Here is a 55,151-nt window from a genome sequence, read left to right as displayed (position 1 = left end):
CGCCGCGTCCGCCGACGTGGTGTTCGTGGCGAGCGCGCGCGCCGGGGACGTCCTGGAGGCGGTCGCGGCCGAACGCGTCCGCTACGGCCGCAGCGGGATCTACGACGTGACGGTGCGGCGCGTCCCGGACGGCGGCGTCATCGCCGAGTTCCGGGGCGGGAGCCGCAGCCGGAACCGGCCGGTCATCGGCGGCGAAGCGCCCTGATCCGGGTCAGAGCTCCTTCAGGATGCCGTTGAGGAACCGGGCGGTGTCGTCGGGGCGCGCGGCCGTGATGCACAGGTTGTTCATCGCGCGCATGTAGGTGTCGACGTCCGTGGGCTTGTCGAGGTAGAGCGCGCTGGTGAGCTGCTCCAGGTACACCACGTCCGACAGGCCGGGCTCGGCGAACCGCAGGATCGTGAACGGGCCGCCGGCCGCCGCGTGCCCGCCCGCGCCGAACGGCACGATCTGCAGCGTCACGTGGGACAGCTCCGACATCTCGATCAAATGCTCGATCTGGGCGCGCATCACCGCGCGGCCGCCGAGCGGGCGGCGCACCACCGCCTCGTCCAGCACGGCCCACAGCGTGGGCGCGTCGGGAGAGGTGAACCGCGCCTGCCGCATCGTGCGGATCTGGACGCGCCGCTCGACCTCCTCCTCCGAGGCGTCGGAGTAGCCGAGCCGGACGACGGCGCGGGCGTAGTCCTCGGTCTGCATCAGCCCGGGGACGAACTGCAGCTCGTAGGAGCGCAGCAGGGAGGCGGCCTCCTCCAGGCCCAGGTACACCTCGAACCAGCTCGGCAGGATGTCGCCGTACTGGTGCCACCAGCCCGGGTTGTTGGCCTCCTTGGCGAGCCGCAGCAGCGGCGCCCGCTCGGCCGGGTCCGTCACGCCGTAGAGGGTGAGCAGGTCGGCGACGTCGCGCTCCTTGAAGCCGACCCGGCCCAGCTCCATCCGGCTGATCTTCGAATGGGAACCGCGGATCTCGTAGCCCGCCTGCTCGGTGGAGATCCCGCGCTCCTCCCGCAGCCGGCGCAGCTGCGCGCCGAGCAGAATGCGCAGGACCGTGGGGCCGCCGCGGCGCGGATAATCGATCAGCCGACCGGCCGGATCGTCTTCGGCCGGAGGTGTGGGCACAGCTGAATCCTGGGACAAGGGGTCACCAGCCAGTCGACGGAGTCTACGCACAGGCGGAACGGCACCGCCCTATGTTAGTGGATGCGGACGGGTTTTCGGGAGGTATGAAAAACGCGTTCCCGAGAGGGGTTGTCCGCCTCCGCGCCGCCCTGCCGGACGCCGGACCGGTCCCGTGACCAGTGCTGTCGGTGGCGGTGCGGCTGCAGAACGTGGCACCGGCGCGGCGGCTGAGTCGGCCAGGGCATCATTTCACATCCGGCGGCGCCGCCGCGGGCATACCAATTGACCGCCGTTCTCCGGCAATGCGTGCGGCCAATCCTGACCGGCCATTCCCGGATCGGTCGTATGACGCGTGAAGGTCGCCCGTCACGCATTTTGGTGAGTTTTCGCGGGCCGCTCCGGGCGTGACGAAGCTCTCGTCCCCGGCGGGCAAGATCTCGAACCGCCCGGACGTTCTCCTGTCAGAGGGGCGGTCACGGCCGCCGCTCCGCAGGGAGCCGAACACCCCCGTGCATCTGGGAGAGAGCCAATGAACGCGACCCGTGAGAGACCGGAGATCCGGTTCCTGACCTCGGGCGATGTCTCGGCGCACGAGCGCGCCGCGGCGGAGCGCGCCGTCCGCGAGGCGCTGGCGGACGCCCACGGCGTCACGTCCGTCCAGGTCACGCTGAGCGTCGTCAACGACCCGTCGCTGCCGCGCCCGGCGCTGGCCCAGGCCGTCGCCGACCTCGGCGGCCGCCGCGTCCGCGCCCAGGCCGCCGCGCCCCGCATCGACGAGGCCACCGACATGCTCCGCGAGCGCCTCGCCCTCCGGGCGACCTCGCTCCAGGCGGGCTGAACCAGGCGATCCAGTCGCGCCTCACCGCCCGGCCGCGTCCGCCGGGGACGCCGAGCCGCGCGAGGACGAAGGAACGGCGGAGCCCCACACCGGGGCGCCGCCGTTCATGCGTTCCGTAGGCCGTGCGTCAAGCCCCGCCCGACCGCCGTGAGCGGGTGGGCCTTCGGGGTTTCAGGCGTCGCGGCTGTGCAGGGCGAGTGCGGCGAGGCCGAGCGGGACCAGCGCGTACGCCGCCAGCACGGCCGCCGCCGCGGCGGGGGAGAGGAGATCGCCGTACACGGAGTTCTCCGCGCTGAGCCCCGCCATCTGCCTGGGGAGTCCGCCGAGCATCACCGAACCGGCGCGCTCGTTCCACGGTCCCGGCAGGTGGTAGACGAGCAGCGGCAGGACGTGCCACACGAACACGACCGACACGACCGATCCCGCCGTCGAGCGCAGCAGGACGCCGAACGCCAGGCCGAGCAGGCCGAACACCGGCACGACCGTCCCGGCGAGCGCGAAACCCGGGAGATCGTGTGCGATGGACGCCTGCTGGTCGGGGAAGGGGCGGTCGCCGGCGATGAGCCGCGTCCCCAGGAACGATCCGACGGTCACCGCCTCGCCCGCGGCCAGCGCGACCGCGCCGATCACCGCGGCCTTGGCCGCGAGCAGCTTCCGGCGCCCGGGGACCGCGATGAGGCTTGTGCGGATCATGCCCGTCCGGTACTCGGACGTGATCGACAGCACGCCGAGGATCCCGAAGCACAGTGACGCCGCCCAGCCGCCGAGTTCCTGCAGGGGCCGCAGCAGGAGATCGTCTCGGCGTTCCGCCGGCAGGCCGTCCCAGACGTGGGCCATCTGGAATGCCAAGAGCAGGACGAACCCGGTGAACGCGGCCGTCACCCCGAGCACGGCATAGGTCGAGCGGACCGAACGCAGCTTCCACCACTCCGCCGCGAGCACGTCGCCCATCACGCGTCCCTGCGCGCGAACACGTACCCGCCGGCGCCCAGCGCGGCCACCGCGTACGCCGCCAGGACCGCCGCCGCGACCGCGGGCGGCAGCACGCCGTGATCGCCGGACGAGCCGGGCGGCCCCGCGATCTGGTTCGACAGGTTGCCGGGCAGCATCGACCAGATCCGCTCGTCCCACGGGGACGGCAGCAGCCGGGCGAGCGCCGGCAGCACGAACAGCATCCCCATGCCCGAGGTGACCGCCGCCGCGGTCGAGCGCATCACGGCGCCCAGCCCCACCGAGATGAGCGTGATCGCGGCCGTCGTCAACCCGAGCCACAACAGGTGGACCGCGACCTCGGCCGCCGGCGCCTGGAACGTCGCCACCGGCCTGTCGCCGACGATCACCCTCCCCGCGGCGCTCGCGGCGGCCAGCGCCACGAGAGCCGCCGCGCACATCGCGGCCGCCGCCACGCCCGCCTTCGCCAGGAACACCGTGACCCGGCGCGGCATCGCGGCCAGCGTCGTGCGGATCATCCCGGACGAGTACTCGGACGTCACGGCCAGCGCCCCGAGCACGACCGCGCACACGGGCAGCGAGACGGCCAGCGGCTGCCCCGGGGGCGCCACCGCGGTCGTCTCCCGCTGCGCGGCCGCCAGCCCGTCCCAGTAGCGGGCCACGTACCACGACCAGACCCAGCTGAGCAGCGTGAACCCCGCGACCACGCCGAGCACCGCACCCGTCGACCGGACAGTCCGCAGCTTGTCCCACTCCGCCAGGACCACGTCCCCCAGACCGCCGCCGTTCGCCGCCCCGCCGGTCGCGCGGTCGTCGGCCGGGCCTCGGGCGGGCCGGCGGGAGGCGGCGGCCGCGCCGCCGTGCCGGGTCATTTGAGCACCGCGCTGTACTCGGCGCTGTCGGCGGTGAGTTCCATGTACGCCTCCTCCAGGGACGCGCTGTGCGGTGTCACTTCGTGCAGGGGGATGCCGTGCGCGGCGGCCGCGTCGCCGACGGCCGCGACGTCCAGCCCGGTCACCGTGAGGGCGCCGCGCGGCGCGGACTCGACGCGCGCCCCGGCGGCGGCGAGCACGGCGGTCAGCTCCGCCGCCCGGGGCGAGCGGACCCGGACGCCGCGCTGGAAGCGGTCCGCCAGCTCGCGCACCGAGGTGTCGGCGACCAGGCGGCCGCGCCCGATGATGACCAGCCGGTCGGCCGTCAGCTCCATCTCGCTCATCAGGTGACTGGAGATCAGCACCGTCCGGCCCTCCGCGGCGAGCGACCGCATCAGCTCCCGGATCCAGCGGACGCCGTCCGGGTCCAGGCCGTTCACCGGCTCGTCGAACATGAGCACCCCGGGGTCGCCGAGCAGCGCCGCGGCGATCCCGAGCCGCTGCCGCATGCCCAGCGAGAACCCGCCGACCCGCTTGCGCGCCACGCCGGCGAGACCGACCTGCTCCAGGACCTCCGCGACCCGGCGCGTGCCGATCCCGTTGCTGCGCGCCAGCCACCCGAGATGGTCGAACGCCCGGCGCCCGCCGTGCACGGCGCCCGCGTCCAGCAGCGCCCCGACCTCCCGCATCGGCCGCCGCAGCGCCGTGTACCGGCCCCCGTTGACCAGCGCCTCGCCGGACGTCGCCCCGTCCAGCCCCAGCAGGACGCGCATCGTCGTCGACTTGCCCGCGCCGTTCGGACCCAGGAACCCGGTCACGGTCCCCGGCCGCACCACGAAGGACAGCCGGTCGACCGCGGTCGTCCCGCCGTAGCGCTTGGTCAGCTCGCGTACTTCGATCATGCGTCGACGCTCCTACGGGACCCGCGCGCCGCACATCGGAACACGGGCGGGACCTTCGCCTCCGACCGTGCTCGGAGGCGCCCGCCCGGCTCCGACCCCGGTATGACGGCCGGTGGTACGAGGCGACGCGTCCGCGGGTGCCGGTACCGTCGTGACGTGGACGAACCCGAGCTGCGCTCCCCGTTCTTCATGCGGCTCAGCCGGCGCGCCCTCATCGGACTGGACGCCGCGGTCGCGGTCATCGGCACGCTCGCGCTGGTGACGCTGCCCGCCGCCCCGGGGGTCTCCGCGCTCGCCGTCGTCCCGCTCGCCGCCGCGACCGGTCTTCCGCTGGCGGTGCGGCGGCTGTGGCCGGTGCCCGTCTTCACCGCCGTGCTGGCCGCCTCGACCGCGTCCCTCGTCCTCGGCCTGCCCTGGGACTCCTACGCCGCCGCGGCGTTCGCCCTCTACCCGGTCGCCCTCACCCGGCGCCGCCGCCGCTGGATCCCCACGCCGCTGATCGGCGTCGTCAGCGCCGTCCTCATCCTCGGCGGCGCCATCGTCGGGCCCGCCGACTGGCACGCCGAAGCCGCCGGCGAGGTGCTGCTCGGCCTCGCCGTCCTCGGCGCGTCCTGGACGCTCGGCCGCGCCGTCCGGGAGCGCCGCGCGCAGGCCGCGCACTCCGCCCGCCGGCTCGCTGACCAGGCCGTCTCGGACGAGCGGCTCCGCATCGCCCGCGAACTCCACGACGTCGTCGCGCACAGCATGAGCCTGATCGCCGTCAAGGCGGGCGTCGCCGTCCACGTCGCCGCGGCCCGCCCGGACGAGGCCCTCGACGCCCTCCGCGTCATCGAGGCCACGAGCCGCAGCTCCCTCTCCGAGATGCGCCACCTCCTCGGCGTCCTGCGCACCGACGCCGACCTCGGCCCGGCCCCCGGCCTCGCCGACCTCGCCGACCTCGCGGAACGCGCCGCCATGGCGGGCGTGCACGTCGACCTGGAGGTGGACGCCCCGAACCTCCCGGAAGGCGTCGCGCTCTCCGTGTACCGCATCGTCCAGGAGGCGGTCACCAACGTCGTCAAGCACGCCGCGCCCGCCCGCTGCCGCGTCCGCGTCCGGGCCGACGGACAGCGCGTGCGCATCGACGTCACCGACGACGGCCCGGGTGCCCGCGTCCTGCCGGGCGGCGACGGGCACGGGCTCATCGGCATGCGCGAACGCGTCATGATGTACGGCGGCGACTTCACCGCCGGCCCGCGCCCGTCCGGCGGCTTCGCCGTATCGGCCGACTTCCCGTACGAACCCTAGGAACCCCGTTGGATCTGCGCGTCCTCGTCGCCGACGACCAGGCTCTGCTGCGCGGCAGCTTCCGCGTGCTCATCGACACCGCGCCCGGCCTCCGCACCGTCGGCGAGGCCGGCACGGGCGCCGAAGCCGTCGCGCTGGCCGGGAGCGAACGCCCCGACGTCGTCCTCATGGACGTCCGCATGCCCGAGATGGACGGCATCGAGGCGACCCGGCGGATCTGCTCCGAGCTGCCGGACGTCCGCGTCCTCATCCTCACGACGTTCGACCTCGACTCCTACGTGTACGCGGCGCTCAAGGCCGGGGCGAGCGGCTTCCTGCTCAAGGACACCCCGCCGGCGGACCTGCTCTCCGCCATCAAATCCGTCGCGGCCGGGGACGCCCTCCTCGCGCCCACGGTGACCCGCCGCCTGATCGCCGAGTTCGTCCGCCGCCCGGCCCCCGTCCAGCCCCCGCCCGCCGCCCTGGACGCCCTGACCGACCGGGAACGCGAGGTCCTCACCCTCATCGCGCGCGGCCTCTCCAACGCCGAACTGGCCGACCACCTGCACCTCAGCCCCGCCACGGTGAAGACCCACATCGGCCACCTGCTCTCCAAACTCCAAGCCCGCGACAGAGCCCAGCTGGTGATAGCCGCCTACGAAACCCGCCTGGTACAACCCAGCTGACCCACACCCGCCTGAGCCCGCAGGCGACGGCCCCCTAGCGCGATCCGCCACGGGCCGCCAGCCTTGATCGGCTCCGAACTCTCCACGCGCCGGCCAACCCCGGCGCGCCCGAGACGGCAGGCCCCAACGCCTCGCGGAGCCCGACCATCGACACCTACCGCCGGGATGGCTGTTCGGCGCGTTGTGCCGGGAGTGCGGAGGCGAGTCGTTCAAGAAGGTCGGCGCACGCTGCCAGGTCCGGTGTGAAGACGGCGAGGGCCACATGGTCGGCCCCGGCGTCCAGGTGGTCCTGGACCCTCTTGCCGATCGCGGTCTCGTCGCCCCAGTTGAAGCATGCGTCGATGACCTCGTCCGAGCCGCCGTCGGTCAGCGCCTCGTCCGGGTAGCCCAGTTCTTTCAGTGAGCGGACGTAGGGGGAGCCGGGGAGGGAGAGCAGTTGCGCCTGCCTCGCGACGGCGCGGGCCTTCTCTGGATCGGCCTCAAGGATCGCGGTCTGCACGACGACCACGAGTTTGTCCGGGCCCAGGCGTTCTCTGACCGCCCTGGTGTGCTCGACGGGCATCGCCGCGGGCAGTGCGCCGTCCGCGCGGTCGCGCGCCAGACCCTGCATCTTCGGGCCGAGCGCGGCCAGCAGCCGCGGGAACGGCACCTCGGGGACCGGCGCCGCGCCGGCCGCCGCGTCCATTCCGTCGAGGTATTCGCGCATCCGGTTCAGCGGACTCGTCCACTTCTGCCCGCTCGCCTCGACGCTCGCGGGCATGCTCACCCCCACACCCAGCGCGAGCCGGCCGGGATAGGCGTCCGCCAGAACCGACGCCGCCCCTTGCATCGACGCGGGATGCCTGGCCCAGAGGTTCGCGACGGCCGATCCGAGGACGGCGCGCTCCGTCGCCGCGAGCAGCACGCCCAGCTGCGCGAAGACCTCGCGACCGCCGATGGCCTCGTTCACCCAGATCGAGCCGTATCCCGCTTCCTCGACGCGCCGGGCCGCACGCCGCCATTCGTCCGCGGGCGCCACCGGTGTCGTGAGCACGGCACCGACCCTGCCCAGCCTTCCGCGCATCTCCTCTACCGCCGCGACCGCCATCGGCCCTCCTATAATCGGAACGTACAACCCGCTTAGAACGGTACCGGAACGACCGCCCCGTTTGTCAACGCAGCAGGAGGCCCGTGTGAGCAACGCGCCCCGGCGCGCGGACGCGCGCAGGAACCGCGAGCGCATCCTCCAGGCCGCGTTCGAGGCGTTCGCCGCCGACGGCCGCCTCGTCCCGCTCGACGACATCGCCCGGCGCGCCGGAGTGGGAGCCGGCACGGTGTACCGGAACTTCCCCACCAAAGAGGCGCTGTTCCGGGCCGTCGTCACCACTCGCATCGAACAGATCGTGGAGGACGCCGAGGCCCTGCGGGACGCGGACGACCCGGCCGGGGCCTTCTACGGTTTCTTCGCCCGGGTCGTCGAGCGGGCCATGTACAACCACGCGCTCTGCGACGCTCTGGCAGACGACCTGAGCGGCTTCGACACCTGCGGGGTGGACGACCGGTTCACAGCGGGTCTCGGCGTCCTGCTGCGGAGGGCGCAGGCCGCGGGCGCGGTCCGCTCCGACGTGGACGTGCAGGACGTCCGCGCCCTCATGGTCGGCGCCATGCACATGGAGCGCGCGCACCGGCGGGAAGGGCGCCGCGGCCGTATGACGCTCCTTGCCTCCGACGCACTCCGTCCCACGACGAAACGAAACGAAACTCTCGACCCTCGTAACGGAACACGCTGCGAGATCTGCGGGAACCCGATCACCCCGGCGCCGACCGGCCGTCCGGCCCGCTACTGCAGCGCGTCCTGCCGCCAGAAGGCCCACCGCCGCAAGCAGGCGGCCGCGAAATCCGGTTGAGCGGCCCCTTCCCCCTGCGACGGCCTGGCCGCTGGGCGGGGTCGGGCGGCGGTGCCCCAGGTCACCGCTGGAGGCGGAGGATGAGTCGCCTGCTGAACGTGCCTCGCTCCTCCGCCTTGGCGGAACGTCGGCGCTCTAGGTCCGCGGGGCTCATGCCGTGGGCCGCTGCGAGAGCGTGGACGACTTCGAGGAGGTCGGCGAGTTCATCCGGGTCGCCGCTCGCGATGTACTCGCCGGCTTCCTCGACGAGCTTGGCGCGCAGCCGCCCGACATGCTCGTCGGCGTCGGCGACGCGCGTTTCGGGCCGCCCGCCCGCCGCCCGGATGATCTCGGGGATCCTGTCTCGGACCAGCTTTTCGGCCTGGCCGCCATCCTTGGCGGGATGGACGGTGGTGCCGTGCCGCCGGTCCAAGGACTGGACCCAGTGGACGGCGACCGCAGCCGTCTGCACCAGCTCGCCGCGGAGAGCGGCGGGGTCCGATTCGGCGAGGGCTTCGAAGAACTCCTCGGCAAGAATGTGCCTCCACGTCAGTTCGCCCCGCTGCACGGCGGCGGCGCATTCCCGTTTGGCCTCGTCCGCGGCCTCGGCGAAGGCGGGTCCGCTTCCGTCGGGGAATTCCTGCGCTCCCCACATGCGATCTTGGGCCTCGCGTTCGGCTCTGACATCCGCGAGCACTCTCGCGAGCGACCCGGGCGCTTCGACGTCCTCCATGCCGCACGACGTTAGCGACCCCGCGCGGGTCCGGTGACGCTGCTCAGGGGGTGCCCTCGACAGTAAGACGCTGAACTTGACGCCCCGGTCCTCGCTCTGTACGCAGGCGGGGAACTCGCGACGGCATGGCGCGCTGTCCTAGTGAGCATGTCACTCCGGCCTGTGAGGTGGAGACGCTGAGAGGGTATGGCGCTTTGTTCTGGTGAGCACGTCACTCCGGCCTGTGAGGTGGAGACGCTGAGAGGGTATGGCGCTTTGTTCTGGTGAGCACGTCACTCCGGCCTGTGAGGTGGAGACGCTGAGACGGCATGGCGCTTTGTTCTGGTGAGCACGTCACCCCGGTCTGCGCCGTGGAGATGCTGAATGGTGGGCGAGCCGTGGGGGTCCCCGGCTGCGGCTGCGGGTCTGCGGTGAGGGACGAAGGGCTTCGTGCTCAGCCCGGTGGGGTGGCGCGGTCGGGTTCGCAGGTGAGGAGTTCGTGCAGGACGGGCGGGAGTTCGTCCCAAAGCCATTCGTTCAACGTGCCCGGAAAGGACGCCGGGGCGCGGATGCCGAGGCGGCCGGGCGTGACTTCGGCCAGCCGGACACCGATGGGGCCGTCGTCCCACATGGGGTCTCGGTTGCCCCAGAACGTGGAGAAGTCGGCGCTCGTCAGCATCAGCTCGCCGGGCAGCACGTGCTCGCCGGGGTGCCTGCCGAGGGGCAGCAGGCGTTGCGCGGTCGTGCGGAGTATGTTGAGCGCCGCCAGGTCGTGCGGGCACGCCACGTCCGTGATCTCCAGCTCGGGGAGGCCGAAGCGGCGGAGCCCCCGGGTTCTGAGAGCCACGCAGTTGCAGCCGTCGATGTCGTCCTCGCCGGCCGTGCAGCGTCCCGAGTCCCGGTAGGGCGGCAGGACGGTCCCGAGCCAGTCGTCGGCGAGGACGAAGTCGTCCAACCGGTTGAGGCGAGCTGCGGGCAGGGTCCGGCCGGTGGCGAGGTCTACGAGCACCCCGCGGAGTGATTCCGCGATCGCCTTGGCGGTGGCGCGGGCCAGGTGCGGCCCGGACGGCAGGTCACCGACCGGCATGACGCATGTGACGCCGATGTGCCGCTTGGCCAGGCGGGCCCGCTCAGCGTCGTCCTCATCGGCGCCGGACACCTCGCTCAAGTCCCAGGGCGAACTGTCGGCGGGGTGGTCGGCGAACACGAGGCGCGGGGTGCCGAGGCGGCCCGCGACCGCCGCGGCCAACGGGCTGGGGAGGCGCTGCCGGATCATCGCCGCGAGGTCGCCGGGCTCCCTGTCGCTGGCGACGACGAAGCCGGCGCTCGTCTCTTCGGGAACCGTGATGGTGACGCGCAATGCAGCCTCCCCAGCTGGTGGACCGGTGTTCGCAGTCCAGCTTCGAGGAGGCCGCCGAGGACTTTCCCTAGAACGCGATTCTGGGGATAAAGGGGCCAGAGCCGCAGGTCAGAGGGGCGCGCCGACGCGGGCCTGCGCCGCCGAGTCGTCCAGGCGGACGATCCTGCGGCGCGGCCGCGACATCACCGGCGGCTGTTCGTCGAGCAGCCGCCCGGCCGCGGTCAGCGAGCCGATACGTCCACGTAGTGGCGCTCGCCCGGCCCCACGTACACCTGGCGCGGCCGTCCGATCTTCGTGGCCGGGTCGTTCATCATCTCGCGCCACTGGGCGATCCATCCGGGAAGCCGGCCGAGGGCGAACAACACGGTGAACGCGTTCGTGGGGAAGCCCATCGCCTTGTAGATGACGCCCGTGTAGAAGTCCACGTTGGGGTAGAGCTTGCGTTCGATGAAGTAGTCGTCGCTCAGCGCGACCTCTTCGAGACGCATGGCCAGGTCCAGCAGCGGGTCGGATTTGCCCAGCGCGTCCAGGACCTTGCTCGTCGCCTTCTTCACGACCGCGGCGCGCGGGTCGTAGTTGCGGTAGACGCGGTGCCCGAAGCCCATCAGCTTGACGCCGGGCTCCTTGTTCTTGACGCGAGCGACGAACGAGTCGATGTCGTCGCCGTTCTCGTGGATGCGTTCGAGCATCTCCAGGACGGCCTGGTTGGCGCCTCCGTGCAGCGGGCCGAACAGCGCGTCCACACCCGCGGACACGGAAGAGAACAGGTTCGCCTGGCTGGACCCCACGAGCCGCACGGTCGAGGTCGAACAGTTCTGCTCGTGGTCGGCGTGCAGGACGAACAGCATGTCCAGGACGCGTGCGATCTCAGGGTCGATCTCGTAGGGCTGCGTGGGCAGGCCGAACATCATGCGGAGGAAGTTCTCCACGTACCCGAGGGAGTTGTCCGGGTACAGGAGCGGCTGGCCGTTGGACGTCTTGTAGGCGTACGCCGCTATGGTGGGCAGCTTCGCGATGAGCCGGATGCTCGACTGGTCGACCTGCTCGGGATCGAACGGGTCGAGGCTGTCCTGGTAGAAGGTCGACAGGGCGCTGACCGCGGACGACAGGACGGCCATGGGGTGGGCCCGGCGCGGGAACGCGGAGAAGAACGCCCGGAACTTCTCGTCCAGCAACGTGTGGTTGCGCACTTTGTCGGTGAAGTCGGCCAACTGATCGGCCGTGGGCAACTCCCCATAGATCAGCAGATAGGCCACCTCAAGGAAGGACGACTTCTCCGCCAGTTCCTCGATGGGGTACCCGCGGTAGCGGAGGATCCCCGCCTCGCCGTCGATATAGGTGATGGCGGACGTCGTGGACGCGGTATTGGTGAAGCCGGGATCGAGCGTGACATGCCCCGTCTCCTTCAAGAGGCTGCCGACGACCAGACCTGACGGCCCCTCGGTGGCCTCCCTGACCTCCAGAGGCATCCGGCCGCCCGCGTGGTCGAGCTCGAAATCCGACATACTCGCTCACTCCCAACTGCGTCCACACCTGCGTAGACTTCCGCTCTTCATCGTATCCGCGTGATCACCCGCGCGATCCGGCCGGTCGCGTTGACGGACGCCCGGCCCGGGTGCTCCGTTGGAGTCATGGCCGACAACGGAGCCGCCGATCTCCTCGCGCGCGCACCCGCGGGGACATGGCCGCGGCGACGACCGCCAACCGCTTCGTCGACATGCTCGAAGGGGCGAGCCGCGCAGGGAGCGCCTGGTCTGGCTGGCAGGCGAGGAGTACCGGTTCGTGGGCAGCGGTCGGCGCCGTTTCGCGCTGTCGGCGGCCAGGTTTCCCGATTCGCCGTCCGGTGGGCTGTTTCTGGGGCTCGCGCAGGGCGAAGGGCGGGCGCTGGCGCTCCTCGGGGAGTTCGCGGCCGCGCTCGGGCAAAGTGAGAAGAATCTCATGGCATATGACCCGAAGCCCTTCGCGCAGGCATATCCAGCGTATCTCGCACAAAGGACGGCATTTGGGACGGCCGCCGAGGTGGCCCTGGCGATGGTGGCCGACCTGGAGTGGTCGTGTCCGGGCTGGCAGCGGGTGAAGACCCGGTCGAGATCGCCCGCGCGGCCCGCCTCCTGCGGCCTACGAGACCGCCTTCTGGGACGCGCTCGTCGAGGGCCTGCCCTGATAACCCGCTCTAGTGCTCCCGGAGCGTCGGCAACTCGGCCGTGAACTCGACCAGCGTCCGTTCGTGGACGCCGATGAGCTGCTCGACGTCGACAGGCGGCCATTCCTCGCCGTAGTGGGCGTCCAGCAGCGTGGACAAGGCGACCAGGATCTGCTCCGGTGTGGGACGTTCTCCGGGGTCCTTGACCAGACAGCGGGTCACGAGTCCGCGCATCGGGTCCGGCAACTCGGTGAGGTCGGGTTCGCCGTGCACGATGCGGCTGCGCACCTTGTGGTCGCTGCCGAAGGGAGCCGCGCCCGTCGTAGCGAACACGAGAGTCGAGCCAAGGGAGAACACGTCGCTCTCCGGGTGAACCGGGTCGCCGAGAGCCTGCTCCGGTGACATGTAGGCGGGCGTCCCCAGGATCTCCGTGCGGGACAGCGGCAGTGCGTTGAGGGGTCTCGCGATGCCGAAGTCGATGACCCTCGGCCCGTCCGAGGCGAGCAGGACGTTCGACGGCTTCAGGTCCCTGTGCACGATGCCCGCGCGATGGATCGCGATCAGCGCCTCCGCGAGCCCGGCCCCCAGCCGGCACGCTGCACGTTCGCGGAGCGGCCCCTTCTCCCGGACGACTTTGGCGAGGCTCACACCGCGGATGTACTGCGTCGCGAGCCAGGGCCGGTCCGCATCCGGGTCGGCGTCCACGACGGGTGCCGTGTAGAAGCCGCTGACCGAGCGCGCCGACGTCACCTCACGGCGGAACCTCGCGCGCCATCGGGGATCGTCCAGAAACTCCTGACGGATGACCTTCACCGCGACGAGGCGCCTGCTGGGCGACGCTCCGAGGAACACCTCGCCCATCCCACCGGTGCCGAGCCGGGCGACCACACGGTAGGGGCCGATCATCTCTGGAAGGTCTGACTGCATGGCACGGAAATCCGATCATGGTGGGGCTGGTCAATCGTGCCATGAGGCGGAGGCTGCTCGGCGAACGTGCGCCTACGTCCAGGGCAGTGCGCTCCGTTCGGCCCAGTAGCCCTCCGGTGGGACGCTCAGCTCCGACAGCGCCCGTAGCCGACGCTCGTCGAAAACCACGTTCAACGCCGCGAGGTTCGATTCCAGTTGCGCGGGGCTGACCGCGCCGATGAGGACGACGTCCGCCCAAGGCCGGCTGAGGGCGGCCGCCAATGCGAGCGCGTCCGGCCGCACATCGTTCTCGGACGCGATGCTCCGCACGGCCGGGGGCGGATCGACGGCGAGCCTCCCGTTGGCCAGCACCTCCTTGAGCAGGACGCGCAGTCCAGCGTCATGCGCTTCGCGCAGGGCATCCTCGGCTGACGTCTCCAGAATGTTCCACGTTGATTGGACGGTGTTGAAAAGCCTCTGGCCGGAGACGTGCAACGCCATCGCCCGGCGGATGGTGTCAGCCTGCCTTGGACCCGAGGTCGAGAAGCCCACGCGGACGCCCTCGGCGCTCAGCTCGGCCATCGCCTCCTGTAGGCGGAGATCCTGGAAGAGCGGGCTGTCTCCGGTCAGCGAGTGAACCTGATAGACGGATAGATGCCCGTCCAGCAACCCGCGGCTTTCCCTGTACTGGGAGCGGTACCGGTCAAGGCTGTGCTCCTTGACCTCGTGCACCGCGGCGTCGGTCTTCCAGTCGCCGACGTAGGTGTAGCCCCACTTACTGGACACCGTCATATCATCGGGCCGGCGTGAGTTGAGCCAGCCTGCCAGGAACTCCTCGGCCCTGCCGTAGGAGCGTGCCGCGTCCACCCATCGGATACCCGCCTCGTAGGCCCTGTCGAGGACGGTCCAGGTGGCGTCCCGCATCATTTCCACGCTCCGGCCGGGCGGCAGTTCACCGGCCCGGCCGACGTTGATGTACGCGGGCCGCCCCAGTGCCGCGAGGCCGATTCCCAGGCGGTCAATAGGCTTCATGCCGTCCAGCCTCGCATGCCGGACCCCGCACTCGAACCATGGGCCAATTGCCCGAACTGCCCGAATAAGCGAGCCCCCTTTCCGGTTATCCACAGAATCGCATTCTGCTACCGCTGGGGGACTGCGTCAGGGAGGCTGTGCGGCGTCAATCCCAATCGCGGCACGAAAGGCACGGCAATGCCTGCGCAGATCAACCGCACGCAGTACGGAGCCAATCAGTTCGCCGAACACCTGGGGCTCACCCGGTGGCAGTTGCGCGTGGGGCTGGAGCACGGGATCCTTCCGGGCCCGGACCTGAACGGCGAGCGGTGGTCCGCCGACCTGGCCGACGACTCCCGGGAGGCGGGCAAGGAGGTCATCGCCAGATTCGGCGAAGAACCGCCGATCGGCTCGGCGCGCGCCGCCGCCAGGCTCGCCGCCCGCGTCAGCCTCGACGTGGAGCGGCGGGACATCGAAGTCCTCGTCGCCGAGGGCGCCCTCACCGTCGTCAGCAGCTTCCGCGGCCACCCGGTCTACCTCGTGCGCGACCTGGACCGGCTCGACCCGGAGACCGTGCGGACGGTGGTCGCCGCCAGAAAGGGTCCGCTCACCGGCACCGTCGACGCCGGCGGAGCGGTGACCATCCTCGGGTGGCCGCGCCGGACGTTCGACCGGATCGCCTCGGAGCGCGGGCTCAAGGCCGACCAGCTCGGCCGCTACGCCCTCTCCGACGTCCAGGCGCTCCGAACGGACGAGGCCCTGGCGAAGGAGGTCGCGGAGGAGAAACGCAGCCTGACCCTGGCCAGGACGCGCCGATCCGAGGAGCACGCCGAGGACGTCATCCGCGCCTGGGTCCTGCGCTGCTCGGCCTATGTGGACGGCGACGCCGACCAGCCCCCGGACCTCGGCCCCCTCAGCCGCGCACTCCGAACCCTCGACACGGCCAGGACCGAGATCAACGCACAGGACCAGCCCGCCGCCTGACCACCGCCTGCCTTCGAAGGCGTTGCGGGCGGCCGTCCGCCGGGCGATCCAGCGTTTGCGGCCCGCCTGGCGTCTCGGCTCGTCGCCGCCGCCGGACGCCTTGGACGCGGCCTGCCCTGGGAGAGCGATCGGCCGTCGCCGGGTTCGGAGCCTTTTCTGTCGTGTCCCGTCTGTCGTGTCCCGGGTGGTGCTTCGTCGTCAGGGGCGCCGGGGTGAGGAGCGGCGTCTAGAGGGCTTCTTGGTCTCCCGGTGCCGTGCGAGGGCGGCGAGGAGGCGGTCGCGGGCCTCGACTCGGGAGAGCGCCGGGACGCGGTCGGGCAGGCCGGAGGCGAGCCCGGGAGGGGCGTCGACCAGGCCGTTGTCGTCGATGGTGGCCGTGTCTCCCGACCATGGGCCGAGGAGGATCGCGGATACGCCGCCCGGGTGCCGGGCGAGAAGCGCGTGGATCCTGTCGGCCTCCTGCGTGCAGTCGGCCACGAGCAGAAGTCGGCGCGCCTGCGTGACACCGGTGTTCTCGCGGATGGCGAGTTCCGTTTCGAGGTAGGCGAGCGCCGCGTCGAGGTTGCCGGGGATGAAGAGCCCGTCCGTGTCGTCGTCGAGCAGTTCGTCCTCGGCCAGGCCGAACAGGACTGTGGCGTCCGGACGCGGAACGACGACCAGGGAGTCGTCGCCGTGCTCGTCGAGAGCGGTCAGGGCGAGCACGCGCGCGGTGGAGACGGCGCCGGAGCCCGACAGGCCCGTGGCCCGGAGGGCGAACGGGTCGAGGACGGGACGGTAGCCGAAGCCCGCCGGCGCTTCGTCCTCCTCATCGGGCACTGGAAGGGCGGCCGTGCCGGCGGTCGCGACGGCGTAGAGGCGGTGCCGGAAGGGGTAGCAGATCGCCGCCGCGGCGGGGATGAGCAGACTCAGCAGCAGGACCGGCTGCAGTGTGGGAGGACGCGACTCCGCTTCGGCCGACTGGTCCCGGGTGGGAGTCGGCTTCGGTGTGGACGGCGTCGGGCGAAAAGTGCTCTTTCGGGGTGGGGACGGAGGTTCAGCGCTCGCAGGATCCGGCAGCGCCGGTCGCGGACTGTGCTCTTCGGACGGTACGGGCGAGGAACGCCCGTGTTCGATCTCGGAGTTCCAGGTGTGCCGGTGCGGCCGGCGGGAGAATTCCCGGTCGCGCCCTGACCTTCTGCGAGACCTCTCGTACATCGAGCGCCATGCCTCCTTGCACTTGTGCGCGGTGTACCAGTCGCCGACGCTCATCGCCTGGCGGCAGGTCGGCGACTGGGACCTGCGCGGCTCCGGTTCGTTTTGAGCGGCGGCGTCCGATGGCGGAGCCGCGCCTATGGAGATGGCGCCGGCCATCGCGGTACAGCCCAGGACTCCGCCGGTGCAGCGGAGCCAGCCGCCGAGCAGTACGGCCAGCCTGGGATGTGCCAGAAAACGGTTCATCTTCGCCCCGGGGGATCGCGTCGGTCACCGTGTGAGTGCCGATCGTAGTCAATTCGGCTACGGAGCGTTGAACATTGGCCACACTCGCTTCAATGGCCTTCACCGTCCTGCGTCATCGCCGGAACAGCCGAAATGGGCGGTACGTCCCGCTTGAACCGAGATGTAGGCGGCCTGGCGAACACTGGGAACGGCGCGTGGGCACGCGCGGAGAGAATTCGCGACACGCCTGCTGATAGGCACTTTCCGAAGAGTCGGTTCGCAGGCTCCAGGCACGGACCCAGTGCGCAGCTTCATAACGACGGTCGTGGCTGAGAAGTAGCACTGCGGCACAGTGCGGGTGACCGCACGGTGCCATAAATCTCACTCGGCGTTACCGGTCTCCTTGGGCGACGCGAAGTTTTCCGAAGCGCGCGCTCGGTCGCACGGTCCGGTTGCTAGCGCTCTACAGGCCGGAGAATCGACCGAGCGATTCGCGATGCGGCGCCGAAGAGCTCGCAGAACGCCGCCGACCTGCACCTCCGGCCGCGTGGTCGGTGCATTGCGCCGCCCGTCCATCGACGTGGCATCGAGTTCTGCGACCGGCTGGGGCGCCGCCGCTGGGTGGCGGAGCGAACATCGCAGCCCCCCTCATCCACCACCGTCGTCCAAATGAGCAGACCCCGAAGAGGGGTCGTTGGAGTTAGGCGGCGAGGTGGGGGTCCGCGGGGGCCTTTAGGACGTCGTACATGCCCATGGGGAGGGTGTCGCCCCAGAGCCAGTCGTTGACCGTGCCGTCGAAGTCGGCGGGCGGGCTCAAGGCGATGAGGCGGGAGGCCAAGGACGAGAGGGTGACCTGGAAGGGGGCCGGCGGGGTCAGGTGGACGCGGCGGGTGGTGCCCCAGAAGTCGTTGAAGTCGCGGTGGGAGAGGCCGAGGGTGGCGGAGACCGTGCGGGTGCGGGCGGCCGGGCCGGTGGCGAGCCAGGTCCAGTGGTCGGTCAGGAGGCGCCGGGCGGCGGTCCGGAGGACGTTCAGGGCGGCCAGGTCGTGCGGGCAGGCGACGTCGGTGATCTGCAGCTCAGGCAGGCCGAAGCGGCGGAGGCCGCGGGTGCGCAGGCGGACGCATGCGCAGCCGTTGACGCCCTCCGGGTCGAGGTCGGGGTCGGCGGCCGTGCAGCGGCCGTTGGCGCGGAACGGGGGCAGGACGTCGCCGAGCCAGCGGTCGGCCAGGACGAAGCGCGTCCGCTCGGTGGCGGCCGCCGTCAGGACGTGGCCCGTGACGAGGTCGGCGGTGATGCCGCCGGTGGCCTTGGCGATGGTGTGCGCGGCGGCGCGGGCGACCTGGACGCCGCGGGGCTGGTCGGTGACCGGTGCGAAGGCCGTGACGACGGCGAACTCCGTCGCGCTGTTGAAGGTGCGGGCGGCCTGCAGGTCTTCGGGGCCGGCCGCGCGGACGTCACCCGGGTTCCAGCGCAGCGTGGTGAGGTCTTCTCGCGCGACCTGCAGCTGGGGTGAGCCGAGCCGTCCGGTGATGTGGGCGTGGTAGGGGCCCGATGCGGTCCGGCGCAGGAGGGCGCCGAGGTCGCGCGGGATGCTCTCGGCGGCCACGGCGAACCGCGAGGTCGTGGTGGACGGGACGGAGTACGTGATCGTGGCCATGGGCTGCTCCTTCCGGACGGGACCTGGCCAGCATGCGCGGCCGTCCGGACCCGAAGCAGTAGAACGGGGTTCTGGGGATAACTTCACCCGAGGCGTGCCGCGCCCGGAGTACGGCCGAAGCGCTCGCGGAAGACGCGTGTGAAGTGGGCCCGACTGGCGAACCCGGTCTCGGTGAACGGCCCGTACTAACGGCCCGTACTAGCGGTCGTCGGTGGAGACGTGCGGCAGGTGCACCTCCGGCAGGGCGTCCGGCTTCCGCGAGTTCCGGATCGGCGTCAGGTTCTTCCAAAACTCGGTGGCCGCGTCCTCGGGCATGGCATCCTCCAGCATGGCACCGGTTCGTTGACCAGCAGTGAACCGCGCGGGGACGGGGCCGCCTTCTCTCTGCCGGACGTCCGGGTGCGCCTGTCGGGGACACCGCGAGTTCGCCGGACGTCGGCTGCGACGTTCGGTAAAATGTTCGTCACCCGCAGTAAAAGTCATCGGAGAGGTAACCAGATGTGCCGACTTTTCGGTATGAGCACGGGCGGCCCGCGGGTCAGGGCGGCGCACTGGCTGCTGGACGCGCCCCGGAGCCTGCGCGCGCAGAGTCACCGGATGCAGCACGGCGCGGGTCTCGGCTGGTTCTCCCTCGGCGGTGAACCCGTCCGCGACCGGGCGCCCCTGGCCGCCTTCGAGAACGCGGACTTCGACCTGCACGCCCGCAACGTCCCGTCCCACACGTTCGTGGGGCACGTTCGCGACGCTTCCGTAGGCGGGCTGACAGTGCACAACTGCCACCCTTTCGTGATGAGCGACCGGCTGTTCGCCCACAACGGCGTGGTGAAGGGCCTCGACATCCTCCGGACGTGGCTGACGGACGTCGAGCGCGCCCACGTCTCGGGGGAGACCGACTCGGAGCTGGTCTTCGCCTACCTGACCGCGGAGATCCGGCGCCGCGGCGACACGACCACCGGGATCATCGAGGCGGTGCGCCGCATCGGCGCGGAGCTCCCCGTCTTCGCGCTCAACCTGCTCATCGCGGAGGCCGGACGCCTCTGGGCGCTGCGCTATCCGGACAGCAACGAACTGTGGGTGCTGTCCCCGGGGCAGGGCGGCGCGGCCGATCCCGGCGCCCAGGACGCCGTGCCCGCCGTCGTCATCGCCAGCGAGCCGATGGACGACCGGCCCGGCTGGCGGCTCCTCGACCCCGGCGAACTCCTGGTCGTCGACGGGCTCGCCGAGACGTCGCTCTTCCCGTTCGAGCCCCTGCGGCATCCGCTGCGCCGCTCCGACCTCTCCCTCCGCGAAGCCGCCTCCCAGGCCACCGCGGCCGCCCTCACGACGGACGCCGTGGCGGCTGCGCCGAGCCCCGCCGATCCCGTTCCGGCCGGCCCCGCCGGTCCCCCCGCGGGTCCCGCGGTCCTGACCGGCCCGGTCCTGGCCGCCCCCGGCCCGGTCGTCCCGACCGGCCCGCTCGGCGGACGCTAGGCGGGTTCACGGTTCGTCCCGATCCCATCAACCCCAGCCTGGGGTGCCTCATCGACTCCAGCCCCCTCGTCGGCCGCCGCCTGGAGCCCGGGGTGGTGTCGCGGGGACGGGGTCCGGCTGCGGTCCGGTCGGTTGACCGCAGCTGTCTGGGAGCGGTGGCGGCCGGGGGACGGCTTCGGGCTTCTTCGCCTGCGCCCTGTCCGCCTGGTGAGGCGGCGGACGGGGCGGGAGCAGGTGGGTTGTGGAAAAAGATCGGGTTCCGGTCTGGGGGTCGGTGCGGGGGGCGGCCGTGCGGATCGGGCGGTCGACGGCGGTCCGAGGGACGTCTGTCTAGTTCCGACACGCCGTTCACCACGGATAAGACCAGCTCTGGCCGAATTCGCGGTGATTCGCGCGGCATCGACGGCGTAATCAGGGGGAATGTGTACGTTGGGGAGATCAACACTGCTGTGAGCTGCGGGGACGGGCCCCGCGGCGCAGCCTTGGAACAGGAGGTCCCCGTGGCACGCACACTGTCGAGGGGCACCCGGGTCACCGGTGCCGAACGCACGCAGCTCGCCGCCGAGCTCGCTCCGCGCTACGCGGCGGGCGAGAGCATCCGCGACCTGGCCGCCGAGACCGGCCGGTCGTACGGGTTCATCTACAACGTCCTGAAGGAGGCGGGCGTGCCGCTGCGCGGCCGGGGCGGCAACACCCGGCGCAAGAAGGCCTGACCCGCTCCCGCGACCAGCACGGACCAGAAAGAAGCAAGCACATGACCGGACGTCCCCCTCGCCCCCCGGGGGGACCCCGTGCGCTACGGACGGCGGAACGCCCCGGTGATCTCGGAGCGCCCGTTCAGGCTGGCCAGGTCCGCGGCCGCCCGCCCGGCCACCCAGCCCTCGTAATTGGACACCGAACCCGCCCGTCCCTTGGCGAGGTTCGGGAACATCGCGTCGACGGCCTGTTCGACGGCCCGGTCGCGCGCCGCCAGCACGGGAAGCAGATCCTTCCCGCCGGCGTCCGCGGCCGCCCTGTCCGCGGCCTCGCGCAGCCGCTCACCGATGCGGGCGGCGTAGGCGTTGAGGAAGGCGTGGCGGAACGACCGCGTCCTTGACCGCCCTCGCGCGTCCCGTCGCGGACCCGCGTGCACCACGGCGGACGTCGCCTGGACGAGCAGCGACGTGAACAGCATCTCCGCAGCGGCCAGGTCGGCCGGAAACCCCATCACCGTGGAGAAGCCCAGCTCACGGTGCCATATCGCCCTGCACCGGTTCGCGTCGGCCACGACCGTCAGCAGGACCGCCTTCGGCGCGTCGTACGGGCTGTCCACCGCGATGCGCCGCCCGGCGGGCCCGGCGGTGTCGCCGCTCTCCGCGGCCGGCAGCGCATGGTCGATGCTGTGCCGCGCCATCAACTCCTGGGCGCGGGCGCTCAGCGCCTCCGCCTCATCGGGGAACTCGGTCGACTCCGCTTTGGCGAGCAGCGCCCTGACCTTGCCCAGCATTCGCTGATCGACGTCTTGAGACCTCGCGTGGGTCTCCCGATCGAACGTTCCGTCGGACATGCCTGGAGCCGGGGTCAGGTGGGGGAGTCTCGGGAGACCTTCCAGGAGGTGGATCAGTTCGAGCGCCGTTGTGATGTACGCCGTGCGGTCGACGCCTTCGCGCACGCACCATTCGGACGGATGTGAGGCGTCGTCCGTCCACCAGACGGTCGCCTGGAGGGTGGCGAGCTGCTCATGCCAGCGGTCGTCCACGGTGGTGGGGGAGTAGGCGCGCATTTCGCCGGCGATCGCGTCCGCGGCCAGGCGCGCGTGCCGGGCGGTGCGGCGGCGGGTCGCGTAGCGGGTCACGTCGGCCGGCTGCCAACCGCGGGCCCACGCCGTGGAGACGGCTCGGCGCAGGCGCGCGGCGAGGCACCGGTCGACGGTCGGCGTCCAATGCCCCGGACGGTCTGCCAGCCCTGCCGCGAGACGGCCGAAGGCCGCGCCGTCATTGAGGGAAAGGGCCCGCAGCGCTTCGGCGATCAGCGCGGCGGCGATGTCCCCGGGACGATCGGCCGGCCCGGCATGGCGTCGCCACGACTTCCGCACCACCGCTCCCGCCGTCCGGCGTCAAAGGTCACGAAGCATCCTGCCACCCGGGGACGTCCGCGGCATGCGAAGGCCCCGGCCGTCAAGACCGGGGCCGCCTGAGGGACGCGGTCACGAGCCGTCGGCGCCCCGCATCTCCTCGACCACGACGCTCTGGTACGCGCGGGACGTGTCGGGGACGTAGCTGAGCCGCGCGAGGGCCTTGCCGTCGTGATCCCTGATCTCGAAGTGGTACCCCTCGCCCGCCTCGCCGACGTGGGCCACGGCCTGGTCGTGCCGGAGGCGGCACATCGTGTCGATCTTCTCCAGCGCCACCTTCAGGCTCCCCGCGTCGCTGATGAGCCGGGCCGGCTCACTCGTCTCCCAGATCTCGAACATTGGTCGCGTCCTGTCGGCGGTCGGTCAGTAGGAACGGGCGGGGCATTCCGGACGTCGGCCACAGCTTGCGCCCATTTGATGGATCTTTCAACCAACGAATGTATCAGATTGATCACTATTCGAAGTTGTCCACGCTCACAGCGTCATGTCCGCATGTGGCGGCGGGCCGGTGCTTCCGCGGGCCGCGCCGCGATCGATAGGGTCGGCCGCGCAGAACCGAACGAGATTCGGAAGGGGACGGCGTGCAGTACCGGGTGGTGTCCAGATCCTCAAGAAGGAGCTCCGCGCCCCCTACTGGGAAGGGCTCGGCCGTGCCATCGCCTAAGAGGACTCGACGCTGACGACGGTCTCCTTGGCCGCCGGTTCCAGGAACCGCAGGAGCGCCTCGCCTTCGGCGGTCAGCTCGTCCACGGCCGCTCGGGGGAGGGGCTCGAACGGACGCATCCGCAGTGCGGCGACCTTGCGCTTGTACTCGGTCTCCCAGATGCCCCGGGCGAAGCCGTCCCAGAGGAAGACGGCGCGGACGCGCAGGTTCTTGGTGGTGAGCATGGGCCGGTGGGCGTCGGCGATGACCCGCCGGCGGTCGGCGTGCGCCAGGACCAGGCTGTCGAACTCGGGCAGGAACCGCGCTGGGGCCGGAACGTCCTCGCCGGGCCGCGGGGCGTCCGGCAGGTCGAACAGCTCCCGGCCCTTGTCGTCGGTGAAGACGCGCAGGCCGGGCCGCAGGCGTTCCAGAGCCTCGCCGGTGGAGGCCAGCCCGGACCACGTCTGGGCGTCCGCCGCCGACGCCGGCCCGTAGGCCGCCAGATACCGGAGCACCAGTTCGTCGACGGCCTCATCGGCCGCGGGCTCCTCGCCGAGCCAGGTGCCGGCCGGCGTGAACTGCGGCGTGCGAGGGAAGCTCCACCTGTCTTGCGTGGGCACCATGACCAGCGGCACGCACAGGCGGACGGCGTAGCCGAGGGCGCGGTCGTTGACGTCCGGGAACCGCTCCTGCAACTGCGCACGCACCTCGTTGAACGTCAGCGGCCCCCCGTTGAGCAAGGAACGCGCCGCCGGGACGACCTTCTCCAGGTCCAGCCCTTTGGCGCGGTCGCCCAGGACGCGCAAAGCGCCGTGCAGCATCGGCTGCATCGCCGTGCGGAACGCCGTGTAGTCGGCGGCCGTCATCAGGTGCAGCGTGGCCCGCATCATCGTGGCGCGGACGATCGACCGGTCGTGCAGCGCGGCGTGCAGGTCGGACGCTTGGAAACCGTCGACCCGCGTCCACAGCCCCAGGAACGGCGGCTTCGGCTCTTGCGCCTGCATGCCGAAGAGCAGCTGCACCGCCTCACCGACAGGGAGCTTCTGCCGGGCGAGCAGCATCTGCCGCGCCAGCGTGGCGCGGTTGAGGGCCTGAAGGCTGAGCGTTTCGGTCATCCGTCCAGGATGCCGCCGACCACCGACAATCCCCAACGCCGCACCCCGGTCCACGGCTCCGCAGCGAAGCCCGTATCCCCGCCCGTCGCCGCCGGTCCGCACCCTCGGAGGTCCGGCTCGGGCGGAGTGGGGCGTATCCCTGGCGCGCGGAGGAAAGGCGATATATCTTGATCGGCGACCAACGAGATATATCTCAACAATGGGAGGAGTGGGCGTGTCCGCAGGGGAGGGCGCCGCGGTGCGCGGTGTGCGGCGGCGGCTGGTCGATCGGATGTTCGTGCGCGGCCGGATCGAGGACGTGCGGCCGGCGCCGGGGCGGATGCGGTGGATCCGCGTCGGCGGCGTGCCCGGGCTGGACTGGACGCCCGGCCAGCAGGTCCGCGTCCACGTGGCCGACATCACTGCCCTCCGGACGTGGATCAGCGGGGCCGTCCGCGACGCGCTGCGCACCTACTCGGTGTGGGACTACGACCGGGCCGCCGGTGTCATGCAGCTGTGCGTCATGGATCACGAGGGGGATGGGCCCGGCGCCCGGTGGGCGCGCAGCGCCAGGCCGGGGCAGGAGATCGTTTTCGGTGGGCCGGAGGGGCGGTTCGGGTTGCGTCCGGGCGCCTACCACCTGTTCGCCGGGGAGGAGACGGCCTCGGTCCCGTTCGCCGCGATGCTCCGCGCCGCAGAGCCGGACGTTCCCGTGCACGGTGTGATCGAAGTCTCCCGACCGGAGGACGGGCTGCCGCTCCCGAGGAGCGGGGAGCTGACGTGGCGCCACCGCGGGGACGCCTCCGCGGCCGGGTCGGAGGCGCTCGTGGACGCCGTGCGGGCGCTGGAACTGCCCGCGGAACCGGGAATCGCCTACGTAGCCGGGGAGGCGCGCACCGTGCAGGCCGTCCGGGCGCATCTGGTCCGCGAACGGGGGTGGCCGCGCGCATCCGTGCTGGTCAAGCCGTTCTGGACGCCCGGCAAGCGCGGCATGGAGTGACCCGGAACGATCGACGGACGCGGGGGTTACGGGGTGAGAATTCTTGAAATGCACGTGCATCAGCCCTTGCACCTGCACGCCATCCCTAGCAGGATGATCCCCGGACCCCCGCACGTGAACTCCCCGGAGATCGCGATGAACGCACACTTGAGCGACAGTGACCGACAGGCGCTGCGGCTGGCCCAGGATCTCCGCGAGGAGATGCGGGCGGCGCTCCCGCAGCTGCCGGCCCCTTCGGTCTCCCCGTTCGTCGACCAGTCCGGGATGCCGAGCGTCCTGCTGAAGATGGACGCCGAGACCGCCCACGCGCTCATGGCCCTGCTGGCCGAGCGCCGTGCGGAGCGGGGCGGCGTTCCCGGGCCCGAGCCCCGCCGAGTCGACGGCTCCCACGTACCGCCGACCGCGACCCAGGCCGTCCCGGCGGCGCAGGGTCCGATCGTCGCGGCGGCCGGCCCGTACGGCGGGCCCGCCTACGGGAGCGCCGAGTACGCGAGCCCCGGATACCCGGAGGCGGGCTACGCGGAGGCCCCGTTCGTCCCGCAGCAGCCGGGCGCCCCGGTCTTCAGCGGCGGCACCGGGCCGACCCCCCTCGTGCCGACGGTCTACCCGACGCACTGACGAGGCTTTACCTTCCGCAGGGCGTCAGATGGAATGCCCGTTGGGGTAGAGGTGTTCTTTACGCTGTCGTGGTGATGCCAAGAGACCTCCGGTCCGGCGCTCCGCGGTCCTGAGCCCGGCCTCGGGTGGGCACCCGAGAAAATGATCTACCTGGGCAAAGGTAAAGAAAACCCGAGTTTGGCGAAAGCACGGCAAAGCCGTATATAGTCAAGCTCAGGTCGGGTCAAAGTGCCCTTGACCTGGCCAATCACATAACCGTCGCCTCCCGCCCGCCAGGCGGGATCCTCAAGCCGAACAGCGGCCGTACCATGCACCGGCCGCACCGGGCCGAGCCTGTGAGCCCCCGGTCGGCATCCCTTCCGCTTCATTGAAGCCCGTGCCTCACGCACGCCCGAGAACGGTCGTGCGGAGCTGAGCGCGGGCGCGGTCCGCCATGCCCGTGGACCGTTCCAAGCGGATCCTTCACCGCGACGGCATCTCCCGAGTCCCGAGTCTCGGAGCCGCTCACCCCTGCCCGGAAACGGCGCATCGCCACCGGGGGGAGCAGCGCGCCATCAGCGCGAGCGGCAGCCCTGTACCCCGAACGAAGGAAATCCATGCAGCAGCGAGCGATCAACGTCGTCCTGACCGGCGTCACCGGCACCGCCCTCGCGGGCATGCTCGTGGCCGGCGTCGCAGCCGCCAGCGATGACTCCGCTCCGGAAAAGCAGTTCCTGTCGCAGCAGGCCGTCGCCTCGCAGGAGCACAAGACCTCCCCGCACGGGACCCTGAAGAACGGCGAGAGCGCGGCGAAGGCCGGCTCGAAGGCCGGCGAGAAGTCCGAGAAGGCCGGCAAGTCCGACGTCAAGCGCGCGAAGAAGGACCCGAAGGTCCTGCTCAGCGGCAAGACCACCGCGTCCTACTTCTGGGACGACGGGTCGGGCGTGAACGGCGACACCGGCGCCCCCGCGGGCGGCAAGCCCATGCAGAAGGGGCTGTTCGCCAGCCCGAGCTGGCCCATGCACACCAAGGTGAAGGTCAGCTACCACGGCCGCACCGTCACCGGGTTCATCGGTGACCGCGGGCCGGGCGAGCCGTCCCACCGGGGCGTCATGCTCGACCTGGACACCTACACCTTCCGCTACCTGCTCGACGGCGGGAAGCCGAAGAGCAAGTACAACGCCGGCACGGGCGAGGGCCACCTGAAGAACGTCAAGTGGGAGGTCCTCTCCTGGGGCCACGGCGCCGGCAAGAAGGGGAAGCCCCGCCCCTTCGGCTCCTGACCCATCCGTCCCGAGGCCCGCACGCGAGCCGGTTCACCGCGGCTCTTGCGGACTCGCACAGACCCGGCACAGGGCTGCCGGTGCATGGGAAACGGGGATCCCCCGGTATCGCGAGATCACCGGGGGATCCCCGTTCTCAGCTCTCCGGCCCCCTCCCGCACCGGCTCCCTGGACGGCGTCTCGCTCATGGTCCGCAGCGAGCGCCGACCCCGCCACCCCGGCAAGATCCCGTTTCCATTGAATGAAACGGGTTCCTTATGGTGGGGATCTTCGTCGACACCTTGGAAGTCGGCACCTGGGAAGGGGACCGCCTCACGGAGGCGGAGCTGAGCCCCGCCGTGGACGCCGGTTTCGCCGACCCCGCCCAAGGCCGCCGGCTAGGCGGCCAGCAGCGGGATGACCGGGGCGAACTCCTCCATGCACGCGTCCGGGACCTGATAGTAGGTGAAGCCGTAGCGGTCGCGGCGGGCGAGCATCTGCTCGGCGATGTGCTCGGGCGGGCCGACGAACTGGGACGGCATGTCCAGGACGAGGCCGGCCGCCGACGTCCCCCAGCCGCGCGTCACCGCGACCCGCGCGGCCGCCTTCCGGGGGTCGGGGCCGAACGCGGGCGTCACCATCATGCTCAGCTCGATGTCCCGTTCTCCGGCGGCCTCCCGCACCAGGTCGACCTTGCGGGCGATGGTGTCCGGCAGCCGCTCGGTGATCTCGTCGGAGATCGCCCCTTCGGGGAGTGCGCGGGGGAGGACGCCGACGGTGTCGGCGAGGCGCCCCGCGATGCCGAGCATGCGCCTGCTGCCGGCGCCGACGACGAGCGGCGGACGCCGGGCGGGGCGCGGGAAGACCGTCAGGCCGTCGATGCGGTAGTGCTCCCCGGCGAACACGGTCTTCTCGCCGTCCAGGAGGCTCCGCAGGATGCGCAGGGACTCCTCCAGGCGGCCGACCCGCGTCCCGGCCGCGTCGAAGGGCATCCCGGCGGCCTCGTACTCCGCGCGCAGCCAGCCGGCGCCGAGGCCCAGCTCGAACCGCCCGCCCGACAGGTGGTCGAGGGTGGCGGCCTCCTTGGCGAGCATCACCGGGTGCCGGTAGTCGTTGGCGAGGACCATCGTGCCCAGCCGCAGGGTGCGCGTGGCGGCCGCGGCGGACGCCAGCGCCACCATCGGGGCGAGCTGGTCGCCGAAGGGCTCGGCGACGAAGTGGTCCCGCAGCGTCAGAACGTCATATCCGAGTTCCTCGGCGCGGCGGGCGGTCCCGGCCAGGCCGGAGCCCGACCGGATCGACTCGCCCACGACGCCGAAGCGAAAGTCGTCCGGCATGGTCCGAGCGTGCCCGGGCACCGGGCGGGCGCGCTGGCGGAAATCCGACGTCAGTGTCGACCGGCGGAACGAGGCGAGCGGCTCGGTCGCCGTCCGTGCGGCGTAAGGGCGTCACCGACTGCCCCGTTCGCGCCGGTCACTCCCCAGGCTGCGTCCCGCGGCCCGGATTTTCAACCTCGGCGGGCTTCACCTGCTGCGACAGCAGCTGCCCCGGCCAGTCGCCGACCGTGAACTCCGCCGCCGGCTCGAACCCGTGGCGGCGGTAGTAGTCGACGAGCCGCCGGTCGTCGCCGCGGTAGCAGTCGACGCGCAGCAGTGAGGCGCCCTTCGCCCGGGCCTCGTCCTTCGCCTTGGCGATGAGCGCGCCGCCCACCCCGCGCCCGGCGAACGCGCGGTCGGTCACCAGCAGCGTGATGTAGAGCTCCGGCTCGTCGACCGGGTCGACGTAGCGCGGCGGGCGGGACGCCACGGCCATGGCCCCGGCGGGACGCCCGTCCGCCTCGGCCACCCAGATCTCGTCGTCGCGGGCGATGCCGGTGATCCGCTCCACCTTGCGCGGATCGGCCGACCAGGGCTCGCGGCCCCACTGCCCGGTCCGGCCGTGCGCCGCGAGCCACGCGACCGCGCCGTCCAGCATCGCGAGCATCAGCGGCGCGTCGCCGGGGCCGCCCCCGCGGATCTCCATCACGACCCGATGAACCCGTGGGCGCGCTGGAACAGGCCCAGAGTGATCGCGTGCAGCAGGTCGCCGGTCTCCTTCGGAGCCTTCCCGGCGAACGCGCGCGCGTGCGTGCCCTCCAGGACGATCCCGAGCTTGAAGCAGGCGAGCACCGCGTACCAGGTGATGGACGACAGGTCGCGGCCCGCGACGGCGTCCTCCCGCTCGGCATAGGCCGCGACGAGCTCGTCCGCCGGCGGCAGGCCGCCCGCCGCGCCCAGCGGACCGGCCAGCGCGGTGCTCCGATTGTCGCGGTCGGGCCAGGTGGCCAGCAGCCAGCCGAGGTCCAGCAGCGGGTCGCCGATCGTGCACATCTCCCAGTCGACGATCGCGGCGACCTCGGGGCCGTGGAAGGAGTACATCAGGTTGGCCAGGTGGTAGTCGCCGTGCAGGATTCCCGGCCGCCACACCTTGGGGCGGTTGTCCTCCAGCCAGCGGGCGACGTCGTCCAGGCCGGGGATGTCGGGGCCGGGATAGCCGTCCAGGGCGCTGTAGGAGTCCAGCTCGGACATCCAGCGGCCCACCTGCCGCTCCAGGAAGCCCTCCGGCTTGCCGAAGTCGCCCAGCCCGGCGGCCTCGTGGTCGACCGCGCCCAGGGCCGACAGCGCGCGGGCCGCGTTCAGGCCCATCTCGCGCCGGACCGACGCGTCGCCGGCGTGCAGGTCCGGGAGCGTGACCGTGGCGTTGAAGCCCTCGACCGGCGTCATCAGGTAGAAGACCGCGCCGCCGAGCACCGACTCGTCCGGGCAGGCCGCGATGAGGCGCGGCGCCGGGACGTCGGTGCCGTCGAGCGCCGCCAGCACCCGGGCCTCGCGGCGCAGCACGTCGTTCGTCCTCGCGCGCAAGTGGGCCGGCCCGCGCCGCAGCACGTAGTCGCGGCCGCCCCGGCGGAACCGGATCAGCGTGTTCTGCGTGCCGCCCGCGAGCGGCGCGACGTCCTCGAACGGGCCGACCGGCAGGCCCCGGCCGTCCATCCACCCGCCGAGGACGCCGAAGTCCACGAGGTCGCGGTCGATCTGCTCAGGCTGCACGGCGGGTCCCTTTCCGGCGCAAGGTCAACCGGAGAGTAACAGTCATGCACTTGCATTACATACTCAGATAGGTCGATTATCGGGGAAACGACGCAGGAGGCTCGCCATGGCTTGGGACTTCGAGACCGACCCCGACTACCAGGAACTCCTCGACTGGGCGGACGCCTTCGTCCGGGACGAGGTCGAGCCGCTCGACCTGGTGCTCGGCAGCCCGTACGACAAGAGCGACCCCCGCTACAAGCGGCTCGTCCGCCCCCTGCAGGACCGGGTGCGCGAGAAGGGGCTGTGGGCGTGCCACCTCGGCCCCGAGCTCGGCGGGCAGGGATACGGCCAGGTGAAGCTGGCCCTGCTGAACGAGATCATCGGGCGCTCCCGGTGGGCGCCGTCGGTGTTCGGCTGCCAGGCGCCCGACTCCGGGAACGCGGAGATCCTCGCCCACTTCGGCACGCCCGAGCAGAAGGAGCGCTACCTGCGGCCGCTGCTGGACGGCGAGATCTCCTCGTCCTATTCGATGACCGAGCCGCACGGCGGAGCGGACCCCACGCTGTTCACCACGCGCGCCGTCCGGGACGGGGACGGCTGGGTCATCAACGGCGAGAAGTGGTTCTCCTCCAACGCGCGCCACGCGACGTTCCTCATCGTGATGGCCGTGACGAACCCCGACGTGTCGGCGTACCAGGGCATGTCGATGTTCATCGTGCCGGCCGACGCGCCAGGACTGACCACCGTCCGCAACGTCGGCGTCGGCGGCGAGCGGGAGGGCTCGCACGGCTACCTGCGCTACGAGAACGTCCGCGTCCCGGCCGAGAACCTCCTCGGCGAGGAGGGCGGCGCGTTCGCCATCGCGCAGACCCGCCTCGGCGGCGGCCGCATCCACCACGCCATGCGGACGATCGCGCAGGTCCACAGGGCGTTCGACATGATGCTGGAGCGCGCGGTCTCCCGGGAGACCCGGTTCGGGCCGCTCGCCAAGATGCAGATGACCCGCGAGAAGATCGCCGACAGCTGGATCGAGATCGAGCAGTTCCGGCTGCTGGTCCTGCGCACCGCCTGGCTGATCGACAAGCACCGGGACTACAAGAAGGTCCGCAAGGACATCGCCGCCGTGAAGGCCGCGATGCCGAAGGTCTACCACGACGTCGTGCAGCGCGCGATGCACCTGCACGGCGCCCTCGGCGTGTCGAACGAGATGCCGTTCGCGGCCATGCTGCTCGCCGCCGAGGCGCTCGGCATCGCCGACGGCCCCACCGAGGTCCACAAGATCACCCTGGCCCGGCAGCTGCTCCGCGACGTCGAACCCGCCGGCGGGCTGTGGCCGTCCCACCACCTGCCCACCCTCCGGGAGGCTGCCCGCGAGCGGTTCGCCGAGGCGCTGGAGCTCGCGATCGGCGATGAGTGACACGCGCGAACGCCTGCTGGACGCCGCCGAGGCCCTCTACGCCGCGCGCGGCGTGGACGCCGTCAGCCTCCGGGAGATCCTCCAGGAGGCCGGCGCCCGCAACGCCACCGCCGTCCAGTACCACTTCGGGGGCCGCGCCGGGATCCTCCGCGCGATCTTCGCGCGGCACGCCCCCGACGTGGAGGCCCGCCGGCACGCCCTGCTCGACGCCTACGAGGACGGCGAGCAGGGCGTCCGGCCCCTCGCCGCCGCCCTCGTCCGCCCCATGGCCGCCCGGCTGGCCGACGCGTCGGGCCGCGCCTACCTGCAGATCTGGGCGGACGTGGTGAACCGGCCGGACCCGATCGTCCCCCTCGCCGTGCTGGACGATCCGCGCGACAGCCTGTGCCGCTGGCGGAACCTGGTCGAGCCCCTCCTCGAAGAGGACGCGGCGCGCCTGCACCGCCGCTTCACCGCCATCCTGTACGCCTCGATCGAGCTGGCGCGGCGCGCCCGCTCCGGGCCGCGCACCGACGACCGCCTGTTCACCAGCTACCTGATCGACGTCGTCGCCGCGATCCTCGGCGCCCCGGTCTCGCCGGAGACCCGCCGCCTCGCCGCCGAACGCGACGCCGCGCGCCGCTGAGGTGCCATTCGTCCAAGACGGGGGGATCGGCCCGCCGCACACTGGGCATGTCAGACCCCGCCGCCCCGACTAGCAGGGAGGACGACATGACGAGTGAGATCCGCCGGACCTTCTACCCGCTGATCAGGTCCGCCGACCCGGCGCGGACGATGGCGTGGCTGGAGAGGGCGTTCGGCTTCACCGAGGTCGCGGCGCACAAGGACGACACCGGGAAGATCGTCCACGCCGAGATGCGCTTCGACACCGGGCTCATCATGCTGGGCAGCGCGGACGTCCCCGCGGCGGCGGTCTACGTCGCCGTCGACGACCCCGACGCCCACCACGACCGCGCGAAGGCCGCCGGCGCCGAGATCTTCCGGCCGCTCACCGACCAGGACTACGGCTCCCGCGACTACGCGGCCCGCGACCCGGACGGCAACGACTGGTACTTCGGCACCTACCGGCCCTGAACGACGCGGCGCCCGCGGCGGCGATCGTTTGCGATGATGGAACACCATGGACCCGGGGCTGCACCTGCGCGATGTCCGGCCGGGCGACGTCGGCGCCTACATCAGGATGCGCTGCGACCCGGTCATGATGGCCGAGCTCGGCGGACCGCTGCCGCGCGAGGGCATGGCGGCCAAGGTCGGCCGCGACGTCGCCGCCGCCGCGGCCGGCACGGCCTGGATCAAGATGATCGTGCCCGCCGGCGACCCCGCGGCGGTCGCCGGGACGGTGTCCCTCTGGACCCACGAGATGGACGGCGAACCCATCTCCGAGATCGGCTGGATGGTGCTGCCCGAATGGCAGGGCCGCGGCGTCGCCGAACACGCCGTCCGGACGCTCCTCGAAGCGGCGGGCGACGACGGCCGCTGGGGCGCCGTCCACGCGTTCCCGGCGACGACGAACGCGCCGTCCAACGGGATCTGCCGCTCGCTCGGCTTCACCCTCGTCGGGGAGAAGGACGTCGTCTTCGCCGGCAAGTCCCTGCGGACCAACCACTGGACCATCGACCCGGCGGCGATCCGCACCGGCTGAGCCGCCGTCATCGGGAGGCCGGAGGCCCGCCGAGCACGACCGGCGGCTGGGCGCGGCGGCGCGTCACCTGAGGCCCGCGAACAGGTCGTCCTCCTTGGCGGGGGCGTCGACGCGGCAGAAGTGCCGGACGAACGACTCGAACGAGAACGCCGCGCGCTGCATCTCCTCCGGCATCCGCAGCAGGAAGATGTTCTCGCCCTGGCTGGCGTGCGCCTCCAGGGCCTTGCGCTTGGCGTCCACGTGCGCGGAGACGTCCACCATGCTGGTGATCAGCTCGTCCGGGGTGCCGAAGTCGTCCGGCGGGTCGAAGTCGATGTCGACGCCGGCGTCGCGCGCCGTCTCGAACATCTGCTTGATGCCGGAACGGGGGATGGCCGTGTAGTAGAGCTTGTCGGGGACGCCGCTCTTCTCGGCGGCGGCCAGCGCGACGCGGTGCGCCTGGATGTGGTCGGGATGGCCGTAGCCGCCGTTCTCGTCGTAGGTGACGACGACCTGCGGGCGGTAGCGCTCCATCAGCTCGGCCAGCCGCCCGGCGGACTCGTCGAGGGGGATGTTCGGGAACGCGCGCGGGTCGCTGTTCGTCGGCCAGCCGTCCATGCCGGAGTCGCGGTAGCCGAGCAGCTCCAGATGGGCGATGTCCAGCAGGCGGGCCGACTCCCGCAGTTCGGCGAGGCGGCGCCGCGCGACCTCCTCCGCGTCGTGCCCGGGCTCGCCGGGCTTCACGCCGCCGGAGTCGTCGCCCTGCTCGCCGTTGGTGCAGGTGACCAGCACCGTCCGGACGCCCTCGGCGGCGCTGCGGGCGAGCAGCCCGCCGGTTCCGAGGACCTCGTCGTCCGGGTGGGCGTGGACGGCCATCAGCGTGAGTTCGTGCGTCATCCGGGCTCCTCCAGGGTTTCCGGTCGTCCACCCTACGTCCCGGACGCCGAAGTCGATCACGTCTGGGAGGTGGACTCCGCGGCGGAGAGGTCGGCGTGCGCCAGCGGGTGCGCCGGCGCGTCGAAGGGGAACTGCGAGGACGCGTCCGAGCCGTCCACGACGAGCAGCTCGCCGGGCGCGAGGAGCCGCCAGCCGGGGTCGGCGTCCATGCGTTCGCTGGCCACCACATGCGCGCAGCACGGCTCCCGGTGCGAGACGACCTTCACGTGGCCGGGCTCGCGTTCGGCCGCCAGGTCGCGGGTGTCGCCGGGCTCGCCCAGCTCGGACCGGTTCACCCACAGCTCGTGGGTCTCCGGGTAGCGCAGCGCCCACAGCCGGCCGGACTCGGCCAGCAGGAGGTTGAGGGCGAAGACCGGCAGCTCGGCGGCGATGCGCCGGACGGCCGCGACCAGCCCCGACGTCGTGTCGCCCTGGCGCCGGATCTCCGCCGTGATGTAGGCGAAGACGAGCTCGGAGTCGGTCTGCCCCTGGACCAGCGCCCGGTCCACGTCGGTGAGCCACGAGTCGAGGACGTCGAGGCCGCGCACCACGCCGTTGTGGGCGAACAGCCGGTCGTCCATGACGAACGGGTGCGAGTTGTGCACGTCGATCCTGCCCGTGGAGGCGTAGCGGACGTGGCAGACGTAGGTGTGCGACACGACGTGCCGCGCCTCGGCGTTGAAGTCGGCGTCCCGGAACGCGGCGATGGGCGCGCGGTCGCGGACGGGCTCCTCGCCCAGCGAGAACCAGCCGAGGCCCGTCCCGTCCGGCATGCGGCGGCTCTGCCGGCTCAGGCTGACCGGCGCGTCCACCAGCCAGAACGTCGCGCGGACGCGCGGCCCGCCGGTCGTCATACCGAACAGTCGGCACATGACCGGAGGATGCCCGGCCGGACGCCCGGTAAGACTCCGACGCCGAGAAATGACCTTCGACGGCGCGCCTTTGATGACGTACGGTCCGGTGTATGGGGTCGCCGGTGGTTCTTCTGGACGTGGACGGGGTTCTCAATCCCTTCGTCAGGCCCCACCGGGGTTTCCGGCGGCACCGGTGCTCGCCGGACGGCAGGACCTTCCAGCTGTGGCTCAACGCCGCGCACGGCCCGGCCCTGCTCGAACTCGCCGAGTCCACCGGGGCCGAACTGGCCTGGGCGAGCTACTGGTGCGAGCACGCCAACGAATGGATCGCTCCCAGGGTCGGGCTCCCGGAACTGCCGTTCGTCCCCATCCCGCAGTTCCCCGGCATCGAGGAGGGCCGCACCCTCGGCGCCTGGAAGGCCCGGCACGTGGCCGCGTGGGCGGAGAGCCGCCCGTTCGTGTGGTTCGAGGACGAGCCCGACGCCACCGAGTGCATCGCCGCGGAACCGGACGTCGCCGAGCACCTCCTCGTGGAGATCGACCCGCTGACCGGCCTCACCGACGAGCACCTCGACACCGCCGCGGCGTGGCTGCGCACCCTGACCCGCTGACCCGCCCTCGCCGACGAGGGTTCGGGGGAAGGTTCCATTCGTCCAATACCCCGGACGGCGGGGCTCCCTAGCGTCGGGAACGACGGAGAGGGGAGCCGACGATGTCGAGATCACCGCTGATGGACCTGGCGTTCGGATACATGCCGGCGCAGATGATCTACGTGGCCGCCGAGATCGGGCTGGCCGACGCCCTGGCCGGCGGGCCGCGGTCGAGTGAGGAACTGGCGGACGCGACCGGTACGCACGCGCCGTCCCTCCACCGGCTGCTGCGCGGCCTCGTCACCCTGGGCGCCGTGGAGCAGAAGGAGCGGGACCTGTTCGCGCTGACCGCCGAGGGGCAGCGGCTCCGCGCGGACGCGCCCGACTCGATCCGGGCGCTGGTCCGGCTGTTCTGCGGCCCGGAGGTATGGCGGACCTGGGGCGACATGGCCGAGACGCTGCGCACGGGGGAGTGCGCGTGGAAACGCGTCACCGGGAGGACGTCGTTCGAGTACTTCGAGTCCGACCCGGAGCTGTCGGAGACGTTCAACGAGGCGATGGCCGAGCACACCCGCGCGGTCGCGCCCGGGATCATCCAGGCCCACGACTTCTCCCGCTACGGAACGGTCGCGGACCTCGGCGGCGGCGACGGCACGCTGCTCGCCGCGATTCTGCGCGCGAACCGGGGCCCGCGCGGCCTGCTGTTCGACCTGCCCGCCGGCCTCGCCGCCGCCTCCGGCGTCCTCGGCGACGTCGCCGACCGGGTCGAGATCGTCCCGGGTGACTTCTTCGACGCCGTGCCCGGGGGCGCGGACGCCTACGTCCTCAAGAGCGTCCTGCACGACTGGAGCGACGCGAAGGCCGCCGCCATCCTGCGGAACGTCCGCGCGGCGATGCGCCCGGGAGCCCGCCTGCTGATCCTGGAGCAGGTGATGCCGGAGACGGTCGCCCCGGAGGCCGCGGGCATCGTCCGCAACGACCTGAACATGCTCGTCTCGACGGGCGGGCGCGAGCGCACCGAGGCCGGCTTCCGGGATCTGCTGGACGCGGCCGGATTCACCGGCGTCTCGTTCACCGGCCCGCTGCCGCCCGCGGCCTACCACGTCATCGAGGCCGAGCCGGCGGGCTAGGGCGGCGCCCGGGCCGGGTTACCGCGGACGGCCGCGAACGTGCAGGATGGGACCGTCGTAAGCGACCCCTGATGAAGGAGTGCCCATGAGCCCTCTCGCCGGACGCACCGCCCTGGTCACCGGAGGCAGCCGCGGGATCGGCCGCGCCGTCGCGCTCGCCCTGGCCGCCGACGGGGCGCGGGTGGGCATCGCCTACCGGCGGGACGAGGAGGCCGCCCGCAAGACCGTCGCCGGCATCGAGGCCGCCGGCGTGGAGGGCCGCGCGTTCCGCGCCTCGGTCGACAGCGTGGACGAGTGCCGGGCGCTGGCGGCGCGGGTGGAGGACGAACTGGGCGCCCTGGACATCCTCGTGCACAGCGCCGGAATCGCCAGCCGCGGCAACGGCGTCGCCGACACCGACCCCGCGGAGCTGGAGCGCGTCATGCGGGTGCACGCGTTCGGCCCGCACCACGTCAGCCAGGCGCTGCTGCCGCTGCTGCGCCGCGCCGAGCGCAGCGACGTCGTGTTCGTGTCCAGCGTGATCACCGACCTCATGCCGGCGTTCGGCGGCCCCTACGCGATGGGCAAGGCGGCCATGGAGGCGCTCGCGCAGGTCCTCGCCAAGGAGGAGCGCGGCAACGGCATGCACGTCAACGTGGTCGCCCCCGGCCTCGTCGACACCGACATGGGCCGCCGGCTCGTGCGCGCCACGGCCGGCGTCGAGGACATCCGGCAGCAGGACGCCGCGTCCCCGTACGGGCACGTGTGCTCGCCCGAGGAGGTCGCCGATGTGGTCCGGTTCCTGGTCTCCGACGGCGCGTCCTACGTCACCGGGCAGCGCGTCGTCGTCGACGGCGGGACGTTCTGACGTCAGTGGCGCGTCCAGTCGGGCTGGAGGAAGCCGGCGACCCTGGCGTCCCGCCCGAGCAGGACCACCTCCCGGAACTGCCACAGCATCGCGCCGGTCGGGGCGTGGACGCTCCAGTCCGGGCCGAGCCGCATCTGCAGGAGGCTGCCGCCGCCCGGCTGCGGGACCCAGTGCGGGGTGCCGTCGTCGGCCAGCTTCCGCAGGCTGGTGTGGTGCACCGAGTGGACCTCGTCCGGGTTCGGCGCGAGCGGCCCGGGATCGTCCAGCACCGCCACGACCGGCGTGATCGCGAAGCCCGAGGCGGCGGGGAAGTCGTCGAGCCGGCCGAGCACGTCCGCGGGGCCGGCGGCCAGGCCGATCTCCTCGTGCAGCTCGCGCAGCGCCGCCTCCTCGGGCGTCTCGCCGTCCTCCAGCCGCCCGCCCGGCAGCCCCCACTGGCCCGCGTTCCGCCCCCGGTAGGCGCGCCTGATCAGGATCACCGACGGGGCGCCGCCGTGCTCCACCGCGCACAGCACGACCCCGGCGCGGTGCAGGCCGGGCGCGTCCGGGACGGTCGTGTGCTCGAACGAGGCGAGCCGGCGGGCCGCCAGCGCGCGGAAGGCGTCCAGGTCGTCGAGCGGCTGGTCGAGCGGCTGGTCGAGCGGCTCGTCGAGCGGGTCGTGGCGGGGATCGCGGGGGGCGGTCATGCCTCGATGGTGCCAGGGCCGGCCTCGCGGGCGTACTTCGCGGGGGACGTCCCGACCGCCGCGGTGAAGTCGCGGGTGAAGTGCGCCTGGTCGGCGTAGCCGAGGTCGGCGGCCAGCGCCGCCCAGTCGACCCCGTCGCCGGAGGCCGCCCGCTCGGCGGCCTCCTGCATCCGGAACCGCCGGATCACCCATTTCGGGCCGATCCCGACGTACTCGTGGAACAGGCGCTGCAGGCTGCGCTGCCCGAGCCCGACGTCGGCGGCCAGCTCGCCCACCCGCACGAGGCCCGGCCGCGCCGCGATCCGCGCGACGATCGCGGCGGCCCGCTCGGCGGACGGATCGGGCTCGGGCGCCGCCCCGGCGAGGAACGCCTCCAGCCGCCCGACCGCCTCCTCGGCGCCGGCCGCCGCGAAGACCTCCTCGGCGAGCGCCGTGCCGGCGGCGCCGAACACCTCCTCCACGGCTGCGAACCGGCCGGTGAGCGCGGCGGCGGGAGCGTCCATGAACGGCCGGAACCCGCCCGGCCGGAAGGCGGCCCCCACGACGCGGCCCTCGTCGTAGATCTCCTCGACGAAGTCGTCCCGTACGACGCCCGCGATCCGCGCCCGCGTCCGCCCGCCGGTGAGGTAGCTGGTGAACGTCATGTGGACGGACGGCCGCGTGAGCACCCGCTGCCGGTGCGGCGGCCGGCCCCGCAGGTCCCACCGCAGCACCCAGAAGTTCTCCACGAACGGCGCGACCGCCGGCCCCGGCGCGATCCTGTCCAGCCGGAAGCGCCGCAGGGCCGTCCGCGCCCGCAGGATGCCCCGCGTCCCATCGGGTAGGGATCGTTCCACCGGCCCAGGCTAGCGGTGTCGCGTTTCTTCAAGACCGGTGCCGCGGACCCGTTCTAGCGTGGCCGCATGTTCGAACAGATGAGCGAGGAAAAGATCATGGATATCCGGAGCCAGATGCTTCCCGCCGCGGAGGCCGCGGCGCGGATCGTCCTGGAGATCCCCGAGGCGAGGATGGACGCGCCCACCCCGTGCCCCGAATGGGACGTGCGGGGCCTGGTGAACCATCTGATCCTTTGGAACGGGCGGGGCGGGTCGGCCGCGCTCAAGGCCCCGACGACCGGGCCGGGGGAGGACCACGACTTCACCGCCGAGCCGCACTGGGCCGAGCGGTTCGGGGAGCAGGCCCGCAAGACCGCCGAGGCGTGGCAGGACCCGGCCGCCTGGGAGGGCAACGCCAGCCTCACCGGCAACAAGGAGGGCATGCCCGCCGCGTTCATCGCCGGGATCGTCTTCGGCGAATGCGTCGTGCACGGCTGGGACCTCGCCGTCGCGACCGGCCGCGAGCCCGGCTTCCCGCCCGAGGTCGTCCAGGCCGCCTGGGAGCAGATCGTCCCCACGGCCGAGGTCAGCCGGCAGTACGGCGCGTTCGGGCCCGAGGTCCCCGTGCCGGAGGACGCGCCGCTGCTCGACCGCGTGCTCGGCCTGGCCGGCCGCGACCCGGGCTGGAAGCCCTGAGCCGGGCGTCCGGATCACGCCGCGGCGCGCGGGTCCCGGCGCGAGCGGGGGCCCGCGCGCCCTACCCTTGAGGCATGTCTTCGAGTTCTTCGATCCGCGTCCGCTTCGCCCCGTCACCTACCGGCATGTTCCATGTCGGCGGCGCCCGCTCGGCGCTGTTCAACTGGGTGATGGCCACCCAGTCGGGCGGGACGCTGGTGCTGCGCATCGAGGACACCGACGCCTCCCGCAACAGCCCCGAATGGACCGAGGGCATCATCCGCGCCCTCGCCTGGCTCGGCATGGACGGCGAGCAGTACGAGGGCCCCTACTTCCAGTCCGCCAACGCCGACAAGCACGCCGACGCCGTCCGGCGCCTGAAGGACGCGGGGCGCGCCTACTACTGCGACTGCAGCCGCGAGGCCGTCGTCGCCCGCACCGGCGACCAGCACAAGGGCTACGACGGCTTCTGCCGCGACCGCGGCCTGGAGCCCGGCCCCGGGCGCGCCCTGCGCTTCCGCACCCCCGACGAGGGCCAGACCACCGTCGTCGACCTGCTGCGCGGCAAGCCCGTGTTCGAGAACGCCGTCCTGGAGGACTTCGTCATCGCCCGCGCCGACGGCTCGGTCACCTTCCTGCTCGCCAACGCGGTCGACGACATGAGCCAGGGCATCACCCACGTGGTGCGCGGCGAGGAGCACCTGTCCAACGCGCCCAAGCAGCAGCTGCTGTGGGAGGCGCTGGGCGCCGAGCCGCCCGTGTGGGCGCACGTGCCCGTCATCGTCAACGAGAAGCGGCAGAAGCTGTCCAAGCGCCGCGACAAGGTCGCCCTGGAGGACTACCGCGCCGAGGGCTACCTCGCCGAGGCCATGCGCAACTACCTGATGCTGCTCGGCTGGGCCCCGTCCGGCAACCGGGAGATCGTCCCCTGGGACGTGATCGTCGAGGAGTTCCGCATCGAGGACGTCAACACCTCGCCGGCGTTCTTCGACATCAAGAAGCTCCGCGCCATCAACGGCGAGTACATCCGGGCGCTGCCCGTCGAGAAGTTCATCGCCGAATGCCTGCCGTTCCTGGAGCAGGCCCCCTTCGACGTTGACGTCGCCGTGTTCGCCGAACTGGCGCCGCTCGCGCAGACCCGCGTCGCGGTGCTGTCGGAGATCGTCCAGATGATCGACTTCGCCTTCCTGGACGAGCCGCCGTCCGACGAGCAGTCCTGGAACAAGGCGATGAAGGAGCCGGCCGCCGCGATCCTCGCCGCGGCCGAGGCCGCCTACCAGGACGCCCCCTGGAACGCCGCCGAGCTGAAGGACCGGCTGGAGCGCGTCGGCGCCGAGCACGGCCTCAAGCTCGGCAAGGCCCAGGCGCCCGTCCGCGTCGCCGTCACCGGCCGCACCGTCGGCCTGCCGCTGTTCGAATCGCTGGAGATCCTCGGCCGCGAGCGCACCCTCACCCGCATCGCCGCCGCGCGCGGGCGGCTCGAAGCGTCCTCCTGACGCGCGGACCCGCCGGCGCTATCGCGCCGGCGGTTCAGGCGGGCCGGTCTAGGCGGACCGGGCCTCGTCGCCGCCGTCCAGCGCCTCGCGCAGGCCGGCGAGGCGGCGGACCAGTTCCTCGTAGTCGTCGCGGCGGGCGGGCGGGAGGTGCTTGCCCACCGCCTCGGCCTGCTCCTCCACCGCCGTCAGCCGGGAGCGGGCCCGGTCGAGCGCGCCGGGGCCGGGGCGCTCGCTGAGGAGCGTCTGCTGCTCGCGCAGCAGGGCGGCCTGCTCGCGCAGCAGGACCGTCTGGTCGCGGAGCTGCTTGTTCTTGTTGTGCAGCTCCACGAACACCGACACCTTGGCGCGCAGCACCCACGGGTCGAACGGCTTGGAGATGAAGTCGACCGCGCCCGCGGCGTAGCCGCGGAACGCGTAGTCGGGGTCGCTGTTCACCGCCGTGAGGAAGATGATCGGCAGGTCGCGGGTCTTCTTGCGGCGCTTGATGTCGCGGGCCGTCTCGAACCCGTCCATGCCCGGCATGACGACGTCCAGCAGGATGACCGCGTACTCGTCGGTCAGCAGCGCCTTCAGCGCGTCCTCACCGGACCGCGCGCGGACGAGGTCCTGATCGAGCGAGCTGAGGATGGCCTCCAGCGCGATCAGGTTCTCCTCGCGGTCGTCCACGAGCAGGATCTTCGCCTTGTCGTCCACGCGCGCCTCTCCGATTCCGGTCCCCGCCACCGCCGGCCGAGCGCCGCCCACGGCGACCCTACTGCCCGGGCCTCTCCTCTCCTCAGCGGACGATGGAGGGTTGCAGCCAGTTCCGCATGACGTCAAGAAGATGGTCCACGTCCACGGGCTTCGGCACATAGTCCGACGCGCCGGAGTCGAGGCTCTTCTCCCGGTCGCCCTTCATCACCTTGGCCGTGATGACGATGATCGGCAAGTCGGCGAACTGCGGCATCTCCCTGATGGCGGCCGTGGTGGCGTAACCGTCGAGCCCCGGCATCATGACGTCCATCAGCACGACCGCGACGTCCGGGTTGCGGTGCAGCACGTCGATCCCGGCCTGCCCGTCCTCGGCGTAGAGGACCTCCATCCCGTAGCCCTCGAGGACGCTGGTGAGCGCGAAGACGTTCCGGACGTCGTCGTCGACGATCAGCACCTTGCGCCCCGACAGGACGGTGTCGAGGAGGTCGGCCGGCGGCTCCTCCAGCAGCCCGTTCAGCGCCGGCTCGGGCTCCGTCGCCGGCGGGCGCTGCTCCACCGGCAGGCCGGCGTCCGCGGCGGGGGCGGACGCCCGGCGCGCGAGACGGTCGTCGCCCCGCTCGCCGCCCCCGGCCCGCGCGCCCTCCGGCGGGGCGGCCGGCTCCTCCGGCGCCGCCGGGCGCCGCCGGTCCTCGCGCTCGCTGTACTGGGCGGGCAGGTAGAGCGTGAACACGCTGCCGCGGCCCGGCTGGCTCTCCGCGTGGATCTCCCCGCCGAGCAGCCGCGCGATGTTCCGGCTGATCGACAGGCCGAGCCCGGTGCCGCCGTAGCGGCGGCTCGTGGTCCCGTCGGCCTGCTGGAACGGCTCGAAGATCTCCTGCAGCTTGTCGGCGCTGACCCCGATCCCCGTGTCGATCACCCGGAACGCGATCACGTCCGGGGTGTTCCACAGCGCGGGCAGCGTGAAGTCGATGTCGCCGGCCCGCTCGATCAGCAGCCGCACCTCGCCCTCGGCGGTGAACTTCACCGCGTTCGACAGCAGGTTCCGCAGCACCTGCTGCAGCCGCTGCTCGTCGGTGTTGAGGGTGGCGGGGACGTCCGGCGCGACCTCCACACCGAACTGCAGGCCCTTGTCGACCGACAGCGGGCGGAACGTCGCGTCCACGTAGTCGACCAGCCCCGCGACCGACAGCCGCTGCGGGTGCGCCTCCATCTTCCCCGCCTCGACCTTCGCCAGGTCCAGGATGTCGTTGATCAGCTCCAGCAGGTCGGTGCCGGACTCGTGGATCGTCCGCGCGAACTCCACCTGCTTGTCGGTGAGGTTGCCGTCCTGGTTCTCCGACAGCAGCTTGGCCAGCACCAGCAGGCTGTTCAGCGGGGTGCGCAGCTCGTGCGACATGTTCGCGAGGAACTCCGACTTGTACCGGGAGGAGATCGCCAGCTGCTCGGCGCGCTCCTCCAGCGTCCGCCGGGCCTGCTCGATCTGGAAGTTCTGGATCTCGATCGCGCGGTTCTGCTGGGCCAGCAGCGCCGCCTTCTCCTCCAGCTCGGTGTTGGAGTGCCGCAGCTCGCCCTGCTGGCGCTGCAGCTCGTCCGACCGCTCCTGCAGTTGCTGCGCGAGCCGCTGCGACTCGCTGAGCAGCGCCTCGGTCCGCGCGTTCGCGCGGATCGCGTTCAGCGTGACCCCGATCGTCTCGATCAGCTGGCTGAAGAACGCCAGGTGGACGTCGGTGAACCGGCCGAACGAGGCCAGCTCGATCGCGCCGAGCACCTCGTCCTCGAACACGATCGGCAGCACGATGATGTTGACCGGGGACGCCTCGCCCAGCCCCGACCCGATCTTGACGTAGTCGGCGGGCGCGTCCGCGATCAGCAGCGGCCGGCGCTCCTGCGCGGCCTGCCCGACCAGGCCCTCGCCCAGCGCGAACCGGACCGACCCGGTCCTGTCGCGCCGCGTCCCGTACCCGGCGATCAGCACCAGCTCCAGTTCGTCGCCGGCCTTCTCGGCGAGGTAGAACGCGCCGTACTGGGCGCTCGCCGTCGGGGTCAGCTCCCGCATGATCAGCTCGGCGACCTGCAGCAGGTCGCGGTGGCCCTGCATGAGCCCGCCGATCCGCGCCAGGTTGGTCTTGAGCCAGTCCTGCTCCTCGGTGGCGCGGGTCGTCTCGCGCAGCGTCGCGACCATCAGGTTGACGTTGTCGGACAGCTCGGCGACCTCGCCGCGCGCCTCCACGGTGATCGTCCGGGTCAGGTCGCCGCTGGCGACCGCGCTCGCGACCTCGCCGATCGCGCGGACCTGGGTGGTGAGGTTGCCGGCCAGCTCGTTGACGCTCTCGGTCAGCCGCTTCCAGGTGCCGGACACGCCCTCGACCTCGGCCTGGCCGCCGAGGCGCCCCTCGCTGCCGACCTCGCGGGCGACGCGGGTCACCTCGGACGCGAACGACGACAGCGTGTCGACCATCGTGTTCAGCGTCGTCTTCAGCTCCAGGATCTCGCCCTGCGCGTCGACGTCGATGCGCCGCGTCAGGTCGCCGTGCGCGACGGCGGTCGCGACCTGGGAGATGTTGCGGACCTGGTAGGTCAGGTTGGACGCCATGCCGTTGACGTTGTCGGTCAGGTCCTTCCACATGCCGCCGGCGCCGGGCACGATCGCCTGGCCGCCGAGACGGCCCTCGGTGCCGACCTCGCGGGCGACGCGGCTGACCTCGGACGCGAACGACGACAGCGTGTCGACCATCGTGTTCAGCGTCGTCTTCAGCTCCAGGATCTCGCCGCGCGCGTCCACCTCGATCTTGCGGGTCAGGTCGCCCTGCGCCACCGCCGTCGTCACCTGCGCGATCCCGCGCACCTGGTTGGTCAGGTTGTTCGCCATCGCGTTGACGTTGTCGGTCAGGTCGAGCCACACCCCGCCCGCGCCGGGCACGACCGCCTGCCCGCCGAGGCGGCCCTCGGTGCCGACCTCGCGGGCCACGCGGGTCACCTCGGACGCGAACGCCGACAGCGTGTCGACCATCCCGTTCACGGTGTCCTTCAGCTCCAGGATCTCGCCCTGCGCGTCGACCGTGATCTTCTTGCCCAGGTCGCCCTCGGCGACGGCGGTGGTGACCTGCGCGATGTTGCGGACCTGGTAGGTCAGGTTGGACGCCATGCCGTTGACGTTGTTGGTGAGGTCCTTCCAGACGCCGCTCACGCCCGGGACCCGCGCCTGGCCGCCCAGGCGCCCCTCGGTGCCCACCTCGCGGGCGACGCGGGTGACCTCGTCCGCGAACGCCGACAGCGTGTCGACCATCGTGTTCAGGGTGTTCTTGAGCTGCAGGATCTCGCCCTGCGCGTCGACGGTGATCTTCTTGCCGAGGTCGCCGTCCGCGACGGCGGTGGTGACCTGCGCGATGTTGCGGACCTGGTTGGTCAGGTTGTTCGCCATCGCGTTGACGTTGTCGGTCAGGTCCTTCCAGACGCCGCTGACGCCGCGCACGTGGGCCTGCCCGCCGAGCTGGCCCTCGGTGCCGACCTCGCGGGCGACGCGGGTGACCTCGTCCGCGAACGCCGACAGCTGGTCGACCATCGTGTTCACGGTGAGCTTCAGCTCCTGCAGCTCACCGCTCGCCTCGACCGTCACCTTGCGGGTCAGGTCGCCCTTCACCACCGCCGTGGTGACCTCCGCGATGTCGCGGACCTGCGACGTCAGCCGCGACGCCATCACGTTCACCGACGCCGTCACGTCCCGCCAGCGGCCGGTCATGCCGCGCGCCGGCGCCTGCCCGCCGAGCCGGCCCTCGGTGCCGACCTCGCGGGCGAACTGGGTGACCTCCCAGGTGAACTGGTCGAGCAGCTCCACCATGCCGTTGACCGACTTGGCCATCCGCAGCAGCTCGCCGCGCATGGGCCTGCCGCGCACCCGCAGCTCCACCCGCCGGCTCAGGTCCCCGGCGGCCACCGCCTCGACCACCTGGTGCATCCCGGTGGCCAGGTCGGTGAGCTTGTCGATGATCGCGTTGGCGTCCTCGGCCGCCGTCGCCCACGTCCCCCGCAGCCTGCTCGGCGTCAGCCGCCCGCGCAGCTTGCCCTCCCGGCCGATCTCCCGCCGGACGCGGCTCAGCCCCGCGGACAGCTCCTCCCCGTTCAGCCGGATCTCCTCCAGGATCGCCGCGGCCTCCGCCACGGCGCCCTCGCCCGGCACGTCGAGCTCCTCCTTCGCCCTGCCGTCCCGCACGGCGGCGAGCGCCTTCAGCAGCGGCGCGAGATCGGCGTCGCTGTAGCGCGGGGTGGTGTCGCGGTACCCGCCGGGGCGGGCACGTGACGCGGTACGCGGCATTCTCTTCATCCTCCTGGCCCGCGATCGTCGAACGTCCGGATGCCACGGACTCCTTCCCCGGGCCCTATTTCCGGCTCTTGGGCCCACATGCGGCCGCACCAGTACTCTACGTCGCCGTGCGGGGGCCGGCCCCTTTCGCGGAGACGGCCGTGGCCAGACGTCGATGACCGTGCATCCGCGCTCGTAGTCTTCGTGTTACGGTCTGTCGTGTCGTGACGGGGGTCGCGTTCACCGAGGCCGGACGCACCGCGGGGCCCGGTTCACGGCTCTCGTGGCCGCGCGGCCGGCCGGTCTGTCACGATGACCGGACCGGGTAGTGACTTCGAACAAGGGATGACGGTTGGATCGGCAGACGGCCTCGGCGACCTTCCCGTCCGCCGCCGCGTCGGTGGCGGACGCGCGCCGGTTCGTCCGGAAGGTGCTGGCCGACTGGGGCATGGACGAGGCCGCGGACGACGCCGTACTGGCCACCAGCGAACTGGCCACCAACGCGATCGCCTACGCCGGGACGTCCTTCGAGGTCTCCTGCCGGCTGGAGGACGGCGACATCAAGATCGAGGTCCGCGACCGGCACCCCACCCGGGGCATCGAGATGCCGGGCGTCACCGCCTCCAGCGGCCGCGGGCTCCCGTCCATCGCCCGGCTCGCCGCGTCCTGGGGCGTCTCCTACGACCGCCGCACCAAGGGCGTCTGGTTCCGGCTGCCCCGGCCCGGCGCGGCCGCCGGCGCCGACCCCGCGGACGCCCCCGGACGGGACGTCGGCGCCGACCTGCCCGACGCCGCGGGCTCCGCCGGGCGGGACCCGGCGGAGCGCACCGCCCGGGAGCGCGCCGCCCGCGACCGGGGCGACCAGCCCCGCGACGCCGGCCGCGCGCAGGGCCGCGAAGGCGCCCTCGGCGCCGACGCGGGCGACGTCCCCGTCGCCGGGGACCGGCTGCTGCGCTCCCCGGCCGCCGTGGAGGCCATGGAGGACGGCGTCGCCACCGTCCGCGAGACCCTCGGCGCGGAGGGCGCCGCCGTCCTGCTCACCGAGCGCGACGGCCGCATGATCATGGGCTCGTCGGCCGGCACCGCCGCCGAGATGCCGCTCGGCGAGCTGTCGGTGGCCGGTCTCGGCCCCGCCGCCCGCGCCGGCTCGCCCTGGGTCGCCGCCGAGGCCGACCCGACCGCCACGGCCCTGCAGGCCCGGTCCCTGGCCGCGGCGCCGCTGGAGTCCCAGGGGCGCCTCACCGGCGTCGTCGTGGCCGTCTCCTCCGTGCCGGGCCGCTTCGACGAGGCCGACGGCGCCCGGCTCGGGCGGCTCGCCGACGAGATGTCGCTCTCCCTGGAGAAGGCCAGGGTGGGCGAGCTGGAACGGTCCTGGCGCGGCTGGCTCAGCTTCGTCGCCGAGGCCAGCGACCTGCTCGCCGGCACCCTCGACCAGGAGCGCACGATGGCGCTGGTCGCCCAGCTCGTCGTCCCGCGCCTGGCCACCTGGTGCGCCGTCTACACCGTCAGCGAGGCCGAACCCGACCGGCTCGCCTACGTGTGGCACGCCGACGAGAACCGCTCCGACGGGCTCCGCGAGCTGCTGGAGCACGCGGGCGCCGCCCCGCCGATGGACGGCCCCGGCCCCTGGAACGGGCTCGCCACCGCCCCCGAGGAGGTCCGCGCCGCCGCCGGCGACACCGCCGCCGACCAGGTCTACGCCTTCCCGCTGATCGCCCGCGGCCGCCGCATCGGCACCATCGTCATCGGCCGCCCGCCCGGCGACCGCTTCCCGCGCAGCGCGATCGAGCTGGCCGAGGAGCTCAGCCGCCGCGCCGCCCTCGCCGTCGACAACGCCCGCCTGTTCTCCGCGCAGACCGCCATGAGCAGCGCGCTGCAGCGCAGCCTCCTGCCGCCCGGCATCCCCGAGATCCCCGGCCTGGAGGTCGCGGTGGTGTACGAGCCGGCCGGGGAGGGCAGCGAGGTCGGCGGCGACTTCTACGACGTCTTCGAGAGCGGCCCGCGGCCCGGCGGCCCCGCCTCGGCGTCCCGCTGGCGGTTCGCCATCGGCGACGTGTGCGGCACCGGCCCGGAGGCCGCCGCGGTGACCGGGCTCGCCCGGCACGCGCTGCGCATCCTCGCCGCCGAGGACATGTCCGTCCCGGACGTGCTGGCCCGGCTCAACCGGCTCATCCTCGGCGAGGGCGAGCGGGGCCGGCTGCTCACCCTGCTGCACGGCGAGATCGCCGCCCGCCGCCGCGACGGCGTCCGGATCCGGCTGACCAGCGCCGGGCACCCGCTCCCGCTCGTCCTCGACCCCGACGGCAACGTGCGCGAGGCGGCCTCGGCGCAGCCGCTGCTCGGCGTGTTCGACGGCGTGGAGTTCCACACCGACACGGTCGACCTGCGCCGAGGCGAGGTCCTGCTCTGCGTGACCGACGGCGTCACCGAGCGGCGGGCCGGGACGCGGCTCCTCGGCGACGGGGACGGCCTCGAACGCCTCCTCGCCGACTGCAAGGGGCTGAGCGCGGGCGCCGTCGCCGCGCGGATCCAGCGGGCGGTCCGCGACTTCGGGCCCGAGCCGTCCAACGACGACATTGCCCTCATCGTTCTACGGGCGTCATGATGGAGACCAACAATCGGTAAGGTGGGGTGGCGTGGGGCTTGCCTTGCACACGACACGACAGGACGGCCGCGCGACGATCGCCGCGCGCGGCTCCATCGACCTGCACTCCTCCGAAGAGCTGCGCACTCGGCTGACCGAGCTCGTGGACGCGGGCGAGCGGGCGGTCGTCGTCGACCTCGCGGCGGTCGATTTCTGTGACTCCTCCGGGCTGAACGTCCTCGTCCGGGCGTACAAGCACGCGCGCGCGCAGAACGCGACGCTAACCGTCACCGGCGCCTACGGCCGGGTCGAGAACGTGCTGCGCACCACCGGGCTCGACCGCTTCCTGATCGAGGGCCCGGCGGAGGAGGCACCTGCCGATGGGCGGTGAGGGAACCCGATGAGAAACGGCGAGCGGGCGGAGTGACCGACCCGATGACCGAGACCACACTGCGGGCGGCGCCGCAGACCGAGGCGGTCGAGTACGCGCGTCGCCTCGCCGCCCGGACCATGCGCACCTGGGCGCTGATGGACCGCGAGGAGCTCGTCACCGCGATCGTGGCCGAGCTCGTCGCCAACGCCGTGCGGCACGCGGGCACCGCGCTCGAACTGCGGCTGCTGCGCGATTCCGGCCGCGTCCGCGTCGAGGTCCGCGACCGCGCCGCGCAGCTGCCCCGGCTGACCGTGCCCGGCCCGCTGGACGAGTCCCACCGCGGCCTGTTCATCGTCGACCGGTTCGCGAACTCCTGGGGCGCCGACCCGGTGACCGGCGGCAAGGTCGTGTGGGCCGAGGTCGACATCTGAGACGGATCACCTGACGCGGCGTCCCGTTTTGGAACGTGCCGCCGCGCATGGTCCCGCACGGGAGCGCGCCCGCCACCGGTTTCACCGGTCGGCGGACGCGCTCTCGGACCTTCGGGACGGTCAGACCGATTTGCGGTACAGCTCGGCCACCATGAACGCCAGGTCCAGCGACTGGCCCCGGTTGAGCCGCGGGTCGCACGCCGTCTCGTAGCGCTGGTGCAGATCGGCCTCCGCGAGCCCCTGCCCGCCGCCGACGCACTCGGTGACGTCGTCGCCGGTGAACTCGATGTGGATGCCGCCCGGGTGGGTGCCGAGCGCCCGGTGCACCTCGAAGAAGCCCGCCACCTCGTCCAGGACGTCGTCGAGCCGCCGGGTCTTGTGGCCGCTGGGCGCCTCGAACGTGTTCCCGTGCATCGGGTCGCAGATCCACGCGACCGGCGCGCCGCTCTGGCGCACCTTCTCGATCAGCGGCGGCAGCGCGTCCCGGATCCTGCCCGCGCCCATCCGGGTGATGAAGGTGAGCCGGCCGGGCTCCCCGTCGGGGTTCAGCCGGTCGATCAGCGCCAGCGCGTCGTCCGCGGACGTCGCCGGGCCGAGCTTCACCCCGATCGGGTTGCGGATGTGCCGCAGGAACTCGACGTGCGCCCCGTCCAGCTGCCGGGTGCGCTCGCCGATCCACAGGAAGTGCGCGGAGACGTCGTAGGGCAGGCCGCTGAGGTGGTCGATGCGGGTCAGCGCCCGCTCGTACTCCAGCAGCAGCGCCTCGTGGCTGGAGTAGAACTCCACCCCGTGGAACTCGTCGGGGTTCACCCCGCACGCCTTCATGAACGTCAGCGCCCGGTCGATCTCGGCCGCGAGCTGCTCGTAGCGGCGCCCCGCCGGGCTCTGCTGGACGAAGTCGCGGTTCCAGGCGTGCACCTGGCGCAGGTCGGCGTAGCCGCCCTTGGTGAACGCCCGGCACAGGTTCAGCGTCACGGCCGAGCAGTGGTAGGCCTTCAGCAGCCGGCGCGGGTCGTTGCGGCGGGACGCGGCGTCGAACGCGAACCCGTTCACGGCGTCGCCCCGGTAGGCGGGCAGCTCCACGCCGCCGCGCACCTCCACCGGCTTGGACCGCGGCTTGGCGAACTGGCCCGCCATCCGGCCGATCTTCACGACCGGCACGCTGGCGGCGTAGGTGAGCACGACCGCCATCTGCAGCAGCGTCTTCAGCTTGTTCTTCACCGCGTCGGCGGTCGACCCGTCGAACGTCTCCGCGCAGTCGCCGCCCTGCAGGACGAACGCCTCGCCGCGCGCGACGTCCGCGAGCTGCGACTTCAGCTGGTCGCACTCGCCGGCGAAGACGAGCGGCGGCTGCGTCGCCAGTTCGGCGGCGACCGCCCGGACCTCGTCCGGATCGTCCCAATCGGGCTGCTGGAAGGCGGGGAGGGCGCGCCAGGCGTCGAGGTCCCCGATGGCGGCGGATGTACTCACACGGAAAAGGCTATGGCACCGCCCGCCCGGCGAGGGACGGCGAGCCCCGCCGCGGCCGTCCTCCGCGGCGGTCTCGGCGGCCGCGGCGGCGGTCCGGCGGCGTCCGCACGCGCCGGGCGGAGGCGGACACACGAATCGGGCGGCCCCGATGCCCCGGGACCGCCCGATGTGCGGTCATGTGGTCTTGTGCCCGCGCAGGCCCGGTCAGGCCGCGCGTATTCCGGCGGCCGCGGGCTGCCGGTCCCGGCCGCCGCCGGGGGTGCCGGCCAGCGTCCTGCGGCCGCTCAGATCCGTCTCGTTCGCCATCTGGCGCAGCCGCCGCAGCGAACGGTCGGTGATCTGCCGCACCCGGTTGTGGCTCAGGCCGTACCGGGCGCCGATCTGGGCGTACGACAGCGGCTGCCCGCTGTCCATCCCGAACCGGGCGCGCACGATGGCGGACTCGCGCTCGGGCAGCCGGTCGAGCAGGCGGGCGAGGCCCTCGATGTCGTCCAGCGCGAGGATCTCCGCCTCGGGCGTGACGGCCTCCGGGTCCTCCAGGAGGTCGCCCATCGGCGTCTCGCCCGCGTCGTCGACGGTCGCGTCCAGGCTCGCCGGATCCCGCCGCCAGCGCAGCAGCTCGTCTATGTGCTCGGCGTCGGCGCCCAGCGTCCCGGCCAGCTCCTCGCGGGTCGGCTCCCTGCCGAGCTCGCGGCCCAGCTGGCGTTCCGCGCGGCGCAGGCGCGAAAGTTCCTCCTCCACGTGGACCGGCAGCCGGATGGTGCGTGCCGTGTGGCTCAGCCCGCGCCCGATCGCCTGCCTGATCCACCAGGTCGCGTATGTGGAGAACTTGAAGCCGCGGCGGTAGTCGAACTTCTCCACCGCGCGCATCAACCCCAGGTTCCCCTCCTGAATGAGGTCGATGAGGGGCAACGAGTCGGTCGGGTATTTCCGGGCGATCGAGACCACGAGCCGCAGGTTGGCCTCGACGAAGCGCTGCTTCGCGCGCAGCCCCGCCGCGGCCAGCTCCTCCAACTCCTCGCGGGTCGCGCCCTCGGGCACCCTCCCGTCGTCGAGGAGCTGCTCGGCGTACAGGCCCCCTTCGATCGCCTTGGCCAGATCGACCTCCTCCTGCGCGTCGAGCAGGGGGGTGCGGCCGATCCGGTCGAGGTACGCACCGACAAGATCCTTGTCGGTGACGTCGACCCTGTCGCCCTTAGTACGGGTTGCAGCCATCCTGACCCTTCTCCGGTGCGATCTCCCTAAGGGGACAACGCTAATTACCGCTCTGTGATTCCCGGGCGGGGAATACTGCGAGGCTGTTAGCCGCTCTACGACCTGATACCCCGACTGAGGAGAAACCGACATGGCGACGGTCACACTGACCGCTGAGAACTTCGACAAGGTGGCTCAGGCCGACGGCATCGTGCTGGTCGACTTCTGGGCGGAGTGGTGCGGTCCGTGCAAGCGCTTCGCGCCGGTCTTCGAGAAGTCCGCGGGCAGGCACGAGGACATCGTGTTCGGGAAGGTCGACACCGACGCCGAGCCGGAGCTGTCCGAGAGGTTCGGCATCCGGTCGATTCCCACGCTGATGGCGATCCGGGACGGCCTCATCGTCTTCGCCGAGCCGGGCGCCGTGCCCGAGCCGGTGCTGGAGAACGTGATCGAGCAGGTCCGCGGCCTCGACATGGAGGACGTCCGCCGCCGCGCGGAGGCGTGACGCCGGCCGGTGGTACGCCCGCCGCGTCCTCCGGGAGCCGCGAGGGCCGCGGGCGGGCGGCGCGAGGGCGAACGAGCGGGTGGTGACGCCCGATCCGCCGCCGGATGGACGATGATGGACGGATGCTCGCCGATGTCGTTCCCTACCTGGTGTGCCCCGTGTGCGGAGCGGACCTCGAACTGGCCGGCCGCGGACTGCACTGCCCGGGCGGGCACGCCTTCGACATCGCGCGGCAGGGATATGCGAACCTCCTGCCGGGCAACGCGCGTCCTGGGACGGCCGACACGCCGGAGATGGTCCGCGCCCGTGACGACTTCCTGAAAGCGGGCCATTTCGACACGCTGGCGGCCACGCTGGCGCGGAGCGTCTCCGAGGCCGCTCCGTCCTTCGTCGTCGACGCGGGTGCGGGCACCGGCCACTATCTGAGCCGCATACTCGACCGGTCGGCCGGCGCGGTGGGCCTGGCGCTGGACATCTCCAAGCACGCCGCACGCCGCGCCGCCAAGGCCCACGCCCGGGCCGGCGCGGTCGTGGCCGACCTCTGGCGCCCGCTTCCGCTCCGGGACGGCGCCGCCGACACTGTCGTCAACGTCTTCGCACCGAGAAACGCGGCCGAGTTCCACCGGGTGCTCCGCGACGACGGGTTCCTGTTCACCGTGACCCCGGGGCCCCGGCATCTCGGCAGCCTCGTCAAACCGCTCGGGCTGCTCTCGATCGACTCGCGGAAGACCGAGCGGATGGACGCCGCGCTCGCCGGCTACTTCAAATTCGATGCACGCCGGGAGGTCGGGGCCGAGGCCGTCCTGACGCATGATGAGGTGGCCACGCTCGTGGGGATGGGGCCGAGCGCGCACCACGTCCCGGCCGACCGGCTCCGTGAGCGGTTGCGGGCACTACCGGACCCGACGCCGGTGCCGCTGTCCTTCGTCCTTTCGACGTACCGGCGGCTCATGTAGGTCCGAGTCCGCGCGCTGGGTGAGTTCGAGCAGCACCTGCGGTACTTCCCCGGGTTCCGTCACGTCCTCGGCTCCCGGCACGTCGACCGCCTCGTACATGAACGAGACGGAGACGGCACGAGCCGTGCCGCTCAGCAGGAGCCGCTGGAGGGCCTGGCCCGCGCGGAGCCACTCGGCGGGGGAGTCGCCACGAGTCGTGAGAACGGCCCGCCGGCTCTCCCCGCCCTTGTCATCGGGAAGCAGGTGAAGCGCCGCTCCCTCCAGCCGGGCGGCTTCCCCCAGTTCGTTGACCACGGGAAGCGCGGGCCGCAGGCCCGACGGCGGACGATTGCCGGGGAAGGGCTTCAGTGTCGCGGCGTAGAGGAGGCGCTCCTCGCGGGTCACCCTGTGACGCCCGGCCAGGCGCACCGAAGCGAGGACGTACGGGCGTCCGGGATCGGGAAGCAGCCGGACCACCGCCGCGCACCCGAGCTGCGCGGCGGCCAGCCGCAGGTTCACGAGCGCGGCGCCGCCGCCGAGGTGCAGACCCCGTCCCACGGGGTCGTGCATGGTCCGGAACCTGTCCGGGTCGGCGTGCAACTCGACCAGGCCGGGAATGACCTTGAACCGCCAAGCGTGCACGTCATGGACGGTGGGCCCCATCGTCGCGGCGACCACGAGACGCTCCGCGGAGGCGCGGATGGCGACGGGCACATTCACGAGGTGTTCCTCCTGACCTCGGGCGAGTGTCGTGCCGGGAGCCACTGCCCGCCCTCGGCGCGGACGCCGTCGGATGGGCCGTCTGCGCACGCTACCCCACTGTGACCCGATGCACGTAGTACGGGAAAGGCGAGGTCAGCGGGGTTGATGGTGTGCTCGAGTGACAATGCGGCGGGTACGCCGCCTGTGCCGCGATTTGACGGTGCCACGGGCCGCGCTTACTGTCTCTGCTGCCTCGGGAGACGCGGACGCCGCAGGGCGGCCGATCTCGGGGAAGCCACCAGGAACGGCCCGGCCCTGTGCGGGGGCCGGTTCTCGGTGACGGCCCCCGATGGGATGCGGGACGCCGAACGAGGCGGCCGGCCCGGGGGAGCGGACCTTCGTAAATCGGTTCGAGCGGCGCTCGGGCTGGTGTATGATGGTCAAGAAGCCCAGAACGGGATGCAGGACGCCGCGAGGTGGCTGGCCCGCAGGGCATCTCCTACGGATCGATCATCGCCAGGTTCAGTGCCTGGGGGTGAGTCGTCGCCGCGGGGGGACCTGGAACGCTTCCGACCGTCGAAACGATCTTCGTTGATCGGCTTGACAGCGGGTGTGGGCCAGGTAAGTTAGAAGGGTTGCCCCGGAGCCGGGGCCTGCGGGAGCGGGGTTCGGCGCGGTGGGTGTCCGTTTCTTGAGAACTCAACAGCGTGTTAAAAGCCAGTGCCTTTTCGGCTCGACTCTGTTTCAGGGTCGGGTCGCCCCGTGGCCGCCCTCGTTCGGGGGTGGTGGGGATTTCTTTGAGGCAATGCGCAGCCTCCTATGGGGGTTGTGCTTTTGCTGGGATTTTCTTCGAGGTTTGGCCGGCCGGGGTTCGCCCTCTGGTTGGTCGTTGGACCTTAATGGAGAGTTTGATCCTGGCTCAGGACGAACGCTGGCGGCGTGCTTAACACATGCAAGTCGAGCG

The 55,151-nt window shown here is 72.2% G+C and carries 52 protein-coding genes, 1 rRNA gene and 1 pseudogene (1 of these 54 running past the window's edge); 26 read left to right on the top strand and 28 right to left on the bottom strand.

The annotated features are described in order from the left end of the window. A protein-coding gene (gene paaI, locus ABTW95_RS07445; RefSeq protein ID WP_396447873.1) for a hydroxyphenylacetyl-CoA thioesterase PaaI crosses the window boundary here: on the top strand, positions 1–205 show its 3' portion. 236 nt of this gene lie to the left of the window's left edge; only the last 205 of its 441 coding nucleotides appear in the window; the start codon falls outside the window, past its left edge; its stop codon occupies positions 203–205. A gap of 6 nt (positions 206–211) precedes the next feature. Here the strand turns inward: paaI and ABTW95_RS07440 are convergent, their stop codons facing one another. Further along, positions 212–1,117, bottom strand: coding sequence for a Sco1979 family transcriptional regulator (locus tag ABTW95_RS07440; RefSeq protein WP_396447874.1), 906 nt, complete (start codon positions 1,115–1,117; stop codon positions 212–214). A gap of 529 nt (positions 1,118–1,646) precedes the next feature. Between ABTW95_RS07440 and ABTW95_RS07435 the strand changes: the two genes are divergently transcribed. Beyond that, positions 1,647–1,955, top strand: coding sequence for a hypothetical protein (locus ABTW95_RS07435; RefSeq protein WP_396447876.1), 309 nt, complete (start codon positions 1,647–1,649; stop codon positions 1,953–1,955). A gap of 171 nt (positions 1,956–2,126) precedes the next feature. On the opposite strand, the gene ABTW95_RS07430 is transcribed toward ABTW95_RS07435, so the two are convergent. Genes ABTW95_RS07430 through ABTW95_RS07420 form a run of 3 tightly spaced genes read right to left on the bottom strand, consistent with a single transcriptional unit; the run spans position 2,127 to position 4,680 of the window. Continuing rightward, positions 2,127–2,906, bottom strand: coding sequence for an ABC transporter permease (locus tag ABTW95_RS07430; RefSeq protein ID WP_396447877.1), 780 nt, complete (start codon positions 2,904–2,906; stop codon positions 2,127–2,129). After that, the gene (locus ABTW95_RS07425; protein WP_396447878.1) at positions 2,906–3,778 is read right to left on the bottom strand and encodes an ABC transporter permease; all 873 of its coding nucleotides are present in this window, start codon (positions 3,776–3,778) and stop codon (positions 2,906–2,908) included. The genes ABTW95_RS07430 and ABTW95_RS07425 overlap by 1 nt, the downstream gene beginning before the upstream one ends. After that, complete coding sequence (locus tag ABTW95_RS07420) at positions 3,775–4,680, bottom strand: DUF8746 domain-containing protein (RefSeq protein ID WP_396447879.1); 906 nt, start codon at positions 4,678–4,680, stop codon at positions 3,775–3,777. The genes ABTW95_RS07425 and ABTW95_RS07420 overlap by 4 nt, the downstream gene beginning before the upstream one ends. A 156-nt stretch (positions 4,681–4,836) precedes the next feature. Between ABTW95_RS07420 and ABTW95_RS07415 the strand changes: the two genes are divergently transcribed. Together ABTW95_RS07415 and ABTW95_RS07410 are read left to right on the top strand one after the other, a co-directional pair. Then, positions 4,837–5,967, top strand: coding sequence for a sensor histidine kinase (locus ABTW95_RS07415; protein ID WP_396447881.1), 1,131 nt, complete (start codon positions 4,837–4,839; stop codon positions 5,965–5,967). 8 nt (positions 5,968–5,975) lie between these two features. Continuing rightward, complete coding sequence (locus ABTW95_RS07410; RefSeq protein WP_500225507.1) at positions 5,976–6,632, top strand: response regulator; 657 nt, start codon at positions 5,976–5,978, stop codon at positions 6,630–6,632. Between the two features lie 154 nt (positions 6,633–6,786). Here the strand turns inward: ABTW95_RS07410 and ABTW95_RS07405 are convergent, their stop codons facing one another. Beyond that, a complete protein-coding gene (locus ABTW95_RS07405; protein ID WP_500225667.1) occupies positions 6,787–7,695 on the bottom strand; it encodes a TIGR03620 family F420-dependent LLM class oxidoreductase in 909 nt (302 codons plus the stop codon). Between the two features lie 109 nt (positions 7,696–7,804). On the opposite strand from ABTW95_RS07405, the gene ABTW95_RS07400 reads away from it, so the two are divergent. Further along, the gene (locus ABTW95_RS07400; protein ID WP_396447884.1) at positions 7,805–8,518 is read left to right on the top strand and encodes a TetR/AcrR family transcriptional regulator; all 714 of its coding nucleotides are present in this window, start codon (positions 7,805–7,807) and stop codon (positions 8,516–8,518) included. 61 nt (positions 8,519–8,579) lie between these two features. Here the strand turns inward: ABTW95_RS07400 and ABTW95_RS07395 are convergent, their stop codons facing one another. The 5 genes from ABTW95_RS07395 to ABTW95_RS07375 form a co-directional block, all read right to left on the bottom strand. Further along, positions 8,580–9,230, bottom strand: a complete 651-nt coding sequence (locus ABTW95_RS07395; protein WP_500225505.1) for a hypothetical protein — start codon at positions 9,228–9,230, stop codon at positions 8,580–8,582. A gap of 433 nt (positions 9,231–9,663) precedes the next feature. Further along, positions 9,664–10,569 carry a hypothetical protein gene (locus ABTW95_RS07390; protein WP_396447886.1) on the bottom strand — a complete coding sequence of 302 codons (906 nt, stop codon included), beginning with the start codon at positions 10,567–10,569 and terminating at the stop codon, positions 9,664–9,666. A 221-nt stretch (positions 10,570–10,790) separates the two neighbouring features. Beyond that, entirely contained in the window at positions 10,791–12,074 is a 1,284-nt protein-coding gene (locus ABTW95_RS07385; protein ID WP_396447888.1) for a citrate synthase, read from the bottom strand. Positions 12,075–12,742: 668 nt separating this feature from the next. Further along, a complete protein-coding gene (locus tag ABTW95_RS07380) occupies positions 12,743–13,618 on the bottom strand; it encodes a serine/threonine-protein kinase (protein ID WP_500225503.1) in 876 nt (291 codons plus the stop codon). Positions 13,619–13,711: 93 nt separating this feature from the next. After that, on the bottom strand, positions 13,712–14,650 hold the full coding sequence (locus ABTW95_RS07375) for an aldo/keto reductase (RefSeq protein WP_500225501.1): 939 nt from the start codon (positions 14,648–14,650) through the stop codon (positions 13,712–13,714). 177 nt (positions 14,651–14,827) lie between these two features. Here ABTW95_RS07375 and ABTW95_RS07370 point away from each other — a divergent pair, with 177 nt between their 5' ends. Continuing rightward, positions 14,828–15,613, top strand: coding sequence for a hypothetical protein (locus ABTW95_RS07370; protein WP_500225499.1), 786 nt, complete (start codon positions 14,828–14,830; stop codon positions 15,611–15,613). A 198-nt stretch (positions 15,614–15,811) separates the two neighbouring features. On the opposite strand, the gene ABTW95_RS07365 is transcribed toward ABTW95_RS07370, so the two are convergent. The 3 genes and pseudogenes from ABTW95_RS07365 to ABTW95_RS07355 all read right to left on the bottom strand — a co-directional run. After that, a complete protein-coding gene (locus ABTW95_RS07365; RefSeq protein ID WP_396447892.1) occupies positions 15,812–16,429 on the bottom strand; it encodes a hypothetical protein in 618 nt (205 codons plus the stop codon). 1,300 nt (positions 16,430–17,729) lie between these two features. Further along, entirely contained in the window at positions 17,730–18,686 is a 957-nt protein-coding gene (locus ABTW95_RS07360) for a hypothetical protein (protein ID WP_396447894.1), read from the bottom strand. A gap of 83 nt (positions 18,687–18,769) precedes the next feature. Beyond that, positions 18,770–18,847 (bottom strand): annotated as a pseudogene (locus ABTW95_RS07355) (hypothetical protein); the annotation flags it as partial. Positions 18,848–19,142: 295 nt separating this feature from the next. Between ABTW95_RS07355 and ABTW95_RS07350 the strand changes: the two are divergent. Together ABTW95_RS07350 and ABTW95_RS07345 are read left to right on the top strand one after the other, a co-directional pair. Continuing rightward, complete coding sequence (locus ABTW95_RS07350; protein WP_500225498.1) at positions 19,143–20,156, top strand: class II glutamine amidotransferase; 1,014 nt, start codon at positions 19,143–19,145, stop codon at positions 20,154–20,156. Between the two features lie 500 nt (positions 20,157–20,656). After that, positions 20,657–20,869 (top strand): helix-turn-helix domain-containing protein, encoded by a 213-nt coding sequence (locus tag ABTW95_RS07345; RefSeq protein ID WP_176196825.1) that lies wholly within the window; start codon positions 20,657–20,659, stop codon positions 20,867–20,869. An 83-nt stretch (positions 20,870–20,952) separates the two neighbouring features. On the opposite strand, the gene ABTW95_RS07340 is transcribed toward ABTW95_RS07345, so the two are convergent. The 3 genes from ABTW95_RS07340 to ABTW95_RS07330 all read right to left on the bottom strand — a co-directional run bounded on the left by ABTW95_RS07340 (position 20,953) and on the right by ABTW95_RS07330 (position 24,027). After that, on the bottom strand, positions 20,953–22,230 hold the full coding sequence (locus ABTW95_RS07340) for a DUF2786 domain-containing protein (protein WP_500225496.1): 1,278 nt from the start codon (positions 22,228–22,230) through the stop codon (positions 20,953–20,955). Positions 22,231–22,341: 111 nt separating this feature from the next. Beyond that, the gene (locus tag ABTW95_RS07335) at positions 22,342–22,608 is read right to left on the bottom strand and encodes a hypothetical protein (RefSeq protein WP_396447897.1); all 267 of its coding nucleotides are present in this window, start codon (positions 22,606–22,608) and stop codon (positions 22,342–22,344) included. Positions 22,609–22,929: 321 nt separating this feature from the next. Next, positions 22,930–24,027 (bottom strand): winged helix DNA-binding domain-containing protein, encoded by a 1,098-nt coding sequence (locus ABTW95_RS07330; protein ID WP_500225494.1) that lies wholly within the window; start codon positions 24,025–24,027, stop codon positions 22,930–22,932. 214 nt (positions 24,028–24,241) lie between these two features. Here ABTW95_RS07330 and ABTW95_RS07325 point away from each other — a divergent pair, with 214 nt between their 5' ends. The 3 genes from ABTW95_RS07325 to ABTW95_RS07315 all read left to right on the top strand — a co-directional run bounded on the left by ABTW95_RS07325 (position 24,242) and on the right by ABTW95_RS07315 (position 26,886). Beyond that, positions 24,242–25,006: a siderophore-interacting protein gene (locus ABTW95_RS07325; RefSeq protein WP_500225492.1), complete on the top strand. Its 765-nt coding sequence runs from the start codon at positions 24,242–24,244 to the stop codon at positions 25,004–25,006. 147 nt (positions 25,007–25,153) lie between these two features. Further along, on the top strand, positions 25,154–25,624 hold the full coding sequence (locus tag ABTW95_RS07320; protein WP_500225490.1) for a hypothetical protein: 471 nt from the start codon (positions 25,154–25,156) through the stop codon (positions 25,622–25,624). A gap of 596 nt (positions 25,625–26,220) precedes the next feature. Beyond that, entirely contained in the window at positions 26,221–26,886 is a 666-nt protein-coding gene (locus ABTW95_RS07315; protein WP_396447900.1) for a hypothetical protein, read from the top strand. Positions 26,887–27,263: 377 nt separating this feature from the next. Here the strand turns inward: ABTW95_RS07315 and ABTW95_RS07310 are convergent, their stop codons facing one another. The 3 genes from ABTW95_RS07310 to ABTW95_RS07300 all read right to left on the bottom strand — a co-directional run bounded on the left by ABTW95_RS07310 (position 27,264) and on the right by ABTW95_RS07300 (position 29,951). Then, positions 27,264–28,202, bottom strand: a complete 939-nt coding sequence (locus ABTW95_RS07310) for a TIGR03621 family F420-dependent LLM class oxidoreductase (protein ID WP_500225489.1) — start codon at positions 28,200–28,202, stop codon at positions 27,264–27,266. Positions 28,203–28,338: 136 nt separating this feature from the next. Next, positions 28,339–28,887, bottom strand: a complete 549-nt coding sequence (locus ABTW95_RS07305) for a GNAT family N-acetyltransferase (protein WP_396447930.1) — start codon at positions 28,885–28,887, stop codon at positions 28,339–28,341. Further along, on the bottom strand, positions 28,887–29,951 hold the full coding sequence (locus ABTW95_RS07300; RefSeq protein ID WP_396447902.1) for a phosphotransferase family protein: 1,065 nt from the start codon (positions 29,949–29,951) through the stop codon (positions 28,887–28,889). Before ABTW95_RS07300 ends, ABTW95_RS07305 begins: the two co-directional genes overlap by 1 nt. A gap of 106 nt (positions 29,952–30,057) precedes the next feature. Here ABTW95_RS07300 and ABTW95_RS07295 point away from each other — a divergent pair, with 106 nt between their 5' ends. The 4 genes from ABTW95_RS07295 to ABTW95_RS07280 all read left to right on the top strand — a co-directional run bounded on the left by ABTW95_RS07295 (position 30,058) and on the right by ABTW95_RS07280 (position 32,992). Further along, positions 30,058–31,350 carry an acyl-CoA dehydrogenase family protein gene (locus ABTW95_RS07295; protein WP_500225486.1) on the top strand — a complete coding sequence of 431 codons (1,293 nt, stop codon included), beginning with the start codon at positions 30,058–30,060 and terminating at the stop codon, positions 31,348–31,350. Then, entirely contained in the window at positions 31,343–31,975 is a 633-nt protein-coding gene (locus ABTW95_RS07290; protein WP_396447905.1) for a TetR/AcrR family transcriptional regulator, read from the top strand. Before ABTW95_RS07295 ends, ABTW95_RS07290 begins: the two co-directional genes overlap by 8 nt. Before the next feature lie 86 nt (positions 31,976–32,061). Further along, positions 32,062–32,424 carry a VOC family protein gene (locus tag ABTW95_RS07285; RefSeq protein WP_396447906.1) on the top strand — a complete coding sequence of 121 codons (363 nt, stop codon included), beginning with the start codon at positions 32,062–32,064 and terminating at the stop codon, positions 32,422–32,424. A 46-nt stretch (positions 32,425–32,470) separates the two neighbouring features. Then, the gene (locus ABTW95_RS07280) at positions 32,471–32,992 is read left to right on the top strand and encodes a GNAT family N-acetyltransferase (RefSeq protein ID WP_500225485.1); all 522 of its coding nucleotides are present in this window, start codon (positions 32,471–32,473) and stop codon (positions 32,990–32,992) included. Between the two features lie 63 nt (positions 32,993–33,055). On the opposite strand, the gene ABTW95_RS07275 is transcribed toward ABTW95_RS07280, so the two are convergent. Next, complete coding sequence (locus ABTW95_RS07275) at positions 33,056–33,868, bottom strand: PIG-L family deacetylase (protein WP_500225483.1); 813 nt, start codon at positions 33,866–33,868, stop codon at positions 33,056–33,058. 56 nt (positions 33,869–33,924) lie between these two features. Further along, a complete protein-coding gene (locus ABTW95_RS07270) occupies positions 33,925–34,779 on the bottom strand; it encodes a class II glutamine amidotransferase (protein WP_500225482.1) in 855 nt (284 codons plus the stop codon). 92 nt (positions 34,780–34,871) lie between these two features. Between ABTW95_RS07270 and ABTW95_RS07265 the strand changes: the two genes are divergently transcribed. The 3 genes from ABTW95_RS07265 (at position 34,872) to ABTW95_RS07255 (ending at position 37,328) form a co-directional block, all read left to right on the top strand. Further along, entirely contained in the window at positions 34,872–35,372 is a 501-nt protein-coding gene (locus tag ABTW95_RS07265; RefSeq protein WP_396447911.1) for an HAD domain-containing protein, read from the top strand. 101 nt (positions 35,373–35,473) lie between these two features. Then, on the top strand, positions 35,474–36,481 hold the full coding sequence (locus ABTW95_RS07260) for a methyltransferase (RefSeq protein WP_500225480.1): 1,008 nt from the start codon (positions 35,474–35,476) through the stop codon (positions 36,479–36,481). An 85-nt stretch (positions 36,482–36,566) separates the two neighbouring features. Next, a complete protein-coding gene (locus tag ABTW95_RS07255; RefSeq protein ID WP_396447914.1) occupies positions 36,567–37,328 on the top strand; it encodes an SDR family NAD(P)-dependent oxidoreductase in 762 nt (253 codons plus the stop codon). 2 nt (positions 37,329–37,330) lie between these two features. On the opposite strand, the gene ABTW95_RS07250 is transcribed toward ABTW95_RS07255, so the two are convergent. Together ABTW95_RS07250 and ABTW95_RS07245 are read right to left on the bottom strand one after the other, a co-directional pair. Then, positions 37,331–38,014, bottom strand: a complete 684-nt coding sequence (locus tag ABTW95_RS07250) for an NUDIX hydrolase (RefSeq protein ID WP_500225479.1) — start codon at positions 38,012–38,014, stop codon at positions 37,331–37,333. Continuing rightward, positions 38,011–38,850, bottom strand: a complete 840-nt coding sequence (locus ABTW95_RS07245) for a helix-turn-helix domain-containing protein (RefSeq protein ID WP_500225477.1) — start codon at positions 38,848–38,850, stop codon at positions 38,011–38,013. Before ABTW95_RS07245 ends, ABTW95_RS07250 begins: the two co-directional genes overlap by 4 nt. A gap of 66 nt (positions 38,851–38,916) precedes the next feature. Between ABTW95_RS07245 and ABTW95_RS07240 the strand changes: the two genes are divergently transcribed. Then, the gene (locus ABTW95_RS07240) at positions 38,917–39,525 is read left to right on the top strand and encodes a TIGR03086 family metal-binding protein (RefSeq protein ID WP_500225476.1); all 609 of its coding nucleotides are present in this window, start codon (positions 38,917–38,919) and stop codon (positions 39,523–39,525) included. Positions 39,526–39,599: 74 nt separating this feature from the next. Beyond that, positions 39,600–41,000, top strand: a complete 1,401-nt coding sequence (gene gltX, locus ABTW95_RS07235) for a glutamate--tRNA ligase (RefSeq protein WP_500225475.1) — start codon at positions 39,600–39,602, stop codon at positions 40,998–41,000. 48 nt (positions 41,001–41,048) lie between these two features. Here gltX and ABTW95_RS07230 read toward each other — a convergent pair whose 3' ends face one another. Together ABTW95_RS07230 and ABTW95_RS07225 are read right to left on the bottom strand one after the other, a co-directional pair. Next, positions 41,049–41,693 carry a response regulator gene (locus ABTW95_RS07230; RefSeq protein ID WP_396447920.1) on the bottom strand — a complete coding sequence of 215 codons (645 nt, stop codon included), beginning with the start codon at positions 41,691–41,693 and terminating at the stop codon, positions 41,049–41,051. Positions 41,694–41,775: 82 nt separating this feature from the next. Next, positions 41,776–46,005, bottom strand: a complete 4,230-nt coding sequence (locus ABTW95_RS07225) for a hybrid sensor histidine kinase/response regulator (protein WP_500225472.1) — start codon at positions 46,003–46,005, stop codon at positions 41,776–41,778. A 340-nt stretch (positions 46,006–46,345) separates the two neighbouring features. Here ABTW95_RS07225 and ABTW95_RS07220 point away from each other — a divergent pair, with 340 nt between their 5' ends. The 3 genes from ABTW95_RS07220 to ABTW95_RS07210 are packed head-to-tail and all read left to right on the top strand — an operon-like array spanning position 46,346 to position 49,381. Then, on the top strand, positions 46,346–48,598 hold the full coding sequence (locus ABTW95_RS07220; protein WP_500225470.1) for a SpoIIE family protein phosphatase: 2,253 nt from the start codon (positions 46,346–46,348) through the stop codon (positions 48,596–48,598). Positions 48,599–48,629: 31 nt separating this feature from the next. Next, a complete protein-coding gene (locus tag ABTW95_RS07215; RefSeq protein WP_371955004.1) occupies positions 48,630–48,968 on the top strand; it encodes an STAS domain-containing protein in 339 nt (112 codons plus the stop codon). Between the two features lie 44 nt (positions 48,969–49,012). Then, positions 49,013–49,381, top strand: a complete 369-nt coding sequence (locus tag ABTW95_RS07210) for an ATP-binding protein (protein WP_396447923.1) — start codon at positions 49,013–49,015, stop codon at positions 49,379–49,381. A 120-nt stretch (positions 49,382–49,501) separates the two neighbouring features. Here the strand turns inward: ABTW95_RS07210 and ABTW95_RS07205 are convergent, their stop codons facing one another. Together ABTW95_RS07205 and ABTW95_RS07200 are read right to left on the bottom strand one after the other, a co-directional pair. After that, the gene (locus ABTW95_RS07205; RefSeq protein ID WP_396447924.1) at positions 49,502–50,851 is read right to left on the bottom strand and encodes a class II 3-deoxy-7-phosphoheptulonate synthase; all 1,350 of its coding nucleotides are present in this window, start codon (positions 50,849–50,851) and stop codon (positions 49,502–49,504) included. Between the two features lie 204 nt (positions 50,852–51,055). Beyond that, positions 51,056–52,066, bottom strand: coding sequence for a sigma-70 family RNA polymerase sigma factor (locus ABTW95_RS07200; RefSeq protein WP_396447925.1), 1,011 nt, complete (start codon positions 52,064–52,066; stop codon positions 51,056–51,058). 130 nt (positions 52,067–52,196) lie between these two features. Here ABTW95_RS07200 and trxA point away from each other — a divergent pair, with 130 nt between their 5' ends. Then, on the top strand, positions 52,197–52,550 hold the full coding sequence (trxA, locus tag ABTW95_RS07195; RefSeq protein WP_396447926.1) for a thioredoxin: 354 nt from the start codon (positions 52,197–52,199) through the stop codon (positions 52,548–52,550). A 104-nt stretch (positions 52,551–52,654) separates the two neighbouring features. Further along, positions 52,655–53,506, top strand: a complete 852-nt coding sequence (locus ABTW95_RS07190) for a putative RNA methyltransferase (protein WP_500225464.1) — start codon at positions 52,655–52,657, stop codon at positions 53,504–53,506. Here the strand turns inward: ABTW95_RS07190 and ABTW95_RS07185 are convergent. Then, positions 53,444–54,205 (bottom strand): hypothetical protein, encoded by a 762-nt coding sequence (locus tag ABTW95_RS07185; RefSeq protein ID WP_500225462.1) that lies wholly within the window; start codon positions 54,203–54,205, stop codon positions 53,444–53,446. The two genes, ABTW95_RS07190 and ABTW95_RS07185, sit on opposite strands and share 63 nt — an antisense overlap. A gap of 878 nt (positions 54,206–55,083) precedes the next feature. Between ABTW95_RS07185 and ABTW95_RS07180 the strand changes: the two genes are divergently transcribed. Further along, positions 55,084–55,151 (top strand): 16S ribosomal RNA (locus tag ABTW95_RS07180); the annotation flags it as partial.

Source organism: Spirillospora sp. NPDC127506 (genome assembly GCF_040302145.1).
Classification (GTDB): Bacteria; Actinomycetota; Actinomycetes; order Streptosporangiales; family Streptosporangiaceae; genus Spirillospora.
Note: the sequence above shows the minus strand (reverse complement) of the source record. Positions and strands in the feature narration are given on the sequence as shown.

What these genes read in the sequence shown, in the direction of transcription:
- ABTW95_RS07435 (WP_396447876.1), top strand. Translation starts at nt 1,647, where the DNA reads ATGAACGCGACCCGTGAGAGACCGGAGATCCGGTTCCTGACCTCGGGC.
- ABTW95_RS07430 (WP_396447877.1), bottom strand. Translation starts at nt 2,906, where the DNA reads ATGGGCGACGTGCTCGCGGCGGAGTGGTGGAAGCTGCGTTCGGTCCGC.
- ABTW95_RS07425 (WP_396447878.1), bottom strand. Translation starts at nt 3,778, where the DNA reads ATGACCCGGCACGGCGGCGCGGCCGCCGCCTCCCGCCGGCCCGCCCGA.
- ABTW95_RS07420 (WP_396447879.1), bottom strand. Translation starts at nt 4,680, where the DNA reads ATGATCGAAGTACGCGAGCTGACCAAGCGCTACGGCGGGACGACCGCG.
- ABTW95_RS07405 (WP_500225667.1), bottom strand. Translation starts at nt 7,695, where the DNA reads ATGCGCGGAAGGCTGGGCAGGGTCGGTGCCGTGCTCACGACACCGGTG.
- ABTW95_RS07395 (WP_500225505.1), bottom strand. Translation starts at nt 9,230, where the DNA reads ATGGAGGACGTCGAAGCGCCCGGGTCGCTCGCGAGAGTGCTCGCGGAT.
- ABTW95_RS07385 (WP_396447888.1), bottom strand. Translation starts at nt 12,074, where the DNA reads ATGTCGGATTTCGAGCTCGACCACGCGGGCGGCCGGATGCCTCTGGAG.
- ABTW95_RS07380 (WP_500225503.1), bottom strand. Translation starts at nt 13,618, where the DNA reads ATGATCGGCCCCTACCGTGTGGTCGCCCGGCTCGGCACCGGTGGGATG.
- ABTW95_RS07375 (WP_500225501.1), bottom strand. Translation starts at nt 14,650, where the DNA reads ATGAAGCCTATTGACCGCCTGGGAATCGGCCTCGCGGCACTGGGGCGG.
- ABTW95_RS07370 (WP_500225499.1), top strand. Translation starts at nt 14,828, where the DNA reads ATGCCTGCGCAGATCAACCGCACGCAGTACGGAGCCAATCAGTTCGCC.
- ABTW95_RS07360 (WP_396447894.1), bottom strand. Translation starts at nt 18,686, where the DNA reads ATGGCCACGATCACGTACTCCGTCCCGTCCACCACGACCTCGCGGTTC.
- ABTW95_RS07350 (WP_500225498.1), top strand. Translation starts at nt 19,143, where the DNA reads ATGTTCGTCACCCGCAGTAAAAGTCATCGGAGAGGTAACCAGATGTGC.
- ABTW95_RS07335 (WP_396447897.1), bottom strand. Translation starts at nt 22,608, where the DNA reads ATGTTCGAGATCTGGGAGACGAGTGAGCCGGCCCGGCTCATCAGCGAC.
- ABTW95_RS07330 (WP_500225494.1), bottom strand. Translation starts at nt 24,027, where the DNA reads ATGACCGAAACGCTCAGCCTTCAGGCCCTCAACCGCGCCACGCTGGCG.
- ABTW95_RS07315 (WP_396447900.1), top strand. Translation starts at nt 26,221, where the DNA reads ATGCAGCAGCGAGCGATCAACGTCGTCCTGACCGGCGTCACCGGCACC.
- ABTW95_RS07310 (WP_500225489.1), bottom strand. Translation starts at nt 28,202, where the DNA reads ATGCCGGACGACTTTCGCTTCGGCGTCGTGGGCGAGTCGATCCGGTCG.
- ABTW95_RS07305 (WP_396447930.1), bottom strand. Translation starts at nt 28,887, where the DNA reads ATGGAGATCCGCGGGGGCGGCCCCGGCGACGCGCCGCTGATGCTCGCG.
- ABTW95_RS07295 (WP_500225486.1), top strand. Translation starts at nt 30,058, where the DNA reads ATGGCTTGGGACTTCGAGACCGACCCCGACTACCAGGAACTCCTCGAC.
- ABTW95_RS07290 (WP_396447905.1), top strand. Translation starts at nt 31,343, where the DNA reads ATGAGTGACACGCGCGAACGCCTGCTGGACGCCGCCGAGGCCCTCTAC.
- ABTW95_RS07285 (WP_396447906.1), top strand. Translation starts at nt 32,062, where the DNA reads ATGACGAGTGAGATCCGCCGGACCTTCTACCCGCTGATCAGGTCCGCC.
- ABTW95_RS07280 (WP_500225485.1), top strand. Translation starts at nt 32,471, where the DNA reads ATGGACCCGGGGCTGCACCTGCGCGATGTCCGGCCGGGCGACGTCGGC.
- ABTW95_RS07275 (WP_500225483.1), bottom strand. Translation starts at nt 33,868, where the DNA reads ATGACGCACGAACTCACGCTGATGGCCGTCCACGCCCACCCGGACGAC.
- ABTW95_RS07270 (WP_500225482.1), bottom strand. Translation starts at nt 34,779, where the DNA reads ATGTGCCGACTGTTCGGTATGACGACCGGCGGGCCGCGCGTCCGCGCG.
- ABTW95_RS07265 (WP_396447911.1), top strand. Translation starts at nt 34,872, where the DNA reads ATGGGGTCGCCGGTGGTTCTTCTGGACGTGGACGGGGTTCTCAATCCC.
- ABTW95_RS07260 (WP_500225480.1), top strand. Translation starts at nt 35,474, where the DNA reads ATGTCGAGATCACCGCTGATGGACCTGGCGTTCGGATACATGCCGGCG.
- ABTW95_RS07255 (WP_396447914.1), top strand. Translation starts at nt 36,567, where the DNA reads ATGAGCCCTCTCGCCGGACGCACCGCCCTGGTCACCGGAGGCAGCCGC.
- ABTW95_RS07250 (WP_500225479.1), bottom strand. Translation starts at nt 38,014, where the DNA reads ATGACCGCCCCCCGCGATCCCCGCCACGACCCGCTCGACGAGCCGCTC.
- ABTW95_RS07240 (WP_500225476.1), top strand. Translation starts at nt 38,917, where the DNA reads ATGTTCGAACAGATGAGCGAGGAAAAGATCATGGATATCCGGAGCCAG.
- gltX (WP_500225475.1), top strand. Translation starts at nt 39,600, where the DNA reads ATGTCTTCGAGTTCTTCGATCCGCGTCCGCTTCGCCCCGTCACCTACC.
- ABTW95_RS07225 (WP_500225472.1), bottom strand. Translation starts at nt 46,005, where the DNA reads ATGCCGCGTACCGCGTCACGTGCCCGCCCCGGCGGGTACCGCGACACC.
- ABTW95_RS07210 (WP_396447923.1), top strand. Translation starts at nt 49,013, where the DNA reads ATGACCGAGACCACACTGCGGGCGGCGCCGCAGACCGAGGCGGTCGAG.
- ABTW95_RS07200 (WP_396447925.1), bottom strand. Translation starts at nt 52,066, where the DNA reads ATGGCTGCAACCCGTACTAAGGGCGACAGGGTCGACGTCACCGACAAG.
- trxA (WP_396447926.1), top strand. Translation starts at nt 52,197, where the DNA reads ATGGCGACGGTCACACTGACCGCTGAGAACTTCGACAAGGTGGCTCAG.
- ABTW95_RS07190 (WP_500225464.1), top strand. Translation starts at nt 52,655, where the DNA reads ATGGACGATGATGGACGGATGCTCGCCGATGTCGTTCCCTACCTGGTG.